The organism is uncultured Ramlibacter sp., assembly GCF_936925435.1.
Taxonomy (GTDB): Bacteria; Pseudomonadota; Gammaproteobacteria; order Burkholderiales; family Burkholderiaceae_C; genus Ramlibacter.
Window position 1 is genome coordinate 1 of record NZ_CAKZHQ010000048.1, and the last position, 57,258, is coordinate 57,258.

At 65.1% G+C, this 57,258-nt stretch carries 49 protein-coding genes and 1 tRNA gene (1 of these 50 only partly in view); 26 read left to right on the top strand and 24 right to left on the bottom strand.

Translation table 11 applies throughout. The features are described 5' to 3' along the window. Nucleotides 1-191 precede the first annotated feature (191 nt). The 5 genes from Q0632_RS18650 (at nt 192) to Q0632_RS18670 (ending at nt 3,725) form a co-directional block, all read left to right on the top strand. The gene (locus Q0632_RS18650; RefSeq protein ID WP_298933301.1) at nt 192-1,583 is read left to right on the top strand and encodes a cytochrome bc complex cytochrome b subunit; all 1,392 of its coding nucleotides are present in this window, start codon (nt 192-194) and stop codon (nt 1,581-1,583) included. A 17-nt stretch (nt 1,584-1,600) separates the two neighbouring features. After that, on the top strand, nt 1,601-2,371 hold the full coding sequence (locus tag Q0632_RS18655; protein WP_298933014.1) for a cytochrome c1: 771 nt from the start codon (nt 1,601-1,603) through the stop codon (nt 2,369-2,371). Nucleotides 2,372-2,477: 106 nt separating this feature from the next. Beyond that, complete coding sequence (locus tag Q0632_RS18660; protein ID WP_298933015.1) at nt 2,478-3,089, top strand: glutathione S-transferase N-terminal domain-containing protein; 612 nt, start codon at nt 2,478-2,480, stop codon at nt 3,087-3,089. A gap of 17 nt (nt 3,090-3,106) precedes the next feature. Further along, nucleotides 3,107-3,619 (top strand): ClpXP protease specificity-enhancing factor, encoded by a 513-nt coding sequence (locus Q0632_RS18665; RefSeq protein ID WP_298933016.1) that lies wholly within the window; start codon nt 3,107-3,109, stop codon nt 3,617-3,619. Nucleotides 3,620-3,649: 30 nt separating this feature from the next. Next, nucleotides 3,650-3,725: transfer RNA gene (locus Q0632_RS18670), tRNA-Thr, on the top strand. Nucleotides 3,726-3,749: 24 nt separating this feature from the next. Here the strand turns inward: Q0632_RS18670 and Q0632_RS18675 are convergent. Continuing rightward, entirely contained in the window at nt 3,750-4,058 is a 309-nt protein-coding gene (locus Q0632_RS18675) for a hypothetical protein (protein ID WP_298933303.1), read from the bottom strand. A gap of 27 nt (nt 4,059-4,085) precedes the next feature. Between Q0632_RS18675 and Q0632_RS18680 the strand changes: the two genes are divergently transcribed. Then, nucleotides 4,086-5,075, top strand: coding sequence for a M23 family metallopeptidase (locus Q0632_RS18680; RefSeq protein ID WP_298933017.1), 990 nt, complete (start codon nt 4,086-4,088; stop codon nt 5,073-5,075). Between the two features lie 124 nt (nt 5,076-5,199). Beyond that, nucleotides 5,200-7,974, top strand: coding sequence for a preprotein translocase subunit SecA (gene secA, locus Q0632_RS18685; protein WP_298933018.1), 2,775 nt, complete (start codon nt 5,200-5,202; stop codon nt 7,972-7,974). Nucleotides 7,975-8,207: 233 nt separating this feature from the next. Here secA and Q0632_RS18690 read toward each other — a convergent pair whose 3' ends face one another. Next, nucleotides 8,208-9,185 (bottom strand): response regulator, encoded by a 978-nt coding sequence (locus Q0632_RS18690; RefSeq protein ID WP_298933019.1) that lies wholly within the window; start codon nt 9,183-9,185, stop codon nt 8,208-8,210. 42 nt (nt 9,186-9,227) lie between these two features. After that, nucleotides 9,228-10,484, bottom strand: a complete 1,257-nt coding sequence (locus Q0632_RS18695) for a HAMP domain-containing sensor histidine kinase (protein ID WP_298933020.1) — start codon at nt 10,482-10,484, stop codon at nt 9,228-9,230. Between the two features lie 102 nt (nt 10,485-10,586). On the opposite strand from Q0632_RS18695, the gene Q0632_RS18700 reads away from it, so the two are divergent. The 3 genes from Q0632_RS18700 to Q0632_RS18710 all read left to right on the top strand — a co-directional run bounded on the left by Q0632_RS18700 (nt 10,587) and on the right by Q0632_RS18710 (nt 13,089). Beyond that, a complete protein-coding gene (locus Q0632_RS18700) occupies nt 10,587-11,288 on the top strand; it encodes a LuxR C-terminal-related transcriptional regulator (protein ID WP_367181224.1) in 702 nt (233 codons plus the stop codon). A gap of 90 nt (nt 11,289-11,378) precedes the next feature. After that, nucleotides 11,379-12,299, top strand: a complete 921-nt coding sequence (locus Q0632_RS18705) for a hypothetical protein (protein WP_298933021.1) — start codon at nt 11,379-11,381, stop codon at nt 12,297-12,299. 22 nt (nt 12,300-12,321) lie between these two features. Then, nucleotides 12,322-13,089 carry a type III pantothenate kinase gene (locus Q0632_RS18710; protein ID WP_298933022.1) on the top strand — a complete coding sequence of 256 codons (768 nt, stop codon included), beginning with the start codon at nt 12,322-12,324 and terminating at the stop codon, nt 13,087-13,089. On the opposite strand, the gene Q0632_RS18715 is transcribed toward Q0632_RS18710, so the two are convergent. Then, complete coding sequence (locus Q0632_RS18715; RefSeq protein WP_298933023.1) at nt 13,086-14,183, bottom strand: M14 family metallopeptidase; 1,098 nt, start codon at nt 14,181-14,183, stop codon at nt 13,086-13,088. The genes Q0632_RS18710 and Q0632_RS18715 overlap by 4 nt on opposite strands. After that, nucleotides 14,180-15,376, bottom strand: coding sequence for a M20 aminoacylase family protein (locus tag Q0632_RS18720; RefSeq protein WP_298933024.1), 1,197 nt, complete (start codon nt 15,374-15,376; stop codon nt 14,180-14,182). Before Q0632_RS18720 ends, Q0632_RS18715 begins: the two co-directional genes overlap by 4 nt. Before the next feature lie 83 nt (nt 15,377-15,459). Here Q0632_RS18720 and argE point away from each other — a divergent pair, with 83 nt between their 5' ends. Further along, the gene (gene argE, locus Q0632_RS18725; RefSeq protein WP_298933025.1) at nt 15,460-16,641 is read left to right on the top strand and encodes an acetylornithine deacetylase; all 1,182 of its coding nucleotides are present in this window, start codon (nt 15,460-15,462) and stop codon (nt 16,639-16,641) included. 7 nt (nt 16,642-16,648) lie between these two features. Here argE and Q0632_RS18730 read toward each other — a convergent pair whose 3' ends face one another. Both Q0632_RS18730 and Q0632_RS18735 read right to left on the bottom strand, forming a co-directional pair. Beyond that, nucleotides 16,649-17,002 (bottom strand): hypothetical protein, encoded by a 354-nt coding sequence (locus Q0632_RS18730; protein ID WP_298933026.1) that lies wholly within the window; start codon nt 17,000-17,002, stop codon nt 16,649-16,651. A gap of 127 nt (nt 17,003-17,129) precedes the next feature. After that, a complete protein-coding gene (locus Q0632_RS18735) occupies nt 17,130-18,257 on the bottom strand; it encodes an ABC transporter substrate-binding protein (protein ID WP_298933027.1) in 1,128 nt (375 codons plus the stop codon). Nucleotides 18,258-18,407: 150 nt separating this feature from the next. Between Q0632_RS18735 and Q0632_RS18740 the strand changes: the two genes are divergently transcribed. Genes Q0632_RS18740 through Q0632_RS18755 form a run of 4 tightly spaced genes read left to right on the top strand, consistent with a single transcriptional unit; the run spans nt 18,408 to nt 23,164 of the window. Next, nucleotides 18,408-20,471, top strand: a complete 2,064-nt coding sequence (locus Q0632_RS18740; protein ID WP_298933028.1) for a molybdopterin oxidoreductase family protein — start codon at nt 18,408-18,410, stop codon at nt 20,469-20,471. A gap of 14 nt (nt 20,472-20,485) precedes the next feature. Next, nucleotides 20,486-21,571, top strand: coding sequence for an aminopeptidase (locus Q0632_RS18745; protein WP_298933029.1), 1,086 nt, complete (start codon nt 20,486-20,488; stop codon nt 21,569-21,571). Beyond that, on the top strand, nt 21,564-21,935 hold the full coding sequence (locus Q0632_RS18750) for a polyhydroxyalkanoic acid system family protein (RefSeq protein WP_298933030.1): 372 nt from the start codon (nt 21,564-21,566) through the stop codon (nt 21,933-21,935). The genes Q0632_RS18745 and Q0632_RS18750 overlap by 8 nt, the downstream gene beginning before the upstream one ends. A 5-nt stretch (nt 21,936-21,940) precedes the next feature. After that, nucleotides 21,941-23,164: a CaiB/BaiF CoA-transferase family protein gene (locus Q0632_RS18755; RefSeq protein WP_298933031.1), complete on the top strand. Its 1,224-nt coding sequence runs from the start codon at nt 21,941-21,943 to the stop codon at nt 23,162-23,164. Nucleotides 23,165-23,167: 3 nt separating this feature from the next. Here the strand turns inward: Q0632_RS18755 and Q0632_RS18760 are convergent, their stop codons facing one another. Next, complete coding sequence (locus Q0632_RS18760) at nt 23,168-23,422, bottom strand: acyl-CoA-binding protein (protein ID WP_298933032.1); 255 nt, start codon at nt 23,420-23,422, stop codon at nt 23,168-23,170. Between the two features lie 120 nt (nt 23,423-23,542). On the opposite strand from Q0632_RS18760, the gene Q0632_RS18765 reads away from it, so the two are divergent. Next, nucleotides 23,543-25,039: a wax ester/triacylglycerol synthase family O-acyltransferase gene (locus tag Q0632_RS18765; RefSeq protein WP_367181225.1), complete on the top strand. Its 1,497-nt coding sequence runs from the start codon at nt 23,543-23,545 to the stop codon at nt 25,037-25,039. 15 nt (nt 25,040-25,054) lie between these two features. Here Q0632_RS18765 and Q0632_RS18770 read toward each other — a convergent pair whose 3' ends face one another. The 4 genes from Q0632_RS18770 to Q0632_RS18785 form a co-directional block, all read right to left on the bottom strand. Continuing rightward, nucleotides 25,055-25,522 carry a hemerythrin domain-containing protein gene (locus tag Q0632_RS18770; RefSeq protein WP_298933033.1) on the bottom strand — a complete coding sequence of 156 codons (468 nt, stop codon included), beginning with the start codon at nt 25,520-25,522 and terminating at the stop codon, nt 25,055-25,057. A gap of 66 nt (nt 25,523-25,588) precedes the next feature. Further along, nucleotides 25,589-26,362 (bottom strand): hypothetical protein, encoded by a 774-nt coding sequence (locus Q0632_RS18775; RefSeq protein ID WP_298933034.1) that lies wholly within the window; start codon nt 26,360-26,362, stop codon nt 25,589-25,591. A gap of 20 nt (nt 26,363-26,382) precedes the next feature. After that, the gene (locus Q0632_RS18780) at nt 26,383-27,045 is read right to left on the bottom strand and encodes a TetR/AcrR family transcriptional regulator (protein ID WP_298933035.1); all 663 of its coding nucleotides are present in this window, start codon (nt 27,043-27,045) and stop codon (nt 26,383-26,385) included. A 127-nt stretch (nt 27,046-27,172) separates the two neighbouring features. Beyond that, nucleotides 27,173-27,661 carry a phasin family protein gene (locus tag Q0632_RS18785; protein ID WP_298933036.1) on the bottom strand — a complete coding sequence of 163 codons (489 nt, stop codon included), beginning with the start codon at nt 27,659-27,661 and terminating at the stop codon, nt 27,173-27,175. A gap of 192 nt (nt 27,662-27,853) precedes the next feature. Between Q0632_RS18785 and Q0632_RS18790 the strand changes: the two genes are divergently transcribed. Together Q0632_RS18790 and Q0632_RS18795 are read left to right on the top strand one after the other, a co-directional pair. After that, nucleotides 27,854-29,848, top strand: a complete 1,995-nt coding sequence (locus Q0632_RS18790) for an SDR family oxidoreductase (RefSeq protein WP_298933037.1) — start codon at nt 27,854-27,856, stop codon at nt 29,846-29,848. Between the two features lie 19 nt (nt 29,849-29,867). After that, nucleotides 29,868-31,007 carry a glycosyltransferase gene (locus tag Q0632_RS18795; protein WP_298933038.1) on the top strand — a complete coding sequence of 380 codons (1,140 nt, stop codon included), beginning with the start codon at nt 29,868-29,870 and terminating at the stop codon, nt 31,005-31,007. Here the strand turns inward: Q0632_RS18795 and Q0632_RS18800 are convergent. The 3 genes from Q0632_RS18800 to gmd are packed head-to-tail and all read right to left on the bottom strand — an operon-like array spanning nt 30,977 to nt 34,001. Then, a complete protein-coding gene (locus Q0632_RS18800; protein ID WP_298933039.1) occupies nt 30,977-32,092 on the bottom strand; it encodes a glycosyltransferase family 1 protein in 1,116 nt (371 codons plus the stop codon). The genes Q0632_RS18795 and Q0632_RS18800 overlap by 31 nt on opposite strands. A 26-nt stretch (nt 32,093-32,118) precedes the next feature. Next, complete coding sequence (locus tag Q0632_RS18805; protein WP_367181226.1) at nt 32,119-32,955, bottom strand: GDP-mannose 4,6-dehydratase; 837 nt, start codon at nt 32,953-32,955, stop codon at nt 32,119-32,121. An 8-nt stretch (nt 32,956-32,963) separates the two neighbouring features. Beyond that, nucleotides 32,964-34,001, bottom strand: coding sequence for a GDP-mannose 4,6-dehydratase (gene gmd / locus Q0632_RS18810; protein ID WP_298933041.1), 1,038 nt, complete (start codon nt 33,999-34,001; stop codon nt 32,964-32,966). A gap of 171 nt (nt 34,002-34,172) precedes the next feature. Between gmd and Q0632_RS18815 the strand changes: the two genes are divergently transcribed. The 3 genes from Q0632_RS18815 (at nt 34,173) to Q0632_RS18825 (ending at nt 38,547) form a co-directional block, all read left to right on the top strand. Further along, a complete protein-coding gene (locus Q0632_RS18815) occupies nt 34,173-35,507 on the top strand; it encodes a FecR family protein (RefSeq protein WP_298933042.1) in 1,335 nt (444 codons plus the stop codon). 68 nt (nt 35,508-35,575) lie between these two features. After that, a complete protein-coding gene (locus Q0632_RS18820; protein ID WP_298933043.1) occupies nt 35,576-37,423 on the top strand; it encodes a CHASE2 domain-containing protein in 1,848 nt (615 codons plus the stop codon). Beyond that, nucleotides 37,372-38,547 carry a hypothetical protein gene (locus tag Q0632_RS18825; protein ID WP_298933044.1) on the top strand — a complete coding sequence of 392 codons (1,176 nt, stop codon included), beginning with the start codon at nt 37,372-37,374 and terminating at the stop codon, nt 38,545-38,547. The genes Q0632_RS18820 and Q0632_RS18825 overlap by 52 nt, the downstream gene beginning before the upstream one ends. Here Q0632_RS18825 and Q0632_RS18830 read toward each other — a convergent pair. Genes Q0632_RS18830 through Q0632_RS18855 form a run of 6 tightly spaced genes read right to left on the bottom strand, consistent with a single transcriptional unit; the run spans nt 38,519 to nt 46,121 of the window. Beyond that, entirely contained in the window at nt 38,519-39,223 is a 705-nt protein-coding gene (locus tag Q0632_RS18830) for a Crp/Fnr family transcriptional regulator (protein ID WP_298933045.1), read from the bottom strand. The genes Q0632_RS18825 and Q0632_RS18830 overlap by 29 nt on opposite strands. A gap of 3 nt (nt 39,224-39,226) precedes the next feature. Next, a complete protein-coding gene (locus Q0632_RS18835; protein ID WP_298933046.1) occupies nt 39,227-40,573 on the bottom strand; it encodes a TolC family outer membrane protein in 1,347 nt (448 codons plus the stop codon). Between the two features lie 2 nt (nt 40,574-40,575). After that, nucleotides 40,576-41,952: an HlyD family type I secretion periplasmic adaptor subunit gene (locus tag Q0632_RS18840; protein WP_298933047.1), complete on the bottom strand. Its 1,377-nt coding sequence runs from the start codon at nt 41,950-41,952 to the stop codon at nt 40,576-40,578. Nucleotides 41,953-41,996: 44 nt separating this feature from the next. After that, the gene (locus Q0632_RS18845) at nt 41,997-43,739 is read right to left on the bottom strand and encodes a type I secretion system permease/ATPase (RefSeq protein WP_298933048.1); all 1,743 of its coding nucleotides are present in this window, start codon (nt 43,737-43,739) and stop codon (nt 41,997-41,999) included. Further along, the gene (locus Q0632_RS18850; RefSeq protein WP_298933049.1) at nt 43,736-45,523 is read right to left on the bottom strand and encodes a type I secretion system permease/ATPase; all 1,788 of its coding nucleotides are present in this window, start codon (nt 45,521-45,523) and stop codon (nt 43,736-43,738) included. The genes Q0632_RS18845 and Q0632_RS18850 overlap by 4 nt, the downstream gene beginning before the upstream one ends. Further along, nucleotides 45,510-46,121, bottom strand: coding sequence for a hypothetical protein (locus Q0632_RS18855; protein WP_298933050.1), 612 nt, complete (start codon nt 46,119-46,121; stop codon nt 45,510-45,512). The genes Q0632_RS18850 and Q0632_RS18855 overlap by 14 nt, the downstream gene beginning before the upstream one ends. A 28-nt stretch (nt 46,122-46,149) precedes the next feature. Here Q0632_RS18855 and Q0632_RS18860 point away from each other — a divergent pair, with 28 nt between their 5' ends. The 3 genes from Q0632_RS18860 (at nt 46,150) to Q0632_RS18870 (ending at nt 50,688) form a co-directional block, all read left to right on the top strand. Then, nucleotides 46,150-46,413 (top strand): hypothetical protein, encoded by a 264-nt coding sequence (locus Q0632_RS18860; protein WP_298933051.1) that lies wholly within the window; start codon nt 46,150-46,152, stop codon nt 46,411-46,413. 135 nt (nt 46,414-46,548) lie between these two features. Then, a complete protein-coding gene (locus tag Q0632_RS18865; RefSeq protein WP_298933053.1) occupies nt 46,549-49,047 on the top strand; it encodes a DUF4214 domain-containing protein in 2,499 nt (832 codons plus the stop codon). A 102-nt stretch (nt 49,048-49,149) separates the two neighbouring features. Continuing rightward, nucleotides 49,150-50,688, top strand: a complete 1,539-nt coding sequence (locus Q0632_RS18870; RefSeq protein ID WP_298933055.1) for a class I SAM-dependent methyltransferase — start codon at nt 49,150-49,152, stop codon at nt 50,686-50,688. Between the two features lie 28 nt (nt 50,689-50,716). On the opposite strand, the gene Q0632_RS18875 is transcribed toward Q0632_RS18870, so the two are convergent. Then, nucleotides 50,717-51,634 carry a phytanoyl-CoA dioxygenase family protein gene (locus Q0632_RS18875; RefSeq protein ID WP_298933057.1) on the bottom strand — a complete coding sequence of 306 codons (918 nt, stop codon included), beginning with the start codon at nt 51,632-51,634 and terminating at the stop codon, nt 50,717-50,719. A gap of 103 nt (nt 51,635-51,737) precedes the next feature. On the opposite strand from Q0632_RS18875, the gene Q0632_RS18880 reads away from it, so the two are divergent. Continuing rightward, entirely contained in the window at nt 51,738-51,902 is a 165-nt protein-coding gene (locus Q0632_RS18880) for a DUF4214 domain-containing protein (protein ID WP_298933309.1), read from the top strand. Nucleotides 51,903-52,179: 277 nt separating this feature from the next. Then, nucleotides 52,180-53,526, top strand: coding sequence for a DUF4214 domain-containing protein (locus Q0632_RS18885; protein WP_298933059.1), 1,347 nt, complete (start codon nt 52,180-52,182; stop codon nt 53,524-53,526). Here the strand turns inward: Q0632_RS18885 and Q0632_RS18890 are convergent. Next, nucleotides 53,514-54,440 (bottom strand): glycosyltransferase family 1 protein, encoded by a 927-nt coding sequence (locus Q0632_RS18890; RefSeq protein WP_298933061.1) that lies wholly within the window; start codon nt 54,438-54,440, stop codon nt 53,514-53,516. The two genes, Q0632_RS18885 and Q0632_RS18890, sit on opposite strands and share 13 nt — an antisense overlap. Before the next feature lie 251 nt (nt 54,441-54,691). Further along, a protein-coding gene (locus tag Q0632_RS18895) for a glycosyltransferase (protein WP_298933063.1) crosses the window boundary here: on the bottom strand, nt 54,692-57,258 show its 3' portion. Its footprint extends 1,540 nt past the window's final position; the window shows 2,567 of its 4,107 coding nt (coding positions 1,541-4,107); its start codon lies off the right edge, out of view; it ends in the stop codon at nt 54,692-54,694.

Genomic DNA, 57,258 nt, shown 5'->3' on the forward strand with positions numbered 1-57,258 from the left:
CGAACAAGCTGTTTCGACACCGGACCTGGATGATCCGGGCGTATGCCGACGGCATGGGGTCGGGAAGCATCGCACTGGTCATGCTTCCGATCTATCTGATCACCGGCGCACCCATCAAGGGGCCGTTGTCCGACATGGTGTTTGTCGGCACCTGGCTGACCACCATCGCCCGGCATCGCGCCATCGACCTGATGCGCAAGCGCAAGCCCGAGACCTCGCTCACCTGGCAGGACGACGACGGCCACGAGCACCAGCACGACGCGATCGACGGCAGCGGCTCGCCGCTCGTCTACGACTCGAGCGGAGGCACAGTCTCGAGCTCGATCATCGACGGCATCGGCACGCTGATCGGCGGCACGCCGATTGCCAAGGCCGTGCGCGTGCTGAACGCCGCCGGCGTGCCGGTGGCGTTCGCTTCGGTCGAATACATCATGCGCGACGTGCCATGGGGCTGGCTGATCCGCTACATGCATTCCACAGGTGCCTCGGCGTTCTTTGTGGTCGTGTACCTGCACATGTTCCGTGCCCTGATCTACGGTTCATATCGCAAGCCGCGCGAACTTGTCTGGCTGTTCGGATGCGGCATCTTCCTGGTGCTGATGGCCGAGGCCTTCATGGGCTACCTGCTGCCCTGGGGCCAGATGTCCTACTGGGGCGCCCAGGTGATCTTGAACATGTTCACCGCCATCCCCTTCATCGGCCCCGACTTGGCGCTGCTGATCCGCGGTGACTTCGTGGTGTCCGACGCCACGCTCAACCGATTCTTCAGCTTCCACGTCATTGCCGTGCCGCTGGTGTTGCTGGGCCTGGTGGCCGCGCACATCCTGGCGCTGCACGACGTCGGTTCGAACAACCCGGACGGCGTCGAGATCAAGGGTCCGAAGGCACTCAAGGACGCCAATGGGAAGCCGCTGGACGGCATCCCCTTTCACCCGTACTACACGGTGCATGACATCTTCGGCGTGGCCGTGTTCCTGATGGTCTTCACTGCCATCATCTTCTTCGCGCCCGAAGTCGGTGGCTACTTCCTGGAGTACAACAACTTCATCCCGGCCGACTCGCTCAAGACGCCCGCGCACATCGCACCGGTCTGGTATTTCACGCCGTACTACTCGATGCTGCGTGCCATCACCAGCGAGATGCTGTATGTGCTGATCGCCTGTGTCGTGGCCGGTGCCGGTTTCGGTGTGTTCAAGTCGAAGCTGCCCAGCCTGTTCAAGGGCGCGGTCGTGGTCGCCACCGTCGTGGCCATCGCCCTGATGCTGGCCATCGACGCCAAGTTCTGGGGTGTGGTCGCCATGGGCGGCGCGGTGGTCATCCTGTTCTTTCTGCCCTGGCTCGATTTCAGCCCGGTCAAGTCGATCCGCTACCGCCCGCAATGGCACAAATGGCTGTACGGCGTGTTCGTCGTGAACTTCCTGGTGCTGGGCTACCTGGGCGTGCAGCCGCCTTCGCCGATCGGCGAGCGCGTGTCGCAGATCGGCACCCTGTTCTATTTCGGCTTCTTCCTGCTGATGCCGTGGTGGAGCCGGCTGGGCGAGTTCAAGCCCGTGCCCGAGCGCATCACTTTCGCCGCGCACTGAGCTGGAGCATGACAAGAATGAAAAAATTCATCATCACCCTCGTTCTGTCGTGGAGCGCAGCGCTGGGCGTCACGACCGGCGCGCACGCTTCGGGCGGCGACAGCATCGCCTGGGACAAGGCGCCCAACATCACCAACGATCTGCCGGCACTGCAAAACGGTGCCAAGCTGTTCGTCAACTACTGCCTGAACTGCCACTCGGCAGCCTTCATGCGCTACAACCGCCTGCAGGACATCGGCCTGACCGAGCAGCAGATCAAGGACAACCTGTTGTTCGCGACCGACAAGGTCGGCGAGACCATGAAGGCCGCGATCGACCCCAAGCAGGCCAAGGAATGGTTCGGTGCCAACCCGCCTGACCTGACCCTGGTGGCGCGTTCGCGCTCCGGCCACGGCGGCACCGGTGCGGACTATCTCTACACCTACCTGCGCACCTACTACCGCGACCCGTCCAAGGCGACCGGCTGGAACAACCTGGTCTTCCCCAGCGTCGGCATGCCCCACGCGCTGTGGGAACTGCAAGGTGAGCGCGAGCCGGTGTTCGAGACGCAGAGCAGCCATGGCCATGAAACCAAGATCTTCAAGGGCTGGAAGCAGGTCAGCGCGGGCACGATGACGCCGTTGCAATACGACCAGGCGGTCGGCAATCTCGTCGGCTACCTGCAGTGGATGGCCGAGCCGGCCCAGAACCAGCGCGTGCGCATCGGTGTCTGGGTGCTGCTGTTCCTGGGCGTGTTCACCGTGATCGCCTGGCGCCTGAACGCCGCGTTCTGGAAGAATGTGCATTAACGGACGAGGACGATAACGCGGTCCGGCATCGCCGGGCACGCGTCCTTGCAGACACGGTCCAGCTTGGCGCGGACCGTGTTTTCACTTTGTATAGGAGCCTCTCATCATGATGGTGCTGTATTCCGGGACGACCTGTCCTTTTTCCCACCGCTGCCGTTTTGTGCTGTTCGAGAAGGGCATGGATTTCGAGATCCGTGACGTCGACCTGTACAACAAGCCGGAAGACATCAATGTGATGAATCCGTATGGCCAGGTCCCCATCCTGGTCGAGCGCGACCTGATCCTGTACGAGTCGAACATCATCAACGAGTACATTGACGAGCGCTTCCCGCATCCGCAACTCATGCCGGGCGACCCGGTGGACCGTGCCCGCGTGCGCCTGTTCCTGCTCAATTTCGAGAAGGAACTGTTCGTTCACGTCAACACGCTCGAGTCGCGCGCTGCCAAGAGCAACGAAAAGGCGCTGGAAAAGGCGCGCTCGCACATCCGCGACCGCCTGACGCAGCTGGCCCCGGTGTTCCTGAAGAACAAGTACATGCTGGGCGACAACTTCTCCATGCTCGACGTCGCCATCGCGCCCCTGCTGTGGCGCATGGACTACTATGGCATCGAGCTGTCCAAGAACGCGGCGCCCCTGCTCAAGTATGCAGAGCGCATCTTCTCGCGGCCGGCCTACATCGAAGCGCTGACGCCGTCTGAAAAGGTGATGCGCAAGTAAGCAGTCTGCCGCGCCGCATGAACGCCCTGGAATCCACGTCGACCCGCCCCTACCTGATCCGGGCCCTGTACGAATGGTGCACCGACAACGGGTTGACGCCCTATGTTGCGGTGCTGGTCGACGACACCGTGCAGGTGCCGCGTGAATACGTCAAGAACGGCGAGATCGTCCTGAACATCAGTTTTGATGCGACCAGTTCGCTCAAGCTTGGCAACGACTTCATCGAGTTCAAGGCGCGCTTTGCCGGCAGCGCACGCGAGATCATCGTGCCGATCAGCCGTGTGATCGCGATCTACGCGCGGGAGAACGGCCAGGGCATGGCATTCCCAGTTCCCGTGGCGGGGGGCGAGGGGTCCAAGCCCTCGCCTCTGTCCAGTGTCCCGGCTGCCGGAGGGGTGGAGGGTGAGCCCAAGGTCGTGCAACTGGTCCCCCCCGAGCCTGCCGCGGCAGATGATGCCGGGAGCGGCCCGGAAGGCGAGCCGCCTCGTCCTCCCCCCGGTCCGCGGCCTGCACTCAAGCGCGTCAAGTGACGCGCAGCACGCCTTAAAATTCAAGCATTCGCCGATTTAGCTCAGTTGGTAGAGCAACCGCCTTGTAAGCGGTAGGTCGTCAGTTCGATTCCGACAATCGGCACCATTTCTCCCGGGAGACTTCAGCCGGCTACCTTTGGCTGCTTTGTACCTTGATGCGAATTGAGGTAACCTCCCAACCCCGGTCGCGCAGGCGGTTCTGCAGGGCAGGCAAGACCTGCCGGAGCTTGGCGGCCGCGGCGTTGTTGCTGACCAGGAGGCACCAGGACGGTCCATCGACCGGCCCAGCCTTCACGGCGGGCCGCAATGGGGCAGGGATCAATAATTCGACCGCTTTGAGCCGTTCGTTCGAGTCGCGTGCCAGTTCCGCCAGTCTTGCCAGAGTCGGTGAGCCTTCGGCGGCCTGCAACAGCGTGACGGGGTGCAGTTTTCGGTTCATGAAGGCGGACAGGAAGAGGGGATCACGGTGCATTTCATTATCACGGATGCGTGGCTGGCCAAGAGCCGTGCCATCCACCTGAGCGGGACACGGCTGGTCGTTGTGTTCTTCACTTTGTCGCTGGCGCTGATGGTGCTCGCGGCAGGCCTTTACCACTGGGTTTTCCTCAAAGGCGCGCGGGAAGGCTGGCCCGTTGTGGGCACGCTGGTGCGCTTGGTGGTCAAGGACGAATTTGAGCAGCGCGACCGCTTCATGCGCGAGAACCTCGATGCCATGGCCCGCAAGCTCGGCGAGATGCAGGCCAAGATGGTGCAGCTGGAGGCCCTGGGCGAACGCGTGTCGGGGCTGGCCGGCGTCAATCCGGCCGAGATCAAGGCCACGCCCGGCCGTGGCGGCGCCCTGGTGTCCGGGCGCCCGCTGACGATGGAGGAATTGCAGGCTACCTTGTCCGACCTGGACCAGTTGACCGGCCAGCGCAACGACCTGCTCACGGTCATGGAGTCGCGCCTGTTCGACCAGAAAATCCGCAAGATGATGGCGCCCACCCAGCAGCCGGTGCAGGCAGGCCACATGGGCTCGTCCTTCGGCTGGCGCATCGATCCTTTCACCGGCCGCTCGGCCCTGCACACGGGCCTGGATTTCCAGGCCGACCCGGGCACGGCCATCCTCGCGGCTTCCGGCGGGGTGGTGGTGACCCAGGAATACCACGCCGCCTACGGAAACATGGTCGAAGTGGACCACGGCAACGACCTGGTCACGCGCTATGCCCATGCCTCCAGGGTGCTGGTGAAAAAGGGCGACCTGGTCCGGCGCGGCCAGAAACTCGCCGAAGTTGGCACGACCGGGCGCTCGACCGGACCTCACCTGCATTTCGAGGTACTGGTCCAGGGGGTCATGCAGGATCCGCAGAAATTCCTGACTGCGGGCCAGAGCCTGCCAGCCAGTGCGCAGGTGGCCACCTTTGCCGCCAAACCGCCGCCCGCGGCGCCTGCCCTGCAGATGCCATCGCGCAGGTAAAATCGAAAGTTCCGTTGGCGCCCGCCTGTTCTTGCTTTGGCTGGCGTCGACCCCATTTCCTGCATAACAAGAGGATTGCGCTGCCCTGCTGGCCCCGGTGGGCCGGCAGGGCAGCACTGCATTCATGGCCAAGAACTTCCTGACCCAGATTTTCGGATCGCGCAACGACCGCCTGCTCAAGCAATACCGCAAGACAGCGGAGCGCATCAATGCGCTGGAGCCTGAATTCGAGAAGTTGAGCGACGAGCAGCTGCGTGGCAAGACGCAGGAGTTCAAGGACCGCGTCGCCGGCGGCGAATCACTCGATGCCATCCTGCCCGAAGCCTTTGCCGTGGTGCGCGAAGGTTCCAAGCGCATCATGAAGATGCGCCATTTCGATGTTCAACTGTTGGGCGGCATGGCACTGCACAACGGCAAGATCGCTGAAATGGGCACAGGTGAGGGCAAGACGCTGACGGCCACGCTGCCGGTCTACCTGAACGCGCTGAGCGGCAAGGGCGTTCACGTGGTCACGGTGAACGACTATCTGGCCAACCGGGATGCCCAGTGGATGGGCAAGCTGTACAACTTCCTGGGCCTGACGGTGGGCATCAACCTGCCGCAGATGCCGCGTGAGGACAAGCAGGCCGCCTACCGCGCCGACATCACCTACGGCACCAACAACGAGTACGGTTTCGACTACCTGCGCGACAACATGGTCTACGAGGTGGCCGACCGCGTGCAGCGCAGCGTGAACTTCGCCATCGTCGACGAGGTCGACTCGATCCTGATCGATGAGGCACGCACACCGCTGATCATCAGCGGCCAGGCGGAAGACCACACCGAGATGTACATCGCCATGAACCGGGTCGTGCCGCTGCTGGTCAAGCAGGAAGGCGAGGCCGACCCGCGCACCGGCGAAGGAATCATCAAGGCGGGCGATTTCACCCAGGATGAGAAGACCCACCAGGTGTTCCTGACCGAGCAGGGCCACGAAAACGCCGAGCGCATCCTGTTCAACCTGGGCCTGATTCCCGAGGGCGCCACCCTGTACGACCCGGCCAACATCACGTTGATGCACCACCTGTACGCTGCGCTGCGGGCCAACCACCTGTACCACCGCGACCAGCACTACGTCGTCCAGCCTGGCGAGGACGGCGCCCAGGAAGTGGTGATCGTCGACGAGTTCACCGGTCGCCTGATGTCGGGCCGCCGCTGGAGCGATGGCCTGCACCAGGCCGTGGAAGCCAAGGAAGGCGTCCCCATCCAGGCAGAAAACCAGACCCTGGCATCCATCACCTTCCAGAACTATTTCCGCCTCTACGGCAAGCTGGCCGGCATGACCGGCACGGCCGATACCGAAGCCTACGAGTTCCAGGAGATCTACGGCCTGGAAACCATGGTGATCCCGCCGAACCGGCCGAGCCGCCGTGACGACCAGCTCGACCGCGTGTACAAGACCACGCGCGAGAAGTACGAGGCGGCGATCAAGGACATCCGCGAGTGCTACGAGCGCGGCCAACCCGTGTTGGTCGGTACCACTTCCATCGAGAACTCCGAAATCATCGACGCCTTGCTCAACAAGGAAGGCCTGCCGCACCAGGTGCTCAACGCCAAGCAGCATGCGCGCGAGGCCGACATCGTGGCCCAGGCCGGCCGCCCGAAGATGATCACCATCGCCACCAACATGGCCGGTCGCGGCACCGACATCGTGCTGGGCGGTAATGTGGGGAAAGCGGTGGAAGCGGTGGAAGCCGACGAATCGCTCGACGCGGCCGCCAAGGCGCTGAAAATCGAGGAGCTGCGTGCCCATTGGGCCAAAGAGCACGAGGTGGTGAAGGCCCACGGTGGCCTGCGCATCATCGCGACCGAGCGCCACGAGTCGCGCCGCATTGACAATCAACTGCGCGGCCGTTCGGGCCGCCAGGGCGATCCCGGCTCCTCGCGCTTCTACCTGAGCCTGGACGATCCGCTCATGCGCATCTTCGCCGGCGACCGGGTCAAGGCCATCATGGACCGCCTGAAGATGCCAGACGGCGAGGCCATCGAGGCCGGTATCGTCACCCGCAGCATCGAAAGCGCCCAGCGCAAGGTCGAGGCGCGCAACTTCGACATCCGCAAGCAGTTGCTGGAGTACGACGATGTCTCCAATGACCAGCGCAAGGTGATTTACCAGCAGCGCAACGACATCATGGATGCGGCCGATCTGGGCGCCCAGATCGCCTCGCTGCGCCAGGGCTGCTTCACCGACCTGACGCGCCAGTACGTGCCGGCCGAATCAGTGGAAGAGCAATGGGACGTCCCGGGCCTGGAAAAGGTGCTGGCCGACGAGTGGGAAATCCAGTTGTCGCTGCAGCAGGACGTTCAGGCCGCCAGCGCGATCACCGACGAGGACCTCCTGGAGAAGGTGCTCAAGACGGCTGACGCGGCTTTTGATCGCAAGGTCGAGCAGATCGGCGCAGCCAATTTCACGCAGTTCGAGCGCGTGGTTCTGCTGCAAAGCATCGACACGCACTGGCGCGAACACCTGTCGGCGCTCGACTACCTGCGCCAGGGCATCCACCTGCGTGGCTATGCGCAAAAGCAGCCCAAGCAGGAGTACAAGCGCGAGGCCTTCGAGCTGTTCGGCCAGTTGCTGGACTCCGTCAAGAACGAAGTCACCAAGGTCCTGATGACGGTGAAGGTGCAGTCCGGCGAACAGCTGGAGCAGGCGGCCGAGGACATGGAAAGCCGCGCAGAACGCATTGCCAACGTCACCTATACCGCGCCCACGGAAACCGGCGAAGTGGAGAGCACGCTCGATGAGCGCACGGCGCGCGAACTGCCCGCCGTGGCCGGCATGCCCCGGGTGGGCCGCAACGACCCCTGCCCCTGCGGCAGTGGCAAAAAGTACAAGCAGTGCCACGGCAAGCTGGCCTGAGTTTTTGTTGCGTTTTGCGACGAAATCACACTTTTCCCTGCAGACGGTAACTTATTTGTATCACCCCTGTCATATCTGACAGGGGTGATGTGACGCGTTGTGACATTTACCTCTTCAATGGGGCGCCATTTTTACAGGTGCAACATGGAAGTCGTTGGAATTACCCACTCGGCCGCCGCAGCCGATCCCTGCCTGCCAGAAGTTCTTCAGGCGCATGACGGGGGGCCGGTGGTTCAGCCCTGGACCCGGCGCTTGTCCTGCCGTGCCAGCCAGTTGGTATAACCATTGACCGGATCGGGCGCATGCATGGCAGGAACGCTGAACAGCGCGCCCAGCAGCAAGCCGTCCTGGCCCACCGGGAAGGCCGCCGCGAGTTCTGGCGGGCCTGCGCGGCCAAGGGCCTGGCGCAGTTCGAGGTCGGCCAGCTTGCGGCCATGACGAATATCGTCCAGGCCCGCCGGTGGCACGCCCTCGAGTTCGGCGAGTTCCGCCAGGGCCTTGAGACCGTCGGTGGTTTCCAACTGCAGCCAACTGGCCTGGCCAGCGGCGTCCAGGCCGATCACACCAAAAGGCTCGCCGATCACGATGTGCTCGACCCAGCGTTTGGTGCCCAGGCGCAACAGTTCCTGGTCGACCGATGGCAGGCGTAGCAGGGCGTTTTGCTCCGGGCTGAGCGTGGCCCGCCAGGTCTGCGCGTGGCGGGCGTTGGGCGTGGTCAGGAGGTGCTCCACGGCATCGATCAGGCGCTTGGAGATGTCTGGTGCCTGCTTGGCAATGAACTGGTCGATCAGCCCCCGGTTGAATGCGCGCACCGCCACCTGTTCATCTGCCTGGCCGGTGAGCAGCACCCGCGAGCCCGGCCAGTCGACCAGTTCGGCCAGCGCCTGCAGACCGTCCATGGCCGGCATCGAATAGTCCACCACGCACACCCGCGTGAGGGCATAGCGTTCGGTGTACTTGGACCAATAGCCAAGAATCTGCGGAATCAGGGGCTTGCCTTCGCGCCAGTGGCCGACCAGTTGCTGCTGGTTCCAGGCATCGGCTTCCCAGAAGGGCGGTTCCTGGTGCAGGTAGCTGATGCATTCGGCAGGCCTCAGGAACAGCTTGACGTTCCAGTGCCTGGGAAGCACCAGGGCGAGCATTTCCAGGTAGTCGGGATCGTCGTCGAGGAAGACGATCGTGCCGGGACGGTGAAACAGGGGAAAGCTCATCTTGCGGCCAATCAGACAAACGTGGGGATGGGATTCATTGTGCTAGCCCAGGACGGGCAGTTCAATCGTGAAAATGGCGCCACGCGCGGGCTCCGACCTGACCCGGATGCTGCCCTTGGCGCCTTCGACCACGCGCTGGCAGAAAGCCAGTCCCAGGCCATGCCCGGTGCCGCGGTTGGTCGAGAAGAAGGGTTCGAAAATGCGCGGCTGCAAGTCGGGGTTGATGCCGACGCCCTTGTCCGATACGACGATCCTGCCCCTGTTGTGCATGGTCCCGACTTCGACCATCAGGTCACCCGGCTTGCTGGCGCTGCTGGCGGCGGCCAGCGAACGCAGGGCGTTCTTCAGCAGATTGTCGATGACCTGGACGAACAGGGCCTGCGAGCCATGGAAGTGGAAGTCGCGCCGGACCAGCAGTTGAACGCTCTCGCGCTCACGCGTGCTGCGAAACGGGTAGTTGGCGACCGCCGCGGACACCAGTTTGGAGGCCGACATGGATTCCTTGGTGGTGGGCAGGCGCATCAGTCTTGCATTGGCGATCTGGGTGTCGATCTGGTGGTTCGTGTTGCGCACCAGCATGTGCAGGCGTTCGCCAAGCTTGTCGAGCTTGTGTGCGGAAGCATCGGTGCGCCCGCTCCCCTCGGCCCGCACCGCATCACCGATCAGCGACATCGTGGCCAGTGGCGTGCGCAGTTCGTGGGCCATGATGCCCGTGGTCGTCAGCGTGTGGGCCAGGTGCTCTCGCCGCAGATTGGCCGAGGACAGGCCCAGGAGCAGCCCCATGCTGACGCAAGAGGCCATGACGACGGCATCCGACAGCATGTGGCTTGTGGACCACGGCGGCACCGGCGGTCCCCAGAGACAGAACGCGATCTGCGCGCACGAAGCCCCAGCAGCCAGCCCCAGTGTGCCAATCCGCCAGTCGGTCACAAAATAGTAGGTCAGGATCATCGCCGCCATGCTGGCCAGCCAGACCGCATTGCCTCCATTGCACAGGTACATGTAGCTGAAAAGAAAGGGCAGCTCGAACCAGGTCACCACACTGAAGATCTGGCCGGACAGCCTGCTGCTCGGGTCGTTGGAGATGCGCTGGTTGACCAGCAGCAGCCCCAGTGCAGCAGCGCACAGGCGCAGCGGCAGACTCTCATAGGGCTGGGGCAGACCGATGGCCCATGTCCACCAGAACAGCGGATGGCCGACCAGGACGAACAGGCCCAGGCCCTTCATGCGCAATGGGGAGGGGTGGAGCACGGCCACCAGCGGCGAGGTGATGACTTCTTCGAGGAGCCAGCGCGACATCCGTTGCCGTACCGGCAGCCGCGCAGTCGCCTGGGCAGCGAATGGATGGCCTTGGGATGTGTCGCGAAGGGTCAAGGGGCAGGGAAGGCCGGTGTGGGGAGCGTGCTATTGTCCCGGTTCTTTGAAAACACGTCGATGCAGCTACCTGTTAACTTTGACAGTGCGAGCCTGGACGGCATCCTCAGCGACTGGGCCAGCGCATTGCGCGAGTTTTCGGTGGAGGCAGTGGCCGTGCTGGGACCGGATCCGTTCGGAACCATCGAGGACCGCCAGGTCATGGCCGTGCATCCACCTCTGGTTGCGGATGCCGCTACCGCATTGGCCGAGAGCCGGGATTTCGGCGCCCCGTGGCGCGACTCCGATGCGCCGCTGGTGGCCTGGCAGCACATCGCCAAATCAGACCAGCTTGCGTCCAGCCGCTGGCGCCTGCTCTGGCTGGCCCATGGCTTCCAGACCGTCGTGCGCGTGGAATTCACGCTGCCAGCGGGCCGTGCCTTCGAATGCTTCATGTTCAGCCCGCGCGAGTTGACCGACAGATCAGAGGCTGCATCGCTGGCATGGTCGGCGCTCAACATCTGGCCGGTGATCAGGCGCTGCATCGCGCAGGAGCGATCCACGCTGAGCCCGCGCGAGCGCGAATGCCTGGTCCTTGCATTCCAGGGGATGACGGCGCGTGAAACCGGGCAGCGCCTGCGGTGCAGTGAACGCACCGTGAACTACCACCTGGCCAATGCGATGGGAAAACTCAAGGTCGACAACAAGCTGGCTGCGATCCAGCGAGCCTGCTGGATCGGCGCTCTCTAGCGGCCGGACCTGGTCGCGGTGGGCAGCCAGCTGTGCTGACAGGCTGATGGGCTTTCGGTTTATATTGCGGCACACTTTCATTGCACTGCCATGGCCGATTCCGATCGCACCGCTTCCCTGATGACTCCTGCCAAGCTGGCGCAGGTCAGCCGTCCGAAGGCGGCAGTGTCGCCCGCCGCCTACCTGGACCGGATGGCAGCCGACGCGGGCCACATGCATCTGCACCAGTTGGCCCAGCTGCGTGGCGTGCTGGAAACCCATGCACGGGCCCGCGATCCCGCACCAATCGCCAAGGAGTTGGCCCAACTGGCCAAAACCTTGTCCGACCTTGATTTCGCTCTGCTGGAGGCGCGCGGCTGGTGGGCGCGCACCACCGGCAAGGGGCGTAGCACCAGCGGGGAGTTTGCGGCGCAGGTCGAACAGATCGACGCGACGGCCCAGGCCCTGGCGTTGCAGGTGCAGAAACTGCACAAGCGCCAGCAAGCCGAAGCTGTGGCGACCGAGCGCACCCTGGTCGAGTTCGAAGTGGAGTGCCGCGCGATCGACAAGCTCGTGGAACAGGGCGCGCGCTGGCTGCAGGACATGCGCAAGCAGCTGCAGGAGCGCAGCGCTGCCGCAACCGGCGAACAGAGCCAGCAGCAGCTGCGTGAGGATGCCGGCCGCTGCGACATCCTGATTGCGCGCCTGAAGCTCTTGCGCGATGTCGTTGCCGCCGCCCAGGCGGTGCACGAGCAGGCGCGGGGCACGGCCGCGCAACGGGCGACGGTGCTGCAGATGCTGCAACAGGTGCTGGCATCGGACGTCAAGGCATGGCAGGGCAGGATGCCCGCGCTGGCCGCCCAGGCCGCGCAGGGCAAGCCCCCATCGCTGGAGGGCGCAATGGAGACCCACCAGGAGTTGCAGCTGTGCATCAGGCAATGCATCGCCGACGGCGAAACCCTGCGGGCCCAGGAGGATGCGCTGGCGGCTGCCCTGGCCGGATTTGGTCGCTTGCTGGACGCCGCGGGCTGAGCTGCGCGGCCAGGCTGCAACCATGCCCTTTCTCGCCATCGACATCGGCAATACCCGCCTGAAATGGGCCCTGTATGACGCGCCGCGCCCCGGCGCTGCCCTGCAGGCGCAAGGTGCCGAATTCCTCGAGAACATCGACAAGCTGGCCGACGGCCCGTGGAGCGCCATTGCCTGCCCGGACCGCATGCTCGGCTGCGCCGTAGCGGCCGATGCCATCAAGCGCCGCGTCCAGGAGCAGATGGAGGAGCTGTGGGACATCCCGGCCCAATGGGTGGTCGCCAGCGCGGCCGAGGCAGGCCTGGTCAACGGCTATGACCACCCGGCCCGGCTGGGCGCCGACCGCTGGGTGGCGATGGTCGGGGCCCGGCACCATCTTCTGGCCCAGGGGGCGCCCAGGCCACTGGTGGTGGTGATGGTGGGCACGGCCGTGACCGTCGAAGCGGTCGATGCCGATGGCCGCTTTCTGGGCGGATTCATCCTGCCCGGCCACGGCATCATGCTGCGGGCGCTGGAGTCGGGCACGGCCGGCCTGCACGTGCCGACCGGCGAGGTGTGCGAGTTTCCCACCAACACCAGCGACGCTCTGACCAGCGGCGGCACCTATGCCATTGCAGGGGCCATCGAGCGGATGGTCCAGCACGTGCGCCGCCATTGCGGCGCCGAGCCGGCCTGCTACATGACCGGCGGCGCGGGCTGGAAGATGGCGCCCAGCATGTCCGTTGCTTTCGAGCTGGTGGACAGCCTGATCTTCGATGGGCTGCTGGAAATCGCCAGGCTGCGCTTCGGCTAGCCCTGCAGACCGTCGGCAGCCTGGTACAGCGACTCGCTTGCCTGCTGCAGGATCTGCTCTTTCCAGCTGTCGGTGTCGGTGTAGAAGGCGTCCTTCATCTGCTGCTTGACCTGTGCCGCCAGGGCCGGCGGCGCATCAGGGTGCAGATTCAGCCAGTGCTCGCCGCGCAGCGCATGCATCACCTCCAGCACCGGCACCGTGCCGTATTCCATCGCGATGCCGGTGTACTGCGCTTGCGGGCATTCTTCATAGACTGAGTTCCACATCAGGCCGGTGAGAAAGGCCGAGCTCGACGAGCCGTCGTAGATGGAAGTCACCGGCGTTCTGCCGCCGCCGTCCCACCAGGAGCGGGCGCGCTGCACGGCTGCATCGTCGTCGGCGCCCGCATAGATGCGCTCGCCCAGGCCGCTGGGGCCCAGCCCGGTGTGGATGTCGATCCAGCCGATGCGCGAGGCCTTGCTCCCGTAGCTGCGCAGCACCTCGCGCAACGTGCTGTTGCTCCAGGTGGGCCCGGTGCCGCCGAAGAACAAGCCTCCAGGGAACTCGTGCTGGCCGCGCGAGATGGCAGCCTGGTAGGCGGGCTCGCCATGGGTGGCGATGTACTGCGAGATCGCCGCGTTGTTGTCGTCCGACGGCGGCCATTGGGCCGGCAGCAGCAGCGCCTGGAGCTCGCGGTAGGCGGTGTTGTCCGGCAAGGGCCGGCTGAAATCGTGGAAGTTGCGGTTCAGGTCCACGTTTTCATGCGTGGTGCGGCGGATGTGCGAAAAGCCATAAGGGTTGAGCGCATGGATGTAGAGCACGGCCACCCCGCGGGAGCGCGCGTGGTCGCGCCACGCCCTGTCGCGCAGTGCCGCCACCTGCACGCCGGTGCCGCAATAGCCTTCCACGCCATGGCAGGCGCTGGTCAGGATCAGGAGGCTCGAGGCCAGCGCGTCGCCGTCCAGCGCCACGTCCATGGCCAGTTCTTCACCATCGCGCCCCGGCAGCGGGTGCGGCCTGGAGTCGACCTGCACGCCGGCGTCGGCGGCGGCGTGCAGGAACTTGGCGCGGGCTTGGGCGTAGGTGGATGAGAAAGCGTCGTGGGCCCCTGTCATGCAGCCTGCTCCGCGAACCAGGCTTCGGCCAGGCGCACCCAGTAGGTGGCGCCAAGGGGAATCAGGTCGTCGTTGAAGTCGTAGCTGGGGTTGTGCAGCATGCAGGGGCCGCCGCCGTGGCCCATCTCTCGGTGGCTGCCGTCGCCATTGGCGATGAAGCAGTAGGCACCGGGCTTGGCCTGCAGCATGTAGGAGAAGTCTTCCGCGCCCATGGTGGGCTCCTGCGCCTCGACGTTGGCTTCGCCGACGATGGACGCCATCACCTTGCGCGCGAACTCGGCCTCCTTGGGCGAGTTGATGGTGGGCGGGTAGTTGCGCACGAACTCGAATTCGCAAACGGCGTCGTGCGCCGCGCAGACATGTTCGGCCACCTGCTGCATGCGCTTTTCGATCAGGTCCAGCACTTCAAGTGTGAAGGTGCGCACCGTGCCCTGCAACTCGCAGCTGTCGGGGATCACGTTGGTCGCCTCGCCGGCGTGGATCATGGTCACGGAGATGACGCCGGCATCGACCGGCTTCTTGTTGCGGCTGATGATGGTCTGGAAGGCCTGCACCATCTGGCAGGCCACCGGCACCGGGTCGACACCGTTGTGCGGCAGGGCTGCATGGCCGCCCTTGCCGCGGATGGTGATCTTGAACTCGTTGCTCGACGCCATCACCGGGCCGGGGCTGACGGCGAACTTGCCGATCTGTGAGCCTGGCCAGTTGTGCATGCCGAACACGGCCTGCATCGGAAACTGTTCGAACAGGCCTTCCTTGATCATTTCGCGGGCACCGCCGCCGCCTTCTTCGGCGGGCTGGAAGATCAGATAGACAGTGCCATCGAAGTTGCGGTTCTTGGCGAAATGCTGGGCCGCGGCCAGCAGCATCGCCGTGTGGCCGTCATGGCCGCAGGCGTGCATCTTGCCCTGGTGCTTGCTGGCATGGCTGAAGGTGTTGAACTCCTGCATGGGCAGGGCATCCATGTCGGCACGCAGGCCGATGGCCCGGTCGCTGCTGCCGTTCTTCAGGATGCCGACCACGCCGGTCGTGCCCAGCCCGCGGTGGATGGGAATGCCCCATTCGGTGAGCTTTTGTGCCACCACGTCGGCGGTACGCACTTCTTCGAAGCACAGTTCGGGGTGGGCGTGGATGTCGCGGCGGATGGCCGCGATGCCGGCCGCCTGGGTGACGATGGAGTCCAGGATTTTCATTGGAAGATGCGGTTGGTCGAGGCTTGCAGTCTAGCCGTGCCGCGCCGCAGGCGCCAGAGCGCGACATGCGCCAGAATGGGGTGATGCAAGTTACAGCAGCTTCCTCGCAACCCAGTGCCCGCGCGCTTGAGCTGGCGCAAACTTTGGTCCGCATCAACACCGTCAGCGCCAACTCCAACCTGACCCTGATCCACTTCATTCGCGACGAACTGCAGGCCATGGGCGTGGCCAGCCGCCTGACCTATAACGCCGACCGGACCAAAGCCAATCTGTTCGCCACGCTGGGCGAGGGCAAGAGCGCCGGCGTTATCCTGTCCGGCCACACTGACACCGTGCCCTGGGACGGCCAGGACTGGTCGTCCGATCCCTTGTCGGGTCATGTGGCCGATGGCCGGCTCTGGGGCCGCGGATCGGCCGACATGAAGGCCTTCATCGCCATCGCCCTGTCCCATGCCCGTCAGTTTGTTGACAGCCCCGCCCCCTTTGCCATCCACCTGGCCTTGAGCTACGACGAGGAAGTGGGCTGTTTGGGCGTGCGGGAACTGATTGCCGACATGCGCGACGCCGGCGTCAAGCCCCTGGCCTGCATCGTGGGCGAGCCCACTGACATGGTGCCGGCGATCGCCCACAAGGGCGTCTACCGCTACAAGTGCTGCGTGCGTGGCAAGGAGGCGCACTCCTCGCTGACCCCACAGTCGGTCAATGCCATCGAGATGGCGGCGCGGCTGGTGGGCAAGCTGCGCGACATGGCCGAGTGTTTCGAGCGCGATGAGCCGCGCTACGCCGGTTTCGATGTACCGTTTTCCACCGCCAGCGTCGGCCAGTTCCACGGCGGCATCGCCGACAACGTGGTGCCGCGCGACGCGGAGTTCCGCTATGAATTCCGCGACCTGCCAACGGCCGATGCCAAGGCGATGCAGGCGCAGGTGCTGGCCCATGCCCGCTCTCTGGAGCCGGCGATGCACAAGGTGGCGCCCGAGACGGGCTTTCGCTTCGACACGATCTGCGAAGTGCCCAGTTTCCTGGGCTCTGCAAGTGACGCTGTGACCCGGCTGGCACAGCGCCTGGCCGGTGAAAACCGCACCACGCAGGTGGCGTTCGGCACCGAGGCCGGCCTGTTCAAGCAGGCCGGCATTCCCACGGTGGTCTGCGGGCCCGGCAGCATCACCCAGGCGCACCAGCCGGACGAATACGTCTACCTGGAGCAGCTGGCGCGCTGCGAGGCCTTCATGCGCGGCCTGGCGGCCACGCGTTCACTGGACTGAAGCCCGCTTACTTCTTGCCATCCTCCGGGCCCGGCGGCACATGGCTGTTGATCTTGTTGCCAGTGTCGCGGATGGCGTCACCCGCGCTGGCGCCGGCGCTCTTGAGTGCATCGGTGGTCGACTTGGTGACCTTCTTGGTGGTCTGGGCCGGCTCGGACTTCTTGGCCTTGGTCACGGCCTTCATTTCCGGCTTATTGGGATTGGCCGCGTTGGGGTCGTTCGGGTAGACCTCGCCGGCCTTGTTGCTCTCGGTATTGGTCGGGCCCGTGGGGCTGGCCGATTGGGCATGGGCGCCCAGGGCCGCACCCAGGGTCAGGGCCAGGGCCACGGGAACGGTGCGCATGAATTTGCTGTGGATCATGATTGGATCTCCTTGGGTTGCTAAGTGAGTCCAGTATGGGTTCGCACAGGGACGAAGGGGGCCGCGCGGGCCCCCTTGGAATGGAAATGGATGGAGGCTGACGCAGGGGTCAGCCATTGCCTGACCTTCAGGTGCGGACTCTGCCGTCACCCGTCAGCATGGACAGCTCCACAAAGCTCGACGCCGCATGGTCGGTGGCCGAAAACGACACCGAGAAGCCGCCGACCGACTGATTGCCCAGCGACTCCAGGCCGCCCACCAGCGCTTCCCGCGTGAGCTTGGGGCCGGCGCGCCGCAGGCCCTCGACCATCACCTTGGCTGCCACATAGCCTTCCATGCTGGAGAAGTTGGCCTGGTGGTCGCTGCCGCCCTTCTTGACCGCCTCGGCGAATTCGCGGGCGATCGGGCGGGCCGTGTTGTAGGGCGAGGGCATGACCTGGGAGACCACAACGCCGGCGCCGTCCTTGCCCAGTTCATCGGCCAGGGCCTGCGTGCCGACGAAGGACACGTTGTAGAAGGTGCCGCCATAGCCGGCCTTGCGGGCCGTGCGGATGAAGGCCGCGCAGGCCTTGTAGGCGCCGATCTGCACGATCGCGTCGGGCGCCGACGCCACCAGCGTCTTGACGGCGCCGGCCACGTCGACCGAGTTGCGCTCCACGGTTGCTTGGGCCACCGGCTTGATGTTCTGGCCTGCCAGGGCGAGCTCCACTCCCTCCAGGCCGGCCTTGCCGTAGGCGTCGTTCTGGTAGAAGACCGCGATCTTCTTCAGGCCCAGGCTGGTCAGTTGCTTGACGATCAGCGCGGTCTCGTCGTTGTACGAGGCGCGCATGTGGAAGGCATAGCGATTGAAGGGCTGGCGCAGCGCCATGGCGCCGGTAAACGGCGCGAAGAAGGGGACCTTGGCCGAGATGGCCAGGGGCAGGGCTGCCAGGCAGGTCGGCGTGCCGACATAGCCGAACAGCGCCAGCGTGTCGTCGGCCACCAGCTTGCGGGTGTTGGCCACACAGCGCTCGGGCTCATAGCCATCGTCCAGATGCACCAGGTCGATCGTGCGCTTGTGCACGCCGCCCTGGGCATTGACCTGGTCGAAGTACAGGCGCGCGCCCTGGTTGAACTGGATGCCCAACTGGGCCGAGGGCCCGGTGAAGGGCGCGGACTGGCCCAGCACGATGCGGTCAGGCTGGGCGCGGACGACGGGGGCGCCGAGCACGGCGAGCGCGCCGACGGCACGCGAGAATTGGCGACGATTGAGCATGGAACCATTTTCTACCTAGGGTCTTCCCTAGGGCTGACGCCCTGCTTTCGGCTCGCTGACGGGATTTTCTTAACCTGAAAGGCTCCTTTCCACCAGGCCGGCCCAAGGCGACTACCATCGTGATTGCCCCACGATCCCCGAACCGCAAGCATGGTCACCACCGAAATCCGCGGCGCCTGCCCGCATGATTGCCCCGACACCTGCGCCCTGGTCACCACCGTGGCCGACGGCGTGGCCCTGAAAGTGCAAGGCAACCCCCAGCACAAGCCCACCGACGGCGTGCTGTGCACCAAGGTCTCGCGCTATGTGGAGCGCAGCTACCACCCGGAGCGCCTGTTGACGCCGCTCAAGCGCAGCGGTCCCAAGGGCTCGGGCCGCTTCGAGCCGGTGGGCTGGGACCAGGCGCTCCAAGAGATCGCGGCGCGCCTGCAGGCCATCGCGGCGCGTGACCCCCAGGCCATCCTGCCTTACAGCTACTGCGGCACCATGGGCCTGGTGCAGGGCGAGAGCATGGCCATGCGCTTTTTCCACCGGCTGGGCGCTTCGCTGCTGGACCGGACCATCTGCGCCAGCGCCGGTGGTGAAGCATTGACGCAGACCCTGGGCGGCAAGGTCGGCATGAAGCTGGAGTTCTTTGCGCAGTCCAAGCTGATCATCATCTGGGGCAGCAACTCGATTGCCAGCAACCTGCATTTCTGGCGCCTGGCCCAGCTGGCCAAGCGCGATGGCGCCAGGCTGGTGTGCATCGACCCGCGCCGCACCGAGACGGCCGACAAATGCCATGAGCACATCCAGCTGTTGCCAGGCACCGACGCGGCGCTGGCGCTGGCGCTGATGCACGAACTGATCCTCAATGACTGGCTGGACCACGATTACATCGCGCAGCACACCCTGGGCTGGGAGGGGCTGCGCGAACGGGCCCTGCGTTGGACGCCCGAGCGTGCGGCGCAGGTCTGCGGCGTGCCGGCCGGGCAGATTCGCGCGCTGGCACGCGACTACGGCACGACCAAGCCTGCCGCCATCCGCCTGAATTACGGCATGCAGCGCGTGCGCGGCGGCGGCAACGCGGCGCGGGCCATTGCCTGCCTGCCAGCGCTCACCGGCGCCTGGCGCGAAGCGGCCGGCGGCCTGCTGCTGTCCAGTTCGGGCATGTTCCCTATCGACAAGGCGGCGCTGCAGCGGCCCGATCTGCTGGCCGGCCGCACACCGCGCACCATCAACATGAGCACCATCGGCGACGATCTATTGCGCCAGGCCTCACCCGCTTTCGGCCCCCAGGTCGAGGCGGTGATCGTCTACAACAGCAACCCGGTGGCGGTGGCGCCCGAGTCGGGCAAGGTGGTGCGGGGCTTTGCGCGCGAGGACCTGTTCACCGTGGTGATGGAGCAGTTCCAGACTGACACCGCCGACTACGCCGACTACATCCTGCCGGCCACCACCCAACTGGAACACTGGGACATCCATCCCTCCTACGGCCACACCGATGTGGTGCTCAACCGCCCGGCGATCGCACCCGTCGGTCAGGCGCGGCCCAACACCGAGGTCTTTCGCGCGCTGGCGCAGCGACTGGGTTTTGCCGAAGACTGTTTTGGGCAAACCGATGAAAGCCTGTGCCGCACCGCCTTTGGCGGCAATGTCGATTTCGACGAGCTGCTGCGCGAGGGTTTCGCGCCCTTGGCCATCGCCGACGCGCCCTTTGCGCAGGGCGGCTTTCCGACCGCGTCGGGGCGCTGTGAGTTCTTCAGCGAGCGCCTGGCCCGCCAGGGCCTGGACGGCCTGCCCGACCACCTGCCCAACCACGAGGCCATCGGCTCGTCGGCGAACTACCCGCTGGCCATGATCTCGCCGCCGGCGCGCAACTTCCTCAATTCGACCTTCGTCAACGTCACCAGCCTGCGCGACATCGAGCGCGAGCCCCTGCTGGAGATCAACGCGGCCGATGCCTCGGCGCGCGGCATCACGGCTGGCGCCACCGTGCGCGTGTTCAACGACCGCGGCGAGTATTTCTGCAAGGTCCAGATTTCGCCGCGCGCGCGGCCTGGCGTGGTCAACGGCCTGGGCATCTGGTGGCGCAAGTCCGGCCTGGCCGGCACCAACGTCAATGAGCTGACCAGCCAGAAGCTCACCGACATGGGCCGCGGCCCGGTGTTCTACGACTGCCTGGTGGAGGTGGAGGCCGCCGACGCCAGCGCCGGTGCACGCCGGGCGGCGTGAGGCGCAAGCTGCTCATGGCCAGCGCGGCAGGCGCTCTTCTCGCGGCCGGTGTGCTCTTGTGCAGCACGGGCTGCGCCAACCTGGGTTACTACTGGCAGTCGGCCAGCGGCCACCTGCAGATGATGAGCGCGGCGCGGCCGGTCGACGACTGGCTGGCCGACAGCGCGGCGGCGCCGCGGCTCAAGGAGCGGCTGGCCCTGAGCCAGCGCATCCGCAGCTTCGCGGTGGTGCAATTGCAGCTGCCGGACAACCCGAGCTACCGGCGCTATGCCGACCTCAAGCGCAACGCCGTGGTCTGGAACGTGGTGGCCGCGCCGCCGTTCTCTCTCAAACTCACGACCTGGTGCTTCCCGGTGACCGGCTGCGTGGGCTACCGCGGCTATTTCGACGAAGCCGAGGCCAAGGCGGAAGCGGCCCGCGCTGCCGCCGGTGGCGACGAGACCGCGGTCTACCCCGTGCCGGCCTATTCCACCCTGGGCTGGATGAACTGGGCCGGTGGCGACCCGCTGCTCAACACCTTCATCGGCTATCCGGAAGGCGAGCTGGCGCGGCTGATCTTCCACGAGCTGGCCCACCAGGTGCTGTACGTGCAGGACGACACCATGTTCAATGAGTCCTTTGCCACCGCGGTCGAGCGCCTGGGCGGCAGCCGTTGGCTGGCCACGCAGGCGCCGGAGGCGGCGCGGGTCGAATACGCGGAGTACGACAGTCGCCGCGTGCAGTTCCGTGCCCTGACCCGGGCCACACGCACCCGACTGGAACAGATTTACGAGGAAAAAGAGGCTGTATCCCGCTCAGATAGCGCGAAGACAGCTATGAAATTGGTAGCAATGCAGGAGTTTCGCGCGGCTTACGCGCAGCTGCGCACCGCCTGGGGTGGCGATCCGGCACGCTACCGCGGCTATGACCAGTGGGTGGAACGGGCCAACAACGCCATGTTCGGCGCGCAGGCCGCCTACGACGAGCTGGTGCCCGGCTTCGAGGCTTTGTTCGAGCGCCAGGGCCGCGACTGGGCCCGGTTTTATGATGCCGCCAGGCAACTGGCTGCCCTGCCCAAGGCGCAGCGCCACCAACAACTCAAGGAGCTCTCCGGTGCCTGACATCCACATCCAGCGCGACCACGCCCTCGGCCTGGCCAGCGCGCGCAAGCTGGCCTTCCGCTGGGCCGAGCTGGCCGAAGAGAAGTTCGACATGGAGTGTGTCTACGAGGAGGGCAAGAGCTCCGACCTGGTGACTTTCAGCCGCTCGGGCGTCAACGGCGAGCTCAAGGTCACCAAGGACGGCTTCGAGCTGGATGCGCGCCTGGGCTTTCTGCTGGGCGCCTTCAAGGAGCGCATCGAGCAGGAGATCGCCAACAACCTCGACGCGCTGCTGGCCGAGAAGTCGCCGATGAAGGCGATGGAAAAAGCCGTCGCCAGCAAGACGCCGCCGGCCAAGGCCGGGGCCCCAAAGAAGAAGGCTTGAACGGCATGCAGGCACAGCCCGGCGCCGGCCCGCTGGCCGGCCTCAAGGTTCTGGAGCTCGGCCAGTTGATCGCCGGGCCCTTCGCCGCCAAGACCCTGGCCGACTTCGGCGCTGAAGTCATCAAGGTCGAAGCGCCCGACGGCGGCGACCCGCTGCGCAAGTGGCGCCTGCTCAAGGATGGCACCTCGGTCTGGTGGCAGGTGCAGTCGCGCAACAAGCGTTCGCTGGCGCTGGACCTGAAGGACGCGGCGGCCCAGGACATCGTGCGCAAGCTGGCCGCCGAGTGCGATGTGCTGGTCGAGAATTTCCGCCCTGGCGCCATGGAGGGCTGGGGCCTGGGACCGGAGCTGCTGATCGCCGCCAACCCGCGCCTGATCGTGCTGCGCATCAGCGGCTATGGCCAGACCGGCCCCTACCGCGACCGGCCCGGCTTCGGCGTGGTGGCCGAGGCCATGAGCGGCTTGCGCCACCTGACGGGCGAGCCCGGCCGGGTGCCGGTGCGTGTCGGCGTGTCCATCGGCGACACCCTGGCGGCGCTGCACGGCGTGATCGGCATCCTGCTGGCGCTGCAGCACCGCCACGCTTCTGTCAGCCCCGAGGCGCCGCAGGGCCGCGGCCAGGTCATTGACGTGGCCTTGTACGAGGCGGTGTTCAACTGCATGGAAAGCCTGCTGCCCGAGTACAGCGCCTTCGGCGCGGTGCGCGGCCCGGCCGGCAGCGCCTTGCCGGGCATCGCGCCGAGCAACGCCTACGCCTGCAGCGACGGCTACGCCCTGATCGCCGGCAACGGCGACAGCATCTTCAAGCGCCTGATGGCCGCGATAGGCCGCGCCGACCTTGCGGCCGATCCTGCGCTGGCGGACAACACGGGACGTGTGGCCCGGGTCGCTGAGATCGACGCGACCATTGGCCAGTGGACAGTGGGCCGCACGGTGGATGAAGTGCTGGCGGTGTTGGACAAGGCGGCTGTGCCGGCCGGGCGCATCTACACCGTGGCCGACATCGCAACCGACCCGCACTACAGCGCGCGCGGCATGCTGGCGCAGGTGACGATGGACGACGGCAGCACGCTGGCCGTGCCCGGTGTCGTGCCCAAGCTCTCGCTCACGCCCGGCGGGCAACGCCGCAATGCACCTTCTTTGGGCCAGGACAGCGACGCCGTGCTGCGCGAAGTGGGCCTGAGCGAGGCGCAGATCCAGGCACTGAAGGACCGCGGCGTCGTCGCGTGAGGCTCAGCTGAGGGATTCGATCAGATCGATGTACTGCTGCATCGCGTCGTCACCGGACGTGCCCTTGAAGTTGTTCCAGGCGTCCCACTTGGCGCGACCCACCATGTCGCTGAAGCCCGGCTTCTTCTCGGCGTTGTCGCCGGCCGTGGCCTGCTTGTACAGGCCGTAGATCTTCAGGAGCGTGGCGTTGTCGGGCCGGTCGCTCAGATTCTTCGAGTTGGCGACGGCGGATTCGAATGTGGCTTTGAGGTCGGCCATGGGGATGCTCCTGGTGGTATTTGCGATCGGTGTTCGGGTAACTTCGCGGTATCTTAAGCGGCGCCGCAACTCCAGAATAGGCGCGGAGCCCACACGGAACCGAGCAATGGAGGAGCGAGCATGGTGACCCGCATCGCCGCGCAGACCGTCGCGAAACAGGCCAGGCGCGCGGCCACCGGCACGCTGGGCCTGGCGGGCGAGCGCATGTCCAAGGTCGACACCGCCTGGCTGCGCATGGATTCGCCGGCCAACCTGATGATGATCGTCGGCGTCTGGACCCTGTCGCCCGGCATAGCCCATGCGGACCTGTGCGCGCGCATCGAAGACAAGTTGCTCAAGTACGGGCGCTTCCGCCAGCGGGTGGTGGAAGGCGCGGCCGGCGCCAGCTGGGTCGAAGACCGCGATTTCAACATCGCCCGCCACGTGGTGCTCGAGAAGCTGCCCAAGGCGGTGGCCGGCCGGCAGCAGGCCGCCTTGCAGCAGCGGGTGGGCGAGCTGGCGATGCAGCCGCTGGACCGGCGCCATCCGCTGTGGTGTTTCCACCTGGTCGAGGACTACCAGGGCGGCAGCGCCCTGATCGTGCGCATCCACCACTGCATCGCCGATGGCATTGCGTTGATTTCGGTGACCATGTCGCTGGTCGACGGCGGCGCGCCGCCGCCCGAGCGCCGGCCCAGGGCTGGTGGTGGCGACGCCGAGGACTGGATCGCCGACACCCTGATCAAACCCTTCACCGACGTCACGCTCAAGGCGCTGGGCGTGACCGACGGCGCTGCGGCGCGCTCGCTGGCCATGCTGCTGGACCCGCAGGAAGGCCTGCACAAGGGCATGAGCGGTTCGATGGAGCTGGCGCGGCTGGCCTACCAGGTGGTCAGCGACGCGGCGGCGCTGGCCCTGATGCCGGACGACTCGAAGACACGCCTCAAGGGCAAGCCGCTCAATGCCAAGCGCGTGGCCTGGTGCGAGCCGATCCCGCTGGACGAGGTCAAGGCCGTGGGCAAGGCGCTGGGCTGCTCGATCAACGACGTGCTCCTGAGTTGTGTGGCCGGCGCCATCGGCGGCTACCTGCGCGCCCAGGGCGACGACGTCCAGGGCCAGGAGATCCGCGCCATGATCCCGATCAACCTGCGGCCGCTGGAGCACGCCTGGAAGCTGGGCAACCGCTTCGGCCTGGTGCCCCTGGTCTTGCCGGTCGGCATGGACAACCCGGTCGAGCGTGTCTACGAGGTGCGCCGGCGCATGAACAGCCTCAAGGGCAGCACCCAGCCTCTGCTGGCCTTCGGCCTGCTGGCGGTGGCCGGCCTGCTGATCAAGCCGGCGCAGGACGCCATGCTCAATCTGTTCGGCAGGAAGACGACGGCGGTGATGACCAATGTGCCGGGGCCACGCGAGAAGCTCAAACTGCTGGGCGCGACCCTGGAGCAAACCATGTTCTGGGTGCCCCAGTCGGGCGACATCGGCCTGGGCGTGTCCATCCTCAGTTATGGCGGCGGCGTGCAGTTCGGCGTCATCACCGACACCGGCATGTGCCCGGACCCGCAAAAGATCATCGACGAGTTCACGCCGGAGTTCGACCGCTTGCTGCTGGCAACGCTGATGCTGCCCTGGGGCGAATGAAACAGTGCGGCTGATTCAGCTTTCCGCGGAACTGAGCGGCATTGCGCCCAGGCGGAAGGTGGCGAATTCCGTTTCATAGTCCTTGGCCAGGGATTGCTTCTGCGCTTCGCTCAGTACCTTGCCGGCCAGCTGGAAGATGGCGTGCTCCTCGTCTTCCAGGTGGTGGTAGACCTTGTGGTGCAGCTTCTTGAAGTGCGCCAGCCAGCCTGGTGAGCTGAACTCCATCTTGTTGAGTTCGTCCACCAGTTCGTCCATCTCGTGGTGCTCCGCCATCCCATGGCGCGCCTGGGCGATGCTCTCGTCGAAGCCGATCAGAGGCGTGTAGAAGCAGCGCTCCTCGGCGGCCGCATGGGCTGCCAGCTCATGCTTCAACTCGCGGTAGAGGCGGTTGCGGTCGGGCGAATCGCCCTGGGTTTGCAGAATCTGCGTGGCGAGGGCGCGCTGGGTGTCGTGGCTCAGGCGCAGGGCTTCGAAGATGTTCATGGCTCTGCATTGTGGGCAGCGCCTTGGGCTGAGCTTGTAGGCCCGCAACCCGATCCGGCTGGCGGTTCAGTCCTGCAATTCCGAGAGTGCCAGCTCCAGGTCCAGCCGCTCCCTGGCGTCGGCGGGTGCGCTGGCGGCGGCCTGCTGGTACAGGCGCGTGGCCTCGGCGGCCTTGCGCTCGCCATGCAGCATGACCAGGCCGTTGGCGTATTCGATCATCGCGATGGCAGATTGCGGCGTCAGCTTGAGGGCCTGTTCAAACATCCGCAAACCGGTTTCTTTCTTTGCGCCGTGGGTCATGCCGCCGATCAAGCTGCCGACCTTGTCGATCACTTCCGCGTGGAACGCGCCCAGCGCGATGTGTGCGTCGGCATGGCGGGGCTGCAGCGCGATGGTTCGCTCCAGCGCGTCCTTGACCTTGCTGCCCAGTCCCTGGGCCAGGGCCTTGGCCACGCTGATGCCCTGGCTGTAGCGGCCCAGGGCATAGGCCTGCCAGTACCAGGCGTTGGGATTGCTGGCGTCCGCCTGCGCCTGGGCCTGGGCGCGCTGCGCCACCTCCTGGAACAGGTCGAGCCGCTGCTTCTCGCGCTGTTCCAGGTAGTTGGCGTGGATGCAGGCGGCCTTGTTGGCCACCGTGATGCCGGCACCGCCGGCGCGCAGGCCGGCCTCCATCGCCTGCTCGAACTGGCCGCTATGGAACAGGGCCCAGGCCTGCAGCACTTGGGCGTCGTCCGGCAGGGGCTCGGCGTCGCCCGCATGCAAGCGGTCCCAATGTTGCGCCACGGCAGCGGCATCGAAGGGGTAGTCCCCCAGGTGTGGAAAGCTTGTCCATCGGGCCATCACAGTCTCCCGGCGGCCGCTCAGCCGCCGCTTTCGCCGTACGCGCCGGCCAATCCCAGCAGGTGCATGCGCTGCCCGGACTCCAGATAGGGCGCCAGCAGATTCAGCACATGGTGGGCGCCGCGCAGCAGGGCCAGCTGCGCGCTCTCGGGTTCCAGGGCGCGGCGCGGGTCGCGCACGTATTCATAACTGAGCCAGTAGGTCAGCACCACCACCATGCCGGTTGCCGTGGCATCGACTTCGCGCGCGTCGATGCGCAGCGTGCCGGCGCGGCTCATGCCGTCGAGCATGGCGCGCACCGACGTGGTCTTGTTCTTCAGAACCCACTGGAAATGGGTCTCCAGCCGACGGTTCTTCGACAGCAGGTCATTCAGGTCGCGGTACAGGAAGCGGTACTGCCAGATCAGCTCGAACAGGGTGTGCAGGAAGAACCAGGCGTCCTCCACGTCGCGCACGCCGTCGCTGGCATTGAGAAGTTCGGACAGCGCCAGCTCGTAGCGGTCGAACAGCGAGTTGATCAATTCGTCTTTAGCTGGGTAGTGGTAGTACAGGTTGCCCGGGCTGATGTTCAGTTCAGCCGAGATGAGCGTGGTCGACACGTTGGGCTCGCCAAAGCGGTTGAACAGGTCGAGCGTGACCTCGAGGATGCGCTCGGCGGTGCGGCGCGGGGCTTTTTTGGCCATGGTCCAAGGGCTGTTGGGCGGATAGCCAGTTTAGGTGGCTTGCCGGCGCGTTCTTGCTGCGATGCAGCAAAGTGGGCGCACCCAAAACAAAGGGCGCCGCAGCGCCCTTGCATCGCCCGTCCTGCGCTCAGGTTGTCTTGCGCGGCGCAGAGCGCTTCTTGGCTGCGGGCTTGGCTGCGGTTTTGCGCGGCACCGGTGCGGACCGGGCATGGAGCTTCGCGACGCTGCGATTGAGGTCTTCCATGCGCTCCATCAAGGCCTCGATTTCCTTGGCCGAGGGCACGCCCAATTTCTTGAGCGCCTTGGACACGCGCTCCTCGAAGATGTTTTCCAGCTTGTCCCACTGGCCCGAGGCCTTGGAGGAGATGTCGGTGGCCATGCTGGCCATGCGGTTGGTGGCTTCGGAGATCTTTTCTTCGGCCGCTGCCTGGGTCTTGCGCTGGATAGCCATGCCTTCCTTGACCAGAGTGTCGAACACCTTGCCGCCTTCTTCCTGGGCCTTGGAGAAAGCGCCCAGGCCGGCCAGCCAGATCTGGTTGGCCGAGTCCTTCACCGTGCCCGACAGGTGCGGACTGGCCTTGCCGTCGCCTGCGGGTTTCTGCTTCTTCGTGACCATGGGGACTCCTGGAAGGTGGTTGAGGTTCGCGCTGCGCTGCTGGCGCGGACGCCGCGCATGAGAGGCACTGTACCGGCTGTATGGTGGCCGTGCCTAGACGCCGGCTTCTAAATCGCCACGGGTTTGTGCTGAAGGGCCGTCCCGCGGCTTTGGGCAAGAATGGCCGCGAACGCAAACCACCCGGAGATTCGCATGCACTATTTCGTCACCGGTGCGACCGGCTTCATCGGCAAGCGGCTGGTCAAGAAGTTGCTGGAGCGCAAGGGATCGGTGGTGCACTTTCTCATCCGCCAGGAGAGCGAAGGCAAGGTGGCGGCGCTGCGCGCGTACTGGGGCGCCAGCGCGGCCCGGGTGCTGCCCGTGTTCGGCGACCTCACGGCCAGGAAGCTGGGCGTGGCCGCCGAGGAGGTCAAGAAGCTCAAGGGCAGTATCGACCATTTCTACCACCTGGCTGCGGTGTACGACCTGGGCGCCGACGAGGGCGGCCAGGTCGCCGTCAACATCGAGGGCACGCGCAACACCGTGGAGTTTGCCAAGGCTGTCGATGCAGGCCACTTCCACCATGTTTCGTCGATCGCCGCGGCCGGCCTGTACGAGGGCGTGTTCCGCGAGGACATGTTCGAGGAGGCCGAAAACCTCGACCATCCCTATTTCATGACCAAGCACGAGAGCGAGAAGATCGTGCGCAAGGAGTGCAAGCTGCCCTGGTCGGTCTACCGTCCCGCTCTGGTGGTGGGCGACAGCCGCAGCGGCGAGATGGACAAGATCGACGGGCCCTATTACTTCTTCAAGCTGATCCAGCGCATGCGCCAGCTGCTGCCGCCCTGGATGCCGGCCATCGGCCTGGAAGGCGGGCGCGTGAACATCGTGCCGGTCGACTACGTGGTCGATGCGCTGGACCACATCAGCCACAAGGCCGACATCGACAAGCGTTGCTTCCACCTGGTTGACCCCGTGGGCTACCGCGTGGGCGACGTGCTGGACATCTTCAGCCGCGCCGCCCATGCGCCGCGCATGAACCTGTTCATCAACGCCGCCCTGCTGGGGTTCATCCCCAGGAGCATCAAGAAAGGGCTGATGGCGGTGGCGCCGGTGCGGCGCATCCGCAATGCGGTGATGAAGGACCTGGGCCTGCCCGAGGATATGCTGAGCTTCGTCAACTACCCGACGCGCTTTGACAGCCGCGACGCCGAGGCGGCACTCAAGGGCTCGGGCATCGCCGTGCCCAACCTGAAGGATTACGCCTGGCGCCTGTGGGACTACTGGGAGCGCCACCTCGACCCCGAGCTGCACATCGACCGCACGTTGCGCGGCACGGTGGGCGGCAAGCTGGTGCTTGTCACCGGCGGCTCCTCGGGCATCGGCTTGGCGGCGGCCCACAAGTTTGCCGAGGCTGGCGCCACCACCATCATCTGCGGACGCGACCAGGACAAGCTCGATGAAGCCTGCAAGCAGGCCAAGGCCAAGGGCTACGCCTTCATCGCCTACCCGGCGGACATCGCCGACATGGCTGACTGCGACCGCTTCGTGCAATTGCTGGTCGACAAGCACGGCGGTGTCGACTTCCTGATCAACAATGCGGGTCGCTCGATCCGCCGCGCCATCGAGGCCAGCTACGACCGTTTCCACGACTTCGAGCGCACCATGCAGCTGAACTTTTTCGGCTGCCTGCGCGTGACCATGGGCCTGTTGCCCGGCATGGTGGCCCGGCACAAGGGCCATGTGGTGAACATCAGCTCGATCGGCGTGCTGACCAATGCGCCGCGCTTTTCTGCCTATGTGGCCAGCAAGGCCGCCCTGGATGCCTGGACGCGCTGCGCGTCCAGCGAGTTCTCTGACCAGGGCATCACCTTCACGACCATCAACATGCCGCTGGTGCGCACGCCCATGATCGCGCCGACCAAGATCTATAACAACGTGCCCACCCTGGCGCCGGAGGAGGCCGCCGACATGATCGCCCAGGCCTGCATCTTCAAGCCGGTGCGCATCGCTACGCGGCTGGGCGTCACCGGCCAGCTGCTGCATGCGCTGCTGCCGCGCGTGGCGCAGATCGCGATGAACACCAGCTTTCGCATGTTCCCCGATTCGTCCGCCGCCAAGGGCGCCAAGGGCGACAAGGGCGGCAGGCCCACGCTGTCGCCCGAGGCCATCGCCATGCAGCAGATGATGCGCGGCATCCATTTCTGAGGACGTATCATCACCGCCCATGCGTATTCTCCAGCTGGGCCGATTCTGGGATGACCAGCACGGCGGAATCGAGCGCCACGCTGCCCTCCTGTCCCGCGGCCTGGCCGCAAGCGGCGCCGAAGTCATCAATCTGGTGGCGGCCGCCGGCCGCAGCGGCAGTGATGGTCCCCATGACGGCTACAGGCTGATCCAGGCGCCGTCCTTGGGCAAGCTGGCCGGCACGGCGATGTCACCAGTGCTGGTTTTGCGGGCCCTGGCGCTGCACCGCGAGCGCCCGTTCGACATCATCCACCTGCACCTGCCCGATCCGCTATCGCACCTGCTGTCCATGCTGCTTCCCGCTGGCCCGAAGCGGGTGCTGACCTGGCACAGCGACATTGTTCGGCAAAAGGGCATGCTGCGCTTGTACGCGCCCTGGCTGCGCCAGTTGGCAGGCCGGGCGGATGCGATCGTCGCTGCCACGCAAGCCCACTTCGACAGTTCCAGCCAGATCCCCGACACTGTCCCGCGCGAGCGGCTGCATGTGATTCCGTACGGCCTGGACTACGCGCCCCTGGAGTTGACAGCGGGGACGGCTGCACTGGCGCGGGAGCTGCGTGGGCGGGCGAACGGCCGCACCATGGTGTTCGCGCTGGGCCGGCACGTCTATTACAAGGGCTTCGACGTCCTCATCGAAGCCATGCGGCAGGTCGATGGCTTTCTTGTTCTCGGTGGCGATGGTCCGCTGCGCCCCGTTCTGGAGGCCAGGGCGAAGGAGTGCGCCGTGAGCGACCGGGTCTGGTTCAGCGGGCGCATCCCCGAGGCCGAACTGGGGGCGTACTTCCATGCCTGTGATGTCTTTTGCCTGCCGGCGGTGGAACGCAGCGAGGCTTTCGGCTTGGTGCAGCTCGAAGCGATGGCCTGCGGCAAGCCGGTGGTGAACACCTGGCTGTACAACGGCGTGAACGAGGTCAGCCGCGACGGCGAAACCGGGTTGACCGTGCCGGTGCGCGATGCGCCGGCTTTGTCTGCCGCGCTGTCCCGGCTCGCCACGAACACGCCCTTGCGTGACAGGCTGGGCCAGGCGGCGCGGCAGCGGGCGCTGCGCGACTATTCACTCGATGAAATGACGCGCAGGCACTTGGCCCTTTACCGCGAATTGTTGAGCACGCGCCGGTAAGCCGCCGCTGTCTCGCGCACACACTGTTCCCAGGTGAAGCGAGCGGCGCGCTCCACCGCCCTGGTCGACAGTTCAGCGCGCATCTGTGGTGCTTGCGCGAGGGTGCGCATTGCCTCGGCCAGTGCGCTTGGGTCGAGCGGGTCGACCGTGAGGCCGGTGTCCCCCACCACTTCGGGCAGTGAACTCACATTGGATGTGATGGCGGGGACGCCGCAGCCCATCGCCTCGAGCGGCGGCAAGCCGAAGCCTTCGTAGAGCGAGGGATACACCATGGCCAGGGCGCCGGCGGTGACTGTGGCCAGATCGGAGCGCTCCAGGTAGCCCAGGGCGCGAACCTGCCCCTTACTGACCAGGGGGGCCAGGATTTTCTCCAGGCTGGTGGTCCGCCAGCCTTTCATGCCGGCCATCACCAGGGGGTAGCGGGCGCGCAGCGCGTCCGGCAACTGGGCGTAGGCCTGTACGGTGGTCTCGAGGTTCTTGCGCGGCTCCATGGTGCCGACCGAGAGGAAATAGCTGCCATGGGTGAGCTGCAGGCGCGCCAGCAGGGCTTGTGTCTGGGCTGCGGCCATGGGCTTGAATGCGCCATCGAGGCCCAGTGCAATCGGCTGAATTCGATCTTGGGCAATCCCGAAAACCTCCATGACCTCGCGCCTGACGAACTCCGAATCGGTCAACACCAGGCTGGCAGCACGCAGCCCGGGTTCAAAGAACTTGTTCATGGCAGCAACACGCTGCGCCGGATGGGTGTGCGGATAGCGGATCCACGACAGGTCATGCACCGTCACCACGCTGGGCCCGTCAAAGCGGAAAGCCATGAAGTTGGGCTCGTGGTAGAGGTCAAAACGCTCCTTGCGCACGCCCTTGTCGAATTTGCGCTGCTGCAGCCAGCGGTTGATCTCGTAGGCCTTGGGCATGACGGAACGTACCAGCTGCCGCGCCCGGCCGACGATCGGTGGCGCACCGCTGGCCAGATCGCGCCCGAAGCGGTCCGCATAGAACAGCATCAGGTCCAGGTCAGGCTGCTGACGCAGTCCGCCGGCCAGGTGGTAGGCGTACTGCCCGATGCCTGTCAGGGGCGACAGCAAGGCCGTGCCGTTGAACGCGACCTTCATCACGCCGCGGCCAGCATCGTGGTCAGGGTCTGCTCGAGGGTGTACGCCGGCAGTTCGCCGATGGTGGCGCGCAGATGCGACGGATCGCCGCACAGGCGATGGATCTCGTTGCCCCGCACCAGCGCGGGGTCCACCTGCACGTCCATCTTGTGTCCGGTCAGGCGTTCCAGGCAGGCCACCACGGCGCGAAGATCGTGGGTGACGCCGGTGCAAATGTTGCAGGTGTCGCCGGCCTGTGCCTGTTGCAGCAAGCGCAGGTAGGCCTCGCAGAGAAAACGCACGTCGTTGTATTCCCGCTCCACGTGCAGATTGCCCATCGAGATGCTGGAAGCCCGGCGACGGAAGTGCTCCACCAGCTTGGGGATGACGAAATTGGGGGCCTGGCCCGGGCCCGTGTAGTTGAATGGCCTGGCCATCACCACCGGCAGGCGGGGCAGAAAGGTCCTGGCCATGTGCTCCATGGCCAATTTGCTCATTGCATAGTGATTGACGGGCGCAGGGGTCTGGGTCTCCGCGATCGGCGACTGCTCGCAATTGCCGTACACGTTGGCGCTGCTGGCCAGCAGCACGCATTGCAAGGATGCGTGCGATGCGGCCAGAGCTTCCAGCAGATTCAGCGTGCCGAACAGATTGACATCGTAGAAGGCACGGGCATCCTGGTGGCCGACGAAAGCAATGGCAGCCAGGTGAACCACTGCGTCGGCGCGTGCCGACGCCACTTCCGTGGCGACATCGGCCGCTTTCGTGAGGTCAGCCTTCAGTGCCACGACCTCATGCCCGGCTTGCGCCGCGCTGCGGATGAACTGGCGCCCGGTGAACCCGTCTGCGCCTGTCAACAGAATTCTCAAAACGAGAAACCCCGTTCGTTACGCCGCAGGTCCGCCTTGACCATCATGTCGCACAACTGCTCGAGCGTGGTTTGCGGGCGCCAGCCCAAGACCTTCGCCGCATGGGAAGGATCGCCGATCAGCAGCTCCACTTCGGCAGGGCGGTAGAACTTCGGGTTGATCTGCATCACCGTCTTGCCGGTTGCCTTGTCAGTGGCTGTCTCATTTTCCGCGCTGCCCTGGAAAGCGAGTTCGATGCCGGCCGCCTTGAAGGCCATGGACACGAAGTCACGCACCGTTTCGGTCCGGTTGGTTGCCAGCACGAAGGTGTCGGGCTGGTCGGCCTGCAGCATGCGCCACATGCCTTCCACATATTCCTTGGCGAAGCCCCAGTCACGCTTGGCATCGATGTTGCCGAGTTCGAGCAGATCCTGCTTGCCTAGCTTGATCTTGGCCACGGTGTCGGTGATCTTGCGGGTGACGAATTCGCGGCCGCGCAGCGGCGACTCGTGGTTGAAGAGGATGCCGCTGCTGCCGAAGATGCCATAGCTTTCGCGGTAGTTCACCGTCATCCAGTGGGCATAGAGCTTGGCGACGCCATAGGGGCTGCGCGGGTAGAAGGGGGTGTCTTCTTTTTGGGGCACGGCTTGGACCTTGCCGAACATCTCGGAGGTGGAGGCCTGGTAGAAGCGGATCTTGGGGTCGACCAGGCGGATCGCTTCGAGCAGGTTGAGCGCGCCCTGGCCGGTGATCTGGGCGGTGGTGGTCGGCTGGTCGAAGCTGACACCCACAAAGCTCTGGGCTGCCAGGTTGTAGATCTCCGAAGGCTGCGCCTTGTTCAGCAGCGCAATGCTGGAGCCCAGGTCGGTCAGATCGTATTCGACCAGGTGCAGCCGCTCGTGGGCGGCGATCCCCAGTTCTTCCAGCCGCCAGAAATTGACGGAACTGGTGCGGCGGTAGGTTCCGTACACGGTGTAGCCCTTGTCGAGCAGCAACTGCGTCAGGTACGCGCCGTCCTGGCCGGTCACGCCCGTGACCACGGCATTTTTCGCCATGAAACTCTCTCTTTCTTCGCTGACTAGGCAGCGGGGTGGAACCAAACGGGTAATTTTGCCTCACAACCCGGCTGGCTTCCCTGTCTGCTCACCCCGCACCCGGCGGGTGCCACCTTCCAAACTGTGCTGGCCGTCACTTTAAGGGACGGCTTTTCATGTTATTTTCGTGCCATGAGAACCTTGACCTGCCTCCTGTCCTGGGCTGCGCTTGCCGCTGGCGCCTTGCCGGCTGGCGTTGCTGCGCAAGCGGCGCCCGTGTCCTATGTGGGTGGAGAGGTCATGTTCGTGTCCGGCAAGGCACAGCGCCTGCGCCAGGACGGCCAGGGCAATCTGGTGGCCAAAGGCATGGAGCTTCTGGAGGGCGATCGCATCGTCACCCAGCCTGACAGCCACGTTTATGTGCGCCTGCGTGACGGTGGCCTGCTGGTCGTACGCCCGGCATCCGAGTTGCATGTGGATTTGTGGCGTTTCGATCCGGCCCAGCCGCAGGACTCGCGCATCAAGTACACCCTGGACAGCGGCGTGGCCCGCCATGTCTCCGGTCAGGCAGCCAAGGCCGCCCGCGACAAATTCCGCTTCAATACACCGATGGCTGCCATTGGCGTTCGCGGGACGGATTTCACCGTGCTGGCTGATCCGAATGTGACGCGCATCTCGGTCCAGTCGGGTGGTGTGATCGTCAACAGCCTGGGCAATGGTTGCCGGGTCGAAGGACTGGGGCCCTGCGAGGGCGGTTCGGCGGTCGAGCTGTTCGCCACTGCCAAGGACAAGCTGCTGCAGTTGCGGGCGGGTGAGCGGCGCGTGGAACTGATTGATGACGTTTCCGGCAGTCCCGACAAGTCCCAGCCGCCGGTCAATGGCGAGCCCGTTGCCAAGCCACGCAAGAACAGCGGTGATCTCAATGTCGCCGAGATCCGGACAGCCGAGTTTGTGGATATGGCGCTCCAGGCGGACAACAAGGTGGCGCTGCCCTTGGCTCCCGTCTCCCCCGTTGCTCCGATTCCTCCCATCGCCGCGTGGGGGCGCTGGGCGGCCATTGCCGACAAGGATCCCGGGGTGGTCAATGTCGAAGAACTATTGGCAGGGCGAAGCTTGGTGGCCATCAGCCGTCTCTACATCCTGGCGGCCGACAAGCCTGCCACTGCATTCGAATTGCCGGGGTCGGGGATCGCCGATTTCAAGCTCACCACGCATGATGGGGTGATCAGCGACAACCTGACCGGCCAGAACGTTGCGACCACGGCATCGAACGCTTCTTTGCGCATGAACTTCGGCAGCAAGCGGTTTGAAACGTCCATGCACGTGAAGGCCGGCGATCTCGCGGCAGATATCAACGGCAAGGGATCGATTGAATCGAATGGGCGTTTCATCTCCGATCCGTTCAGTTCACCCAGTATCGTCCAAGGTCTGGTCGGTGGGAAGCAGGCCGGTGAAGCGGCCTATCTCTACCAGCGCACCATCAGCGACCGTTACGACGCTTCAGGGGTCACGTCCTGGCGCAAATAGCAGGTCGCACCGAAGCTTCGGGGCGTCTGCAGCTGCGCTACCACCGCGCGCTGTTTCGCTGGGCCTTGGTGGCCCTGATTGCGGCAGCTTCCAGCGCACTGCAATGGTGGCCCGCTTCGATCAAGGCCCTCGACGGCATCGAGCACCTCGTCAAGGATCCCCTCCACCGGTTGATTGCCTCGGATGAGACCGAGTCCAGGCTGGTCGTTATCGACCTGGATGAAGACAGCATCGCTGCTGTCGGGCCCTGGCCCTGGCCACGCTCGCGCATTGCCGATCTGCTGGAAGCCCTGGTCGGGCCCTATGGCGCCCTCGCTGTGGGCCTGGACGTCGTATTCCCTTCGCCCGCCGACGCGGCAGGTGACGCGCGGCTAGCGGCGCTGAGCGACTTCGCGCCGATCGTGCTGGCGCAGGCGATGGATTTCGTGGTCCGCTCTCCTGCGCTTGTGAGCGGTGAAGCCGTTTTCGCTGCGCCCTACATTGCTGCGACAGATAGCCGAAGCGCCGTGCCTGCCACCGGCTATATGGCCAACCATGCCGGCTTGGCCAAGGCCCGGTGCGTAGGCAACATTGGTCTGCAGCCTGACGATGATGGCCGTATCCGGCGTGTGCCTCTCCTGGCGCAGTGGCATGGCCAGGTGACGCCATTGCTTCCCCTGGCCATGCTTGCCTGCCCGCTGCAACGCGGTGGAGTTGCCGGCGGCTCGCTGGCGGGCCTGGTCTCGAATCCGGCGGCAGGCGGGCATTGGGAGTTGCCGTTTGCACGGCAATGGTCTTCCTATGTGGTCATTCCTGCCCGTGCCATTCTGGACGGTAGCGCGCCCGCGGACCTCGTACGCAACCGCTGGGTCCTGGTCGGCTCTTCAGCCCTGGGATTGAACGATCGGGCGGCCACGCCATTGGCTGCGGCCGCGGCCGGCGTGATGGTCCATGCCGCGGCGATGACCTCGCTTCTTGACCGGGTCGAGGACAGAGCCCCCGCACTGCCGATGGACGGGCGCTGGATCGCAACGCTGTGGACGCTGTTGACGCTGGCTGCGGGCGCCTGGGCACTGGGGCGGTACAAGGCATGGTGGCTGGTGCCCGCCACTGTGGGTGTGGTGGCGTCGTGGCTGGGACTGGCGGCGTGGCTGGTGGGGCGCAGCGCGCATTTCAGTGCAAGCGCTCCGTTGCTGGCCTACGTGCTCATGCTTTTTGTCATTTCGGTCGAGCTATGGATGACCCAACGCGAACAGGGACAGATCCTGCGCTCGTTTGCTGCCTATGTGGCGCCGGCGGTGCTCGACCAGATGCTGCGGCAGGGCCTGAACAACCCGATGCTGCCGCAGCACCGGGAGATCACGGTTCTATCCGCCGACATGCAGGACTACACCGGTCTGACCAATCGCTCCAGCCTGCAGGATGCCGCTGACCTGACGCGTGAGTTCCTGCAATGCCTGACGCAACCCATCCTGGACCATGGCGGGACGCTGGACAAGTACACGGGCGATGGCGTGGTCGCTTTTTGGGGTGCCCCACTGACGCAGCCCGATCATGCGCAATGCGCGCTGCGGGCTGCCCGGTCCATTGTGGACAACGTGCGCGAATGGAATGAGGCACGCGTGCGCGAGGGCAAGCAGCCAGCGCGCGTACGCATCGGCGTGGAGGGCGGTTCGGTTCTCGTCGGTGACCTCGGGACCGAATTCCGGCGCACTTATACTGCGGTCGGTGATTGCATCAACGCTGCCAGCAAGCTGCAGGCAGTGGCCAAAACCCTGAGTTGCGATCTGGTTGTGGGGCCCGTTGCGGCGGGATTGGCTGCCGATGCCAGCCTTGTCCCCGTGGCCAGCGTGCAACTGCCAGGGCATAACGAGGTTTCCGTACTTTGGTCTTTCTCTTCCCTGCGCAGTTCCTTGCCGCGCGGCGCATCGCACTAGCCTGCGTCGCTGCGGTCGCAATTGCCGCGCCGTTGCCGGCGCAGGCGCAGGACGATGGGGTTGAGGCGGTGTCCACCGCCGGCATCGCCGGCGAAATCCTGGACACTGCGGTGGACCACTGCCGGCGCGGCGAAAGCGCACAGGCGCTGTCCATGTTCCAGGCCATCCGGACGCAGCTGACGCCGCCGCCGGCGATCCTGCGCATGATCCAGGATCTTGAAGCCACTGGCTGCATCGCGCAGGAGGTCACGAGCCGGCGGGTATTGCGCGCGCAGGTCAGCGCGGGCTGGGACAGCAATGTGAGCCAGGGCATCAATGCCCGAAGCCTGGTCCTGGGCAACGGCGACGGTGCCATCGAACTGGAGCTCGACGAGAGTTATCGCCCGCGCCCGAGCGCGTTTGCCCAGGCGGCGATGGACTATTCCCTGGTCTTCCCGGCCTCCGGTGTGAATCTGCAGCTTGGCGCCGGCCTGCGCAAGAACGCCAGTGCTCCGGCCTACGACCTGGTCAGCGTGGCCGCGGCTGCTTCGCGCGACTTCAAGCTGCCCGGCGCCGTTGTGCGCGTCCAGGTGGAGGGCGCTGAAGTCTGGCTCGGAGGCCATCACTACCTTCAAAGCCAGGGCGGGGGGATGCAGGCGATCCGATCCGACCAGGACGGCGCGTGGGTTGCCACGCTGACGGGGACTCGCATTGCGTATGTCACGCAAGCCTCGCAGAACGCCACTCTCTGGGACCTGGGCCTGCTGCGCGAGTACCGCATCGGACCTGCGGCGCTGCTTCAAGCCGGCTTCTCGCTGCAAAAGGACAAGGCCACAGACATGCGTCCCGGCGGCGATCGGACTGGATACCAGCTCCAGGCGGGCGCGCAGCTACTGGCGCAAGGCTGGCGCTTGCGGCCCTATGTGAGCTATACAAGTTGGGACAGCGAGGCCTATTTCTCGCCCGGTTTGCTGGACTTCAAGCGGCAGAACCGCACGACGCAGCTGTGGTTGCAGGCAGAGAAGCCTCTGTCACTGCAAACCAGCCTGATCCTGGAGTGGCGCGGCCGGTGGTCACGCGACACGGTTGCGCTCTATCGCTACACCGCCCAGGTGTTCACGGCGACGCTTTCTCGTCCGTTTTAAGGGGCAGCCCAGGCGCGTGCAGCGCCATCAACCGCAGGCGCTGGGGATCGCGCACGATGAGCCGGCGAAAGTCCTTCTCCAGGACCCCGATCGCCACCAGGTGGGCAATGGCACGCGAGACGGTCTCACGGCTGGTGTTGATCATGATGGCCACTTCCTGCTGCTTGGGCAGGTTCTGGATCACGTTCAGGCCACCCGGCATTTGCTGGCCCAGTTGCTGCAGCAGCGCATAGACGCGCTGTTGGGCGTTGGGGATTGCCAGCAGCGTGCGATAGGTCGACAGGTTTCGCACCAGTGCCGTCAGATGGCGCATCATGGCCTCGGCAGCTGCCGGCAGCTTGTAGAAAATCTCCCGTGCAGCGTTTTGCGGGATCACGCCGACCACCGAAGGTTGCAGCGCAATGATGTGGGCCGAACGCGGCAAGCCGTCGATGACGGAAAGCTCGCCAAAGAAGGCTCCCGGCTTGATCAGGTTCAGGCCGATCTCCCGGCCGTCTTCGGCGATGTCCACCGCCTGCAGCTGGCCGGAAAACAGCAGGTACATCCCGTCCGCCGCCTCCTGCTTGCGACACACCACCTCACGCCGCGCAAAGTTCTTGACCCGCAGCAGTCCGTTGGCGATCCTGAGCTCGTTCTCAGGCAGGCTTTCGAACAGGGGAAACTTGCGCAAGTCCATGGATCAATGCTGAAGCCACCCATTGATTTCGTCAATGTTCTCCGCCTTCAATCCGCCGGCCAGAGCCTTGAGACGGACCCGCGAGACCAGATAGGTGAAGCGCGCCTGCGCCAGATCGCGCCGCGCCGTTCCAAGTTGCTGCTCCGCGTTGAGGATGTCCAGCCGCGTGCGCACGCCGGCTTCGAAGGATCGCTTGCTGGACAAGGCCAGCTGCTCGGCGGAGCGCACAGCCTGCTCCAGTGCCTGCACTTTCAGGACACCCTCGGTAACGCCACGGTGCTCGCGGTGCACGCGAACACCGAGGTCGCGGCGCACCTCTTCAATCACGTTTTCCGCCCGTGTGACCAGGGCCAGTGCCTCGCGCACCTGGGAGTTGACATAGCCGCCCTGGAAGATCGGCACATTCAGCTGCAGGCCGATCTGCCGCTGGTTGTACTCGGTGTTGATGCGTGTCACGTTGTCGCTGATGCTGCGCGACAGCTGAGCCACGGCGTCCAGCGTGGGGTAGTGGCCGGATTTGGCTTTGTCCACCATGGCGCGGGCCGCATCGACTTGGGCCTTGGCCGACTGGATCTCGGGGCTGAATGCTTCGGCCTGCGCGGTCCAGGCTTCCACGCTGGACGGCGTGGGGGGCGCGAGCTGGAACTTGGCCAGGTCGATGCGGGCGACGGTTTCGGTCACGGGGCGGTTGATCAGAGCCTGCAGCTGCCTGCGCACCAGTTCGACGTTCTGCCGCGCTTCCAGCTCCTGGGCGACGATCAGGTCCAGGCGCGATTGCGCTTCATCGATGTCCGTGCGCGTTCCCGCGCCTGCCGCAAAGCCTTTGCGCGCCGCATCCACCTGCGTGGTGTAGGCCGCCTTCTGGATGCCCACCAGGACAAGTTGCTGCTCCGTGAGCAGCGCCTCAAAATAGGTTTGCGCCACCCGCATCACCAGGTTTTGCTGGTCTCGCTCCAGTACGGCCTCGGCATCGGCAACGATCGCCTCCGCCTGCCGGTACTGCGCCAGGAGTTCCGTGCGGAACAGGGGCTGCCGCACGACCAGGGCATCGTTGGTGCTCCTGTATTTTTCGCTGTTGGTGACCGTGCGTCCCAGGAAGTCAGGCGTCGTCGAGTCCAGCTCATTCTTGAAGCGCGACGAGTTCGCTGAAATATTGGGGAAGAACTGCGAGCGGGCCTGCGGCAGCCTCTCCCGGCCCGCTTCGGCGGCTGCCCGCGATGCACGGATGGTCGCGTCCTGCTCCAGAGCCAGGCGGTAAGTTTCTGCAAGGTCCAGGGACCATGCCGGCAAGTGGAACACTGCGGCCGCGGCGAGCACCAGTGCGCGCTTTCGGGCCAGACGCTTGTCCATGGTCATTCCTCCTTCATCGAGGCTGCGAGCCGTTTGGTCAAGGGCCCCAGCATGTACGTCAGCAACGAACGTTCGCCGGTGCGGAAAATCACTTCTGCCGGCATGCCAGGCTGCATCTGGTGTTTGCCGAGCTTCTTGATGCCCTCGGGAGTGACCGCGACACGTGCCAGGTAGTAGCTCGTCACGGCGTTGTTGGCCTGCTCGGTGATCAGGTCGCCCGAGATCGACAGCACACGGCCATCAACGACCAGCGAGGGGGCGTGCGAGAAGGCCGAGAAGCGGATGTCCACAGGCAGGCCGGTGTGGACCTTGTCGATGAAGTGCGGTTGCACATGGGCCTCCAGCAACAGGGGTTCGTCGTTGGGAACAATGTCCATCAGCTTTTGCCCGGACTGGATGACACCGCCGGGAGTCTGCACCGTCAGGCCGACGACCTGCCCGGTCGCCGGCGCCTTGATTTCCATGCGCTCGAGGTCATTGAACTGGGAGCGGAATTTCTCGGCGTCGCCTTGCACTTCGCGGCTGACTTCGGCCATCTGGCTCTCGATTTCCTTGCGGTACTCCTGCTGGCGGGAGATCATGCGCTGGCGCAACTCGCCGACGGTGCGGCGCGCGCGGATGGTATTTCCCTGCAATTCCGCCAAGGCCGTGTTCGATTCGGAAACTGCGCGTTCGAGCTCAAACTGGCGGTTGCGGGGCGCATATCCTTCCGCGACCAGACCGCGGGTGTTTTTCAGCTCCTCGCTCAACAACGACAACTGGTTTTTCCGGTTCTCCAGCATGCCCTGGTAGGCCTGAATCAAGCCTTCCTGACCCTGGATGCTTTCGTTGAGGGACTGGAGTTCGGCCGCCAAGGCGGAGCGCCGGGCGATGAGAAGTTGCTGCTGGGTGTCCATCTGGGCACGGATCAATGGATCCTTGCCACCTTCCACCAGGTCCGGATGCCAGGTGATGGCCTGGACGCCGCTTTGCTCGGCCAACAACCGCGCCTGCATGGCCCGCAACGCCAGGTAGCGTTGCCGTGTGGTTTCATAGTTCGCCCGGGCGACCGCCTCATCGAGCCGGATCAAGGCCTGGCCTTCCTTGACGCTTTGGCCCTCCCGGACCAGTACTTCCTTGACGATGCCGCCGCTCAGGTGCTGAACTGCCTTGCGCTTGGTGTCGATGCTGACCAAGGCGGGCGCTGCCACCCCTTCGTCGAGCGGCGCGAACGCGGCCCAGAGCAGGAAGCCGCCGAAACCGATGGCCAGCGCCCACATGCCGATACGCGCGGCGCCGCCGGTGTCGGTATTGAGCGCCACTGTGCCATCGGCCGTTGCGTCGGGTGCGTCCTTTGCGGGGTCGGCAGGGGATCGTTTCGGCAATGAAAATTTGACCATGGCGTTGAACTCGAAAAGTCTTCAGGAATCGGTATGGAGCAAACTCAGGCCGGTTGCGGCGTGAGGGGCGGATGGGGCGGCTCGGAAGCCTGACTCTGGGCGGACTGCTGTTTTAGCGCGCCAATGACGGCATCGCGCGGCCCATTGGCGACCAGAACGCCATTGTTCAGGATCATCAAGTGGTCGGCCGCACCGATGGCGCCGGGCCGGTGGGTGATGAGGAAGACGGTCTTGCCCTTGGCTTTGAGCTGGGCGACGGTGTTCATCAGGGCTGCTTCACCTGGTTCGTCCAGGTTGGCATTGGGCTCGTCCAGAACCACCATGGCGGGATCTCCGTACACGGCGCGCGCCAGGCCGATGCGTTGGCGCTGCCCACCGGAGAGCATTCCACCGGCCTCGCCGATGGGCGTGTCATAGCCCTTGGGGAAACGAAGAATCATTTCATGCAGGCCGGCGCAGCGCGCAGCGTCGATGACTTTGTCCGAGTCCACCTCGCTGAAGCGGGCAATGTTTTCAGCGATCGTTCCCTCGAACAGTTCAACGTCCTGCGGCAGGTAGCCCAGGTGCGGCCCCAGTTCCAGGCGATTCCAGCCTCCCAGGGGCAGGCCGTCGAGCAAAACGTCGCCGGTGACGTCGGGCCAGATGCCGACCATCACACGTGCCAGCGTCGACTTGCCGGAGCCAGAGGGGCCCAGGACGGCAACGACGGTGCCCGGCTCGACTGTGAATCCGATGTTCTTGAGGATGGGCGTGTCCCGGCCCGGCGCGCCGGCAAAGACAGCCTGCAGCTGCAGTTGCCCGCGCGGCGCCACCCGCGACAGGGCCGGGTCGCGTTCCGGGAATTGCTGGAGCAAGTCTTCCAGCCGTTCAAATGCCGCGCGTGCGCTGACGAAACCGCGCCAGCTGCCCACCAGCATGTCGATGGGGGCCAGGGCCCGGCTCATCAGGACGTTAGCCGCAATCATGCCGCCCGCCGAAAGCTGTCCGTCGATCACCAGCAGGGCGCCGGCTCCCAGGGCCAGGGATTGCTGGCTGTAGCGGATGAACTTGCTCCATGCCGTCACGCGGTTGTTCACCGCCTGGGCCTGGCCGTTCTTCGTGAGGAAATCCTGGTGGCGTTCACGCCAGCGATGGCGCAAGTTGTCCACCATGCCCATGGACTCCAGCACTTCGGAATTGCGCAATTTCCCTTGCAGATAGACGGCGACCTCGCTGGCTGCCCGGGAGGCGGCTTCCGCCGGGGCCACCGTGTGGCGATGCCCGAACCAGGCCAGGGCCACCTGGATGCAGGCGAACACGATGGCCAGCATGCCCAGCATCGGATGCAGCATGAACGTGACTGCAACATAGATAGGCGCCCAAGGCGCGTCGAAGAAGGCGAACAGGCCCTGGCCGGTGAGAAACTGGCGCACCTGCAACAGGTCGCCAAAGGCCCGCGCCGGACTCGCACCGGAGCTGCCCAGGTAGGACTCGAAACTGGCGTTGAAGACGCGGGTGCCAAGCTGCTCGTCCAGCCGGACGCCGGCGCGTACCAGCACCCGGGAGCGGGTCCATTCCGCGATGGCCATGATGCCGAACAGGAACAAGCAGATCAGCGACACGGCCAACAGCGTCAATTCGCTCTGGCTGACCAGCACGCGGTCGTACACCTGCAGCATGTAGATGGTGGGCGTCAGCATCAGCAAGTTGGAGACCGCGCTGAAGAGGCCGACGATGCAGAACTCCCGGCGAAAGGCCCAGAGTGCGCCCATCAGCTCGCTGCGTTGGAAGAGGGCCGGTGTTTTCATGCTGCTTCCTCTGGCGCGGGCAACGCTGTGGCGGGGGTGGCCTGAGGCTGCTGTGCGGGCCGGGCCTGGCCTGCTTCCTGGCGGGCCTTGTTGATTGCAGCAAGCACTTCATCGCGCGGACCGAATGCCCGTACGGTGCCGTCGCTGAGGAACAGGATCTTGTCCGCCACGCCCAGGACGCTTGTGCGATGCGTGATCACGACAAAGGTCGTGCCTCGTTCCTTGGCTGTCCGGATGGCCGTGGCCAAGGCTGCGTCGCCATCGTCGTCCAGGCTGGAATTGGGCTCATCCAGCAAGACGAAGACCGGATCGCCGTAAAGCGCGCGGGCCAAGCCCACGCGCTGGCGTTGACCGCCCGACAGCCGCGCTCCTTCGGGCCCCACGTCGGTGTCATAGCCCTGTGGCAGGGCCATGATGAAGTCATGCAGGCCAACGGCCCGGGCGGCGTTTTCGATTTTTGCTTTTTCCACGGTGCCAAAGCGGGCGATGTTGTCTGCAATGCTGCCGTCAAAGAGTTCCACGCCTTGCGGCAGGTAGCCGACATGGGGCCCGAGCTCGTTCTTGTCCCAGGCGTAAATGTCCGCGCCGTCGAGCCGCGCCTTGCCACCGTAGGAGGGCCAGATGCCTGCCAGGACGCGGGCCAACGTGGTTTTGCCCGAAGCCGAGGGGCCGATCACGGCCAGCACCTCGCCAGGATTGAGGCCGAAACTGACGCCTTTGAGGATGGGGATCTGGGAGCCGGGCGCCGTGGCCAGAATGTTTTCTGCCAGCAAGTTGCCGCGCGGCGCGGGCAGCGCCATGCTTTCAAGACGCGGCGGCAGGGCGGTCAGGAGCTGGTCCACCCGTCGCCAGGCGTCGCGCGCCGTCACGACAACGCGCCATTGCGTCACGATCTGCACCAGCGGCTGCAACAGGCGGCCGCCCAGGATGGAGCCGATGATCATCATGCCGGGGCCGCCATTGAGCTCGTTGCGCAACAGCAGCCAGGCGCCCAGCCCCAGTAGCAGAGAGCCCATGACGACCTGCAGGAACTTGGAGATGGCCTGGAACAGGCCCGCGCGCTCGGACGCCACGGCCTGCAGCCCGAGGAATTCGCGCTGCTTGCCAATCCAGCGCTTGTGGATGTCGCCCAGCATGCCCATGGCTTCAATGACCTGCGCGTTGCGCAGCGATCCGTCGGCGTAACGCTGGGCCTCCATCGCGCTGCGGTTCGCCGCGGACAGCGGGGGCTGGGTGCTGCGCTCGTTCATCCAGGCGACGAAGGTCTGCAAAACGGCACCGGCCATCGCGGACCAACCCAGGATCGGGCTGATTGCAAAGATGAGGACCAGGAAGACCAGGGCGACTGGCGCTTCCATCAGCGACTTGAGTACGACCGAGGGCAGAAAGTCCCTCAAGGTGCGCAAATCCGCCAGCGGTTGGGCGGTACCGGCCGGCATGTGTTTGAGTCTGGCCTCGAAACTGGCTGAGAAGATGCGATCGCTGGTGGCGGCGTCCAGGGCCAGTCCGGCTTCGTGCATTTCTTCCGAATGCGCCCACTCCAGGATTTCCATGACCACATAAGACGCCAGGACCAGCAGGGTCAGCATGACCAGGGTCAGGTGGTTGCGGCTGTTGACCACCCGCTCGTAGACCTCCAGCATGTACCAGCTGGGCATCAGCACCAGCAGGCTGGCTATGACGGTGAACCACGCCGACCGGACGAAATAGGGGCGCAGCGCGTCGACTGCCCGCCGCAGTTCGGATGCCGGGCGTTCCAGCTGTTTGGGGTCAGGCGTTTGCATTGGTTTCTTCCACGATCACGTATTCAGGCAGTTCGCCCGCGTTGTCTGCTGCTGGGCTGTTGTCTTCTTCCTCGCCATCCGAGAAGGTGAACTGCAGGTCGAATCCCCCGCCCAGGCGGCGCGACAGAACAATCTCACGCAGCTTCTTCTCATGGAAATTGGCTTCGTCCTGCGCCTTCAGGTCGAGCTGAAATCGCATTCGCCCGTCCAGCGTGTACATCGAAAGCTGGCCATTTTTTAAACTCAGAGTGTGTCGGTCGAAGTACACGGGACAGGTGTCACTAAAGCGCAGCAGGGGAAGGGGCTTGTCTCCCAGCTTTGCCAGATTGAACGGGCTGGCGGGATTCTGGAAAAAGGTGCGGCTGTGGCGTGAGACGGAGTAGATCGCATTGCACACCATTTGCGAGCCCATGGCCGGGAACTGTTCGCGCAGCTGCTTGTAGGCCATGTGGTGCAGCGCGACCCGGTTCCACACGCGGGTGCTTTGGACAATGGGAGCCAGCGCGTTGCATGCCTGCGCGAAGGCCGCTTGTAATTCGACGAGACGTGCGTCCTGTTCCGGCAGAGTGTTCAGCGGGACAAGAAGCAGTATATTCATATAGGATGCGATTTTCCTGAAATCCTATATGAAAAGTCAAGCGCCCCGGCTTGGTGCCTGTATTGCTATTATTTTGATAGCTGTCCGCGCAATTGTGGTGCGGCATTTCACAGAAATCCTGCTGAATTCCTGCTGTGCCAGAGCCTGCAGCCATGCAGGCGTGAATGCACTTTTCCTGAATAAAAACAACGGTTTGGGCGCGAAAAGTGCCGTCGCCGAACTGCAACACAATCTCACGGAAAGTGATGCACGTCACACGGCGCGATTGCGCAACCACTATAGTCACGGCTAGCCCTAGTGGGGCACTGGTGCTATTGCCAGGAAACCCGCAAAGGCGAGGGCGGTGTTACATGTCGATTTTGGCGTGCTAGACTGCCCGAGTCTTCTATCGATAGACGGCAATATTCATTTTAGGAGCTAATCCACCATGGCAGTGACCACCACCCAGCTGAACCAGCTGTATCTGGCCTATTTCGGCCGCCCCGCCGATTTCGACGGCGTTACCTTTTACACCGCCAACCCGGCTGCCACGGCAGTCAGCGTTGCCGCTGCTTTCAGCGCTTCGCCCGAGTCGTTGACCCTGTACGGCCCGGTCTTCAACGCCGCCCAGATCAACGCGATCTACCAGAACCTGTTCAACCGCGATGCTGAACCCGCTGGCCTGACCTACTGGGCTACGGAAGTGGCCTCCGGCCGCATCTCCCCCGCCAGCGCTGCCGCAGCCATCTTGCTGGGCGCGCAAAACGACGACAAGAAGTCCGTCGATAACAAGCTCGCGATCGCCGCGAGCTTCTACGGCGAACTGGACACGTCGGCTGAAATCACCGGCTACTCCGGCCCCGCTGCTGCCGCTTCCGCCCGCGCCTTCCTGAAGACGGTCGACAGCACCGCCGCCAGCCTGACCGCCGCCCAGACCGCCCTGCCGGGTGCTGTGGCTGCTGCCGTGGCTGTTGGCCCGATCTCTGGCGTTCCCGGCGTGACGACCGCGCTGACCCTGAACCAGGACACCCTGGTCGGTGGCTCCGCCAACGACGTGTTCAATTCCTCCATCCAGCTGGACGGCGCCGGCGCCGCCAAGAGCACGCTGCAAACCTTCGACAGCATCGACGGTGGCGCTGGTACCGACACGCTGAACGCCACGATCGATGCCGACATCGCTCCGACGATTCGCAACGTCGAGATCGTCAATGGCCGCTTTGTCGGCGCTTTTGCACTGGATCTGACCAACGCCACTGGCGTGAGCAGCATTGTCGTGTCTGACAGCTCGGATAAGGGCGCGATCAAGGGTGCTGGCGCCGCTGCCAACCTGACCGTGCGCAACCAGAACCAAGACGTCACCGTCACCGGCAACACCAGCCTGACCCTGGCGCTGACGGCAGAAGCCTTTGGTTCCGCCACCGCCAACAAGACCGTCACCCTGGATGACAAGGCCACCTCGGCCACGGTTACCACCAGTGGTTCCTACACGAAGGTTGCTGGCGTGACCGGTCTGACCACGGCGACCATCGTTGCCGCCTCTGGCGCCAACAAGCTGGACCTGTCGGCCTCCGCTGCTGCCCTCAAGACTGTCACCGTCAATGGCGCCGGCACCTTGACCCTGGACGGCGCCCTGAACGCTGTGACCAAGCTGGACGCTGGCGTCAACACGGGCGGCGTCACTGCCACCCTGGGCGCTGCTGCTGTGACCGTCACCGGCGGCTCTGGCAAGGATTCGATCACGTACGGCGTTGCCATCGCAGCAACCGCCAAGATCGACCTGGGTGCTGGCAACGACACGCTGAAGATCGCTGCCGCCACGACCGCTGGTGCCACCATCGCCGGCGGCGACGGTACCGACGCCCTGGCTGTGATCAACGGCGCCTGGCTGGCTGGCGGCAGCAAGATTTACACGGGCTTCGAAACCCTGGAAATCGGCGGCGGCGCTGGCAACTACGACATGAGCCAGCTGACCACGCTCAACGCCGTGTCGCTGACCGGTACCGCTCTGACCGCAGTCGCTGACATCCAGAACGCTGCTGCCGGCACGACGGTGACGCTGAACTCTGCCAAGGCAGCCGACTTCGCAGCGACCAACGTGCTGACCTACACGCTGAAGGACGCCACCGGCAAGGCCGACGCGGCCACGTTCACGTTCAACGCCAACGACGGTGACAACGACGCGACGGCTGAAGGCAACATCACCTCTGCCGGCCTGACCGTCAATGGCGTGGAAACCATCACCCTGACGTCCAACTTCAAGGGCGATACCGGTGTTGCTGCCACCAAGTATGTGAACACCATCACGTCCCTGGTTGCTGACGCTGTGACCACGCTGAACATCACCGGCGCCGCTGGCACGACCATCTCTGGTCTGACGTCCGCCACGATCGCCAAGATCGACGCTTCCACGGCAACTGGCGCCATCTCGGTGTCCGCTGCCGCTGCTGGCAACTCTGTCCAGTTCCTGGGCAGCTCGGGCGATGACGTCTACACGTCGAGCACCAAGGGTGACACCGTCAACGCCGGCAAGGGCGCTGATGCGATCACGCTGACGGCTGCCAGCGTGCAGACCGACACCATCCTCCTGAAGGCTGGCGATTCGAACCTGACCTCCAAAGGCACGGGCTACGACTCCATCACCAACTTCAGCAAGGCTGCTCAAACGGCTGACATCATCGACGTCACCGCCTTCGGCTTCGAGGGTACCCAGCGTGCCGTGGGCGTCAAGGGCGTGCTGCTTGCCACGGCAATCGACGGCACGGTGCTGAGCGTGACCGACTTCTTCGAAGTCGGTGGCGTGGACCGCGGCGTTGCAGTCGGTACCATCGCTGCTGACTCCTACGTCTACATCGATGCCAACAAGGACGGCAACTACACGGCTGCCGATGACTTGGTGGTGAAGATCGTTGCGAACACTGAAGTCAGCAACAACAACTTCGCGTTCTAAAAGGCGCGGCCGCCGGATCGCTTGCGGTCTGGCTCAGGCATAGCCAGCTGCCCCATGCAAATGGGGCAGCTTTTTTTTTGAGCAAACAAAGAGAGATTTGCAATGTCAGAGCAGTGGTCAGAAGGCTATTTCACGGATGTGGCCTACACCTATGGGTATTACCGCGAACTGTCGCCGGTGTTCCAGCGGTTCTGCCTGGTCGTCAATGGCATCGCGCCGCCTGACACAGAGCAGCCAGCTTACTGCGAGCTGGGTTTCGGACAGGGCGTGTCCATCAATATCCACGCCGCCGCCGGCAGCGGAAAATTTGTCGGCAACGATTTCAATCCAGAGCATGCGGCCTATGCCGCAGGACTGGCCAGCAAGGCCGGCAGCGGCGCCCTGCTGACGGACGACAGTTTTGAACAGATGCTGGGCCGCACCGACCTGCCGCAGTTCGACTACATCGGGCTACACGGGATCTGGAGCTGGGTCAGCAAGGAGAACCAGAAATTCATCGTCGAGTTCGCCCAGCGCAAGCTCAAGCCCGGTGGTGTGCTCTACGTGAGCTACAACTGTTTTCCGGGCTGGGCCCCCTACATTCCCCTGCGCCAGGCTTTTGCTCTGCATGACCGCCACACGGACCGCAGCAAGCCGGCAGCCGACCGCGTCAATGCCGCGTTGGAGTTCACCGAGAAGATGTTCGCCGCGAAGCCGCGCTACATCCAGACCGCCGCCGGCGTGCAAGACCGCCTGGTCAAGCTCAAGGAGCAGAGCCGTAACTACCTGGCGCACGAGTACTTCAACCGTGAATGGAACACCATGTACTTCACGGATGTGGTCGATGCCATGGTGCCTGCCAAGCTCAACTACGCCGCATCCTGCAACCCGGTCGACTTCGTTGATGCGGTCAATCTCACCGCCGAGCAGGTCGACTTCCTGAAGACCATTGACAACCCCGTGTTCCGCGAGCAGATACGCGACTACATGGTCAACCAGCAGTTCCGCAAGGATTTGTATGTGCGGGGAGCGCGCAAGCTCAAGCGCGGTGAGCGCACCGACCTGTTGCTGGACATGCGCTTTGCCCTGGTCGTGCCCGTCGAGAGCGTGGCCTACAAGGTCAAGATGTCAATGGGCGAAGTGCAGCTACGGGAAGACATCTACAAGCCTGTGGTGGAAGCATTGGCCACCGGCAACCACCAGCCCAAGACGCTGCGCCAGATCGTGACTGCGCTGGCCGCGACCACGATCTCGCTCGATGCCATCGTGCAGGCGGTCGTCGTGCTCGCCGGCAATGGCTGGGTGTCGCCTTGCCAGTCGGAAGCCGCAGCCAAGGCGGCGAAACCTGCCTGCGACAAACTGAATGCGGAAATCGCGGAGCAAAACCTTTACAGCGCCGAGGTGGCGGTGTGGGCTTCCCCGGTGACGGGTGGAGCGGTGACCGTCCAGCGTTTCTCGCAGCTGTTCATGCTGGCGCGTTGGCGCAAGCACACGGACCCCGCTCTGTTCGCCGCGGAAGTGCTGCGCGCGAACGGCGAGATGGTGCTCAAGGACGGCAAGGCTTTGCAGACGGCGGAAGAAAATCTGGCCCACCTGCGTGAGCAGTACGAGAGCTTTGTCGCCAAACACCTGCCCGCGCTGAAGTCGCTCGGGGTGGCGTGAGCGGGCGGCGCGACCGCTGCCCCTGCTTCTAGAAGGTGGCGGCGGCCGCAGCTGCCGTGGGCGGCGCAGGCTCAGCCTGGAACAAGGTGCGCGCAAATGCCTCGACTTCCGGCGCTAGCGGATACATGTGCTTGTATTGCACGATCTGCTTGCCGATCAGCTGCATGCGGAACGCGAAGCTCGGGATCTCATTGGGCTTGGTCAGCGGTTCGTTGAACGGCGGCACCTGGCCTGACTGGAACTCGAACGCAACCGAGATGCGCGGCAGTGTTTCTCGCGTGCTCGAATGCGAGCCCCAATGCAGGATCGCCTGGTTCCAGCACAGGACGCTGCCGGCCTGTGCTGGCAGCGCGCGGATGTCGGAATGCTTGAACACGCGCTGGTCGTCCTGCGGCGTCCCATACACAGGGTCGCGGTCCGCGGGCACCAGGTACATGCAGCCGTTGAGCGTGGTCGAATCGGTCAATGGGATCCAGATCGTCACCGACTTGGGCGAGCCGTCCTCGAACAGGGCCTTGTGGTTCTTGTCGCGGTGCGGGCTCCAGCCGCTTTCGTCTTTCTGTGGATCGACCAGCCAGGCCCAGAAGTCCGGCAGGCGCAGAAAGCCCGGTCCGATCAGGCTTTCAATCACGTGGTTCAGGCGCAGGTAGAGGCACCAGAATTCGTCGTAAACGAAGGCAAAGGGCAGCGGCAGGCCGTTGGCATTGAGCGTCTTGACCAGGTTGACCATGCCATCGATCGGCAGGTCCCAGCGCTGAGGCGGCAACTGGAAATAGCCTTCGACGCGAATCAGCTCGCGCAGGGTCTTTGCCATCTCGTCTTCAATGCGCATGACCCCCTGCTGTTGCAGGAAAGGCACGTCATGGACATGCAGCGCCGGTGCCAGATTGCGCCACCAGGCGGGGTCGTTGACCTGGGCGAGTTCGATGCTGGGGAAGTTGCTCATGCCTGGGCTGTCCTGAAGAAATGCCGGCCCAGCCTGGGCCTTTGCTGCTGATTTTACGGCTGTTCGCTCCCCGGCGCATTGCGAAAAGACCGGGATTGACACCCTGGACAGCCCGGAATTCAGCCGCATGTACGGCACAGTGGACAACGCCAGCTTCATCAGCAAGCTGTACCAGAACGTGCTGCACCGGGAGGCCGATGCGCCGGGCAGGCCTTTCATGGTGCTGCGCTCGCCGATGGCTCCATCGACCGGGCCCAGCTGCTGGTGAACTTCTCCGAATCCCCCGAGAACCAGGCGGCCCTGATCGGCGTGATTTCTGCCGGAATGGCCTATCCCCTGATTTGAGCCGCTTTCAGAGGACAAATAAGCCCCTGACCCCCGGAAAATGGGCGTGAGGCGCTATCAAAAGTAGAGCGTTTTGCGGATGACGGCCGTGCCGTCGAGGCGAGCGTGTCGGCGCCGCTGGCGTGAAGGATTGCGTGGGATGGAGCAGCACGGAACCCCGTCCTGCAGGCTGGCTCGTACACTGCAGTCTGCCGCCCGCCATGTACGAAATCACCAACCGCCTCTCAGCGCCCTACGCGTCCATTTGCTACGTTTTGACAACCTGGGCCGATGGCACGTCGGCCCGCGCCTCTGGCGTGGTGGTGGGCGTCAACGATGTGCTGACGGCGCTGCACGTGGTCTACGACAGCAAGCACGGCTGGGCCAAGTCCGTGACCATCATTCCTGCCGCCGACACCCAGCCGGCCAGTGACCCCTTCGGGCGCTTCGGCGATGTCGGCACCATGGTGGGCCGCGCCAGCAACTGGGACCTGGACGGCGATGGCTTTCTGACGCAGGCCGAGGCGCAGGGCGATATGGCCTTGATCGGCATGACGTCGCGCATCGGCGACATCACCGGCTGGCTGCCCGTTGCCCAGATGCCCAATGACTTCTATGGCCTGATGGCCGGCTACCCGGGTCGAGGCACCGGCATGATGGCCGAGTCGGTCTTTGCGGACGCTTCCAGCAGCTATGGCGTGTACACCATCGAAGCCGGCCTGGGTGCGGGTGCATCCGGCGGCCCCTTGCTGCAAACCGTGGGCGGGGTCAGTTCGGTGGTGGGCGTGCTGTCCAGCGGCAACACCGCCAACACTTCATCCACCTTTGCCGGCCTGTTCACCGCCGGGACCTGGGAGTGGTTGCACAGCGCCATGGCGGCAAATGACCACCTGGTGAGCATCCTGCCGCCCGCTGTGGATTCGACCGGATCGCAGTTCAGCGGCGGCAGCGGCGCGGACACCCTGACGGGGGGCGCAGGCTGGGACACGTTCACCGGCAATGGCGGCGGCGACCTGCTCGATGGCGGCGCGGGCGTGGACACGGCGGTCTTCGCGGGGTTGCGCGACGCCTACGCGCTGACGGTGGCGTCCGCCACCATCGTGGTCGCGGACAGCGTGGCGGTGCGCGACGGCACAGACACGCTGCGCAACATCGAGCGCCTGAAGTTCACTGACGTGTCTGTTGCTTTCGACGTGGCGGGCAGTGCAGGCCAGGCTTACCGGCTCTACCAGGCAGCCTTTGACCGGGTGCCCGACCTGGCCGGCCTGGGCCACCAGATGAAGGCCCTGGACGACGGCTTGGCCCTGTCACAGGTGGCCAACAACTTCCTGCGCAGTCCAGAATTCAGCAGCCGCTATGGCAGCCTGACAGACGCGCAGTTCGTCAGCCAGCTTTACCTGAACGTGCTGCACCGTCCGGCCGAAGCCGCCGGCTTCAATTACCACACGGCGAATCTGGCCAACGGTACGAACACACGTGCCGATGTGGTCGCCGGTTTTTCCGAATCGCCCGAGAACCAGGCGGCGGTGATTGGAACCATCCAGAACGGGATGGCCTACACGGTCTGAGGCGGGCGCTGCGCCGGCGCCGTGGACAGGCCGATGGCCTCCAGCAGCGACGCGGTTGCGACGTTCCATTCGCGCACAGCGCCGCCGCCCGGTGCGCCGTGCCGTCCGGCAAGTGCCTGTTGCAAGGCCTGCGCCATGTCCTGGGCCAGCGGCTGGCAAAGCTGCACAGGCGCCCCCTTGCCCAGGCGGCGGACCACTTCGCGGTGCACGGCGGTGTCGCTGGCAATGACGGGCGTGCCCGTGCCCGCCGCCTCTGCCAGAGGCAGGCCATAGCCTTCGTTGGCCGAGGGGTAGAACACCGCTGCTGCGTGGCGGTAACACCAGTCCAGCTGCGCATCCGTGCACTCGGACAGCCACAGCAGCTGGCGCTGCCATTGCGGCAGCCGGGACAACTCCTCCATGAACGGATCCATCAGCCAGCCGCGTTGGCCCAGGAACAGGGCGCCCAGCTTGCTGCCCTGGTCCCACAGCATCCGCAGGGCGGCCAGGGTGAGCGCATGGTTCTTGCGCGGTTCTATGGTGCCCACCTGCAGCACGAAGGGGCGCGAGCCGTCGCGCCAGTCCTTGGGCAAGGCCGGCGGCGCAACGGGAGCGCCTTGCCAGATGCGGTGACCGGGCGTGACCACCGTGGCCAGGGGCGCCTGCAAGCCTTGCTCGCCAACCCAGTCCTGCAAATCCCTGGCCACCACCTGCGACAGGCAGACCACTTGTTGCGCCCGCGGGAGAACTTGCTGGAGATAGCGCCTAAACCGTTCACCGACCCCGGGCGCAAACCACTTTGGCTGGCGCAACGACAGCAGGTCGTATACCACCACCGTGATGCGGGCGCGGCTTTGCAGCAGCTGGGCGAGTGCCTCCCATTGGCCGGTATGCCAGAACCTGTCGGCCAGCAGAACATGCGTGGTTTCATCCAAAACGGCTTGTCCTCCGGCCGGGCCCTCCAAGGCCAGCGCGCCAAGCCCTTCCAGCGCATGGGCCGGCAGGCAAGCCCGGCTGGTCCAGCGGCCGCGGCTGTCCGCCACGACCAGTCCCACCTGCCGCGTGCCCAATTGCGCCGCGGCGTGCCGCACCGTCCGCCGCACATACCGCTGGATGCCTGTGTACTGGCTGCACGCCAGGGTGTGCGTGCAATCCACATACAGGCGCTGCGCAGGGACTGCGATGGCTATGGCGCTGGCCCCCCTGGGCCCTGCGGTGCTTGGTCCAAGAGCTGGCGCTTGAGCTGCTCGGCGCTCTGCGCCCAGGTCTGCCAGGGCATTCCCAGCGAGCGTGGGTGCTGGCCCTGGCGGTACAGCGTCAACCATCCCTTCAGCGCGCCAGCCAATGCATCGGCACGGTCGTCCTGGAAATAGAAGGCGTGGTCGCCCGCGACTTCTCTGAACACCGGCAGGTCGCGCGCCACAAGGGCCATGCCGTGCTGGGCCGCTTCGATCAGTGGCAGGCCGAAGCCCTCGCCCTGGGAGGCCAGAACGAGGCAAATGCAGGCGCCGTACAGCTGCTCAAGATACTCATCGCTGGCGTCTTCCACCCAGAACAGGCGCACATCACGCTGGGGATGGTGCCGCAGGCGTTCGATCAGCGGCTCCACGCGCCAGCCCGGCCTGCCCACGATGCACAGCTGCACATCCTGCCCCATGGTCCATAGCTGCTCGAAGGCGTCGAGCACCTGGGCATGGCTCTTGCGCGGCTCGATCGTGCCGACCATCAGGAAGCTTGGTCGCTCGCGTATCTGGGCGAGCTGTTCCGCGGCATCGAAGGGCAGGCCGCTGCTGGACAAGGCGCGCCTGAGGTCGGCTCCCAGGTGCACCGCAGAGATGTGCGGCATGCCTTGCGCCGTTTTTCGGGATGGGTGCTGGAGCCAGGCCGCCAATTCGTCGGCGATGGCCTGCGAGATGCAGATGGCGAAATCGGCCTGCGCCACGACTTCCAGCCAGCGCGCATGGTCCCTCGCCCCGCTGTCGACAAAGCACTCGGGCAGCTGAATTGGCAGCAGGTCGTACACCATGAAGCCGGTCTTCACGCCCTGGCTGCGTAGCGCGGCCAAGTAGCTGGACTGGGCCGGAACGATGTGCGGCTGAAGATCCAGGCCAAAGAAGAGGTCGCCGGCACGGGGTTCGATGCGATCACCCTGTGGCCGCGCACTTTCGATGCCGGCCAGCTGCAATGCATAGCGTTGCGCCACACGGTAGCCGGGCTCCTCCTTGGTGGCGTACACCGGCACCACGCACACATCCGGTGGCGGGTTGAGCAGCAGTGCCATCAGGTAGTTTTTGACGACCCGCTGGATTCCAGAGCGAGAGTCGCGCTGGACCAGTTCCGAAATATCGATGAACCATTGGCGCTGGCCCCCTGTGGTTGCGATGGCGGCAAGCACAGCCCAGGCAAGTGCAGGGTCGCCTTCCCGCGGCAGGTGCAGCGCAGCCAGGCCGAGCGCATCGGCCTGTGGCGGCAGCGGCGCCGGCGCCGCGTCAGCTTGCGTTGGAACTAGCCACAGGTCATCCCGCCGCACATCGATCGGGTCGTCCGCCAGCAGCCCGCCCGGGCAGCTGAGCTGCCTGAGCATGTCGCTGCGAGCGTATCGCCATTCACCGGGGTGCCTTTCATAGACAGGCTCCACGCGCCAGCCTGGCAGCGCCTTGTCCATCAGGCCGCGCAGCAGGGCTGGCAGCTCGTGGGGCGCTCCCAGTCGGTGCCCGGTGGTGTCCACCAGCAGTTGGCGGGCTGGGCGGCCTTCAGGCATGTTGTGGGCGATGGCCCGTGCCAGGCCTGCGAAGAGGGCGTCGCCAGCGTCCGCAGGCATCGCCTCGGCCAACGCAGACACCAGCGAGCGCCTGCCGGCAGCGGCAAGCTGCGAGAATTTTTCGATGGCTTGCGCATAGGCTGCTGCGCAGGCGGCTGGTGCATGCTGCGTGTGCACGATGCCGCGGCTTCGCTCCTGCATCTGCGCCCGTCGCTCGGGGTGCCGCCAGAGCGACTCCAGCGCCAGGGTCAGTTGCGCATCGGTGAATTCCTGCGGCAGCAGGCACACGGCCTCGGGGTCGAGATCGGCCATCGAGCCTTCCCGATTGGCGATGGTTGGCAAGCCGTGGTTCATGCAGTCCAGAACGGCGGCCGAGGTTTCACCGCGCGACAGGCCGCGCAGCTGGACGGCCATGTCGGCCGCGGCCAGGTAGTCGCTGTATGTGGCACTGTCGGTCCAGCCGGTGACTCGCACATTGCCGGGAGCGCTCTGCAACTGCTGGCCGAAGGCCTTGCCATAGGGGCTTTGCTGGGGCTCTCCGACAAACAGCAGCTGGCATGCGGGCGCAGTGGCCAGGGCGCTGTCCCGCCAGGCCTGCAGCAGGCGGTGATTGAGCTTGGTCGGGCCGAGAAGGCCAAAACTGCACACCACGAAGTCCTCCGGCGCCAAACCCAGGCGGGCGCGGGCAGCTTCGCGCTCGATGGCGCGGGGTGGCGCACGCAGCAGCGGCACCAGGGCCCAGTTCTCGCTCGCGTCCGGCCCGTACCATTGGTTCGCAAGGCGCAGCGCGTGCCGGGAATGCACGATGACGCCAAGGGCCTGCCGCAACACTTCGAAGTTCGCGGGATACGCGAAAACGACGTCGGCCGGCTCGCGACGGAATCGCTCTGCCAGCGCCGGCCAGCCGTGTGACTCGTAAAGCGCTCGCGACCAGAACGGCTGCCCCTCGGAGTGGACTTCGCGATGTGCCACCAGGCCGCTCAGATAGAAAT

Coding starts and splice junctions, on each gene's coding strand:
- Q0632_RS18650 (WP_298933301.1), top strand. CDS start 192: ATGCGCAAGCGCAAGCCCGAGACCTCGCTCACCTGGCAGGACGACGAC.
- Q0632_RS18655 (WP_298933014.1), top strand. CDS start 1,601: ATGAAAAAATTCATCATCACCCTCGTTCTGTCGTGGAGCGCAGCGCTG.
- Q0632_RS18660 (WP_298933015.1), top strand. CDS start 2,478: ATGATGGTGCTGTATTCCGGGACGACCTGTCCTTTTTCCCACCGCTGC.
- Q0632_RS18665 (WP_298933016.1), top strand. CDS start 3,107: ATGAACGCCCTGGAATCCACGTCGACCCGCCCCTACCTGATCCGGGCC.
- Q0632_RS18675 (WP_298933303.1), bottom strand. CDS start 4,058: ATGAACCGAAAACTGCACCCCGTCACGCTGTTGCAGGCCGCCGAAGGC.
- secA (WP_298933018.1), top strand. CDS start 5,200: ATGGCCAAGAACTTCCTGACCCAGATTTTCGGATCGCGCAACGACCGC.
- Q0632_RS18690 (WP_298933019.1), bottom strand. CDS start 9,185: ATGAGCTTTCCCCTGTTTCACCGTCCCGGCACGATCGTCTTCCTCGAC.
- Q0632_RS18695 (WP_298933020.1), bottom strand. CDS start 10,484: ATGTCGCGCTGGCTCCTCGAAGAAGTCATCACCTCGCCGCTGGTGGCC.
- Q0632_RS18705 (WP_298933021.1), top strand. CDS start 11,379: ATGGCCGATTCCGATCGCACCGCTTCCCTGATGACTCCTGCCAAGCTG.
- Q0632_RS18710 (WP_298933022.1), top strand. CDS start 12,322: ATGCCCTTTCTCGCCATCGACATCGGCAATACCCGCCTGAAATGGGCC.
- Q0632_RS18715 (WP_298933023.1), bottom strand. CDS start 14,183: ATGACAGGGGCCCACGACGCTTTCTCATCCACCTACGCCCAAGCCCGC.
- Q0632_RS18720 (WP_298933024.1), bottom strand. CDS start 15,376: ATGAAAATCCTGGACTCCATCGTCACCCAGGCGGCCGGCATCGCGGCC.
- argE (WP_298933025.1), top strand. CDS start 15,460: ATGCAAGTTACAGCAGCTTCCTCGCAACCCAGTGCCCGCGCGCTTGAG.
- Q0632_RS18730 (WP_298933026.1), bottom strand. CDS start 17,002: ATGATCCACAGCAAATTCATGCGCACCGTTCCCGTGGCCCTGGCCCTG.
- Q0632_RS18735 (WP_298933027.1), bottom strand. CDS start 18,257: ATGCTCAATCGTCGCCAATTCTCGCGTGCCGTCGGCGCGCTCGCCGTG.
- Q0632_RS18740 (WP_298933028.1), top strand. CDS start 18,408: ATGGTCACCACCGAAATCCGCGGCGCCTGCCCGCATGATTGCCCCGAC.
- Q0632_RS18745 (WP_298933029.1), top strand. CDS start 20,486: ATGGCCAGCGCGGCAGGCGCTCTTCTCGCGGCCGGTGTGCTCTTGTGC.
- Q0632_RS18755 (WP_298933031.1), top strand. CDS start 21,941: ATGCAGGCACAGCCCGGCGCCGGCCCGCTGGCCGGCCTCAAGGTTCTG.
- Q0632_RS18760 (WP_298933032.1), bottom strand. CDS start 23,422: ATGGCCGACCTCAAAGCCACATTCGAATCCGCCGTCGCCAACTCGAAG.
- Q0632_RS18765 (WP_367181225.1), top strand. CDS start 23,543: ATGGTGACCCGCATCGCCGCGCAGACCGTCGCGAAACAGGCCAGGCGC.
- Q0632_RS18770 (WP_298933033.1), bottom strand. CDS start 25,522: ATGAACATCTTCGAAGCCCTGCGCCTGAGCCACGACACCCAGCGCGCC.
- Q0632_RS18775 (WP_298933034.1), bottom strand. CDS start 26,362: ATGGCCCGATGGACAAGCTTTCCACACCTGGGGGACTACCCCTTCGAT.
- Q0632_RS18780 (WP_298933035.1), bottom strand. CDS start 27,045: ATGGCCAAAAAAGCCCCGCGCCGCACCGCCGAGCGCATCCTCGAGGTC.
- Q0632_RS18785 (WP_298933036.1), bottom strand. CDS start 27,661: ATGGTCACGAAGAAGCAGAAACCCGCAGGCGACGGCAAGGCCAGTCCG.
- Q0632_RS18790 (WP_298933037.1), top strand. CDS start 27,854: ATGCACTATTTCGTCACCGGTGCGACCGGCTTCATCGGCAAGCGGCTG.
- Q0632_RS18795 (WP_298933038.1), top strand. CDS start 29,868: ATGCGTATTCTCCAGCTGGGCCGATTCTGGGATGACCAGCACGGCGGA.
- gmd (WP_298933041.1), bottom strand. CDS start 34,001: ATGGCGAAAAATGCCGTGGTCACGGGCGTGACCGGCCAGGACGGCGCG.
- Q0632_RS18815 (WP_298933042.1), top strand. CDS start 34,173: ATGAGAACCTTGACCTGCCTCCTGTCCTGGGCTGCGCTTGCCGCTGGC.
- Q0632_RS18830 (WP_298933045.1), bottom strand. CDS start 39,223: ATGGACTTGCGCAAGTTTCCCCTGTTCGAAAGCCTGCCTGAGAACGAG.
- Q0632_RS18835 (WP_298933046.1), bottom strand. CDS start 40,573: ATGGACAAGCGTCTGGCCCGAAAGCGCGCACTGGTGCTCGCCGCGGCC.
- Q0632_RS18840 (WP_298933047.1), bottom strand. CDS start 41,952: ATGGTCAAATTTTCATTGCCGAAACGATCCCCTGCCGACCCCGCAAAG.
- Q0632_RS18845 (WP_298933048.1), bottom strand. CDS start 43,739: ATGAAAACACCGGCCCTCTTCCAACGCAGCGAGCTGATGGGCGCACTC.
- Q0632_RS18850 (WP_298933049.1), bottom strand. CDS start 45,523: ATGCAAACGCCTGACCCCAAACAGCTGGAACGCCCGGCATCCGAACTG.
- Q0632_RS18855 (WP_298933050.1), bottom strand. CDS start 46,121: ATGAATATACTGCTTCTTGTCCCGCTGAACACTCTGCCGGAACAGGAC.
- Q0632_RS18860 (WP_298933051.1), top strand. CDS start 46,150: ATGAAAAGTCAAGCGCCCCGGCTTGGTGCCTGTATTGCTATTATTTTG.
- Q0632_RS18865 (WP_298933053.1), top strand. CDS start 46,549: ATGGCAGTGACCACCACCCAGCTGAACCAGCTGTATCTGGCCTATTTC.
- Q0632_RS18870 (WP_298933055.1), top strand. CDS start 49,150: ATGTCAGAGCAGTGGTCAGAAGGCTATTTCACGGATGTGGCCTACACC.
- Q0632_RS18875 (WP_298933057.1), bottom strand. CDS start 51,634: ATGAGCAACTTCCCCAGCATCGAACTCGCCCAGGTCAACGACCCCGCC.
- Q0632_RS18885 (WP_298933059.1), top strand. CDS start 52,180: ATGTACGAAATCACCAACCGCCTCTCAGCGCCCTACGCGTCCATTTGC.